This window comes from Bradyrhizobium acaciae (assembly GCF_020889785.1).
GTDB lineage: Bacteria > Pseudomonadota > Alphaproteobacteria > Rhizobiales > Xanthobacteraceae > Bradyrhizobium > Bradyrhizobium acaciae.
This window is the reverse complement of record NZ_JACMYK010000002.1, coordinates 1-56,063: the sequence shown is the minus strand read 5'-3', so window position 1 is coordinate 56,063 and position 56,063 is coordinate 1. Positions and strand designations below refer to the sequence as shown.

Annotated in this window: 51 protein-coding genes and 1 pseudogene (1 of these 52 running past the window's edge); 22 read left to right on the top strand and 30 right to left on the bottom strand. The window is 64.7% G+C overall.

Going from position 1 to position 56,063, the window contains the following annotated elements; translation table 11 throughout:
• The 3 genes from H8A92_RS01430 to H8A92_RS01420 all read left to right on the top strand — a co-directional run.
• A protein-coding gene (locus tag H8A92_RS01430; RefSeq protein ID WP_229194101.1) for a cytochrome c oxidase subunit 3 crosses the window boundary here: on the top strand, positions 1–212 show its end. It extends 685 nt beyond the left edge of the window; only the last 212 of its 897 coding nucleotides appear in the window; its start codon lies off the left edge, out of view; it ends in the stop codon at positions 210–212.
• Positions 213–418: 206 nt separating this feature from the next.
• Complete coding sequence (locus tag H8A92_RS01425) at positions 419–805, top strand: DUF983 domain-containing protein (RefSeq protein ID WP_163159550.1); 387 nt, start codon at positions 419–421, stop codon at positions 803–805.
• The gene (locus H8A92_RS01420) at positions 802–1,566 is read left to right on the top strand and encodes an SURF1 family protein (protein ID WP_229194100.1); all 765 of its coding nucleotides are present in this window, start codon (positions 802–804) and stop codon (positions 1,564–1,566) included. The genes H8A92_RS01425 and H8A92_RS01420 overlap by 4 nt, the downstream gene beginning before the upstream one ends.
• Before the next feature lie 25 nt (positions 1,567–1,591).
• On the opposite strand, the gene H8A92_RS01415 is transcribed toward H8A92_RS01420, so the two are convergent.
• Genes H8A92_RS01415 through H8A92_RS01405 form a run of 3 tightly spaced genes read right to left on the bottom strand, consistent with a single transcriptional unit; the run spans position 1,592 to position 6,497 of the window.
• On the bottom strand, positions 1,592–4,711 hold the full coding sequence (locus H8A92_RS01415; RefSeq protein WP_229194099.1) for an efflux RND transporter permease subunit: 3,120 nt from the start codon (positions 4,709–4,711) through the stop codon (positions 1,592–1,594).
• A complete protein-coding gene (locus H8A92_RS01410; RefSeq protein WP_229194098.1) occupies positions 4,708–5,904 on the bottom strand; it encodes an efflux RND transporter periplasmic adaptor subunit in 1,197 nt (398 codons plus the stop codon). The genes H8A92_RS01415 and H8A92_RS01410 overlap by 4 nt, the downstream gene beginning before the upstream one ends.
• Positions 5,901–6,497: a hypothetical protein gene (locus tag H8A92_RS01405; protein ID WP_229194097.1), complete on the bottom strand. Its 597-nt coding sequence runs from the start codon at positions 6,495–6,497 to the stop codon at positions 5,901–5,903. The genes H8A92_RS01410 and H8A92_RS01405 overlap by 4 nt, the downstream gene beginning before the upstream one ends.
• Positions 6,498–6,577: 80 nt before the next feature.
• On the opposite strand from H8A92_RS01405, the gene H8A92_RS01400 reads away from it, so the two are divergent.
• Positions 6,578–7,477: a LysR family transcriptional regulator gene (locus tag H8A92_RS01400; protein ID WP_229194096.1), complete on the top strand. Its 900-nt coding sequence runs from the start codon at positions 6,578–6,580 to the stop codon at positions 7,475–7,477.
• Positions 7,478–7,490: 13 nt separating this feature from the next.
• Here H8A92_RS01400 and H8A92_RS01395 read toward each other — a convergent pair whose 3' ends face one another.
• Both H8A92_RS01395 and H8A92_RS01390 read right to left on the bottom strand, forming a co-directional pair.
• Entirely contained in the window at positions 7,491–9,092 is a 1,602-nt protein-coding gene (locus H8A92_RS01395) for a DHA2 family efflux MFS transporter permease subunit (protein WP_229194095.1), read from the bottom strand.
• 15 nt (positions 9,093–9,107) lie between these two features.
• Complete coding sequence (locus tag H8A92_RS01390) at positions 9,108–10,370, bottom strand: HlyD family secretion protein (RefSeq protein ID WP_420831277.1); 1,263 nt, start codon at positions 10,368–10,370, stop codon at positions 9,108–9,110.
• 203 nt (positions 10,371–10,573) lie between these two features.
• On the opposite strand from H8A92_RS01390, the gene H8A92_RS01385 reads away from it, so the two are divergent.
• Complete coding sequence (locus tag H8A92_RS01385; protein WP_229194094.1) at positions 10,574–11,314, top strand: TetR/AcrR family transcriptional regulator; 741 nt, start codon at positions 10,574–10,576, stop codon at positions 11,312–11,314.
• A gap of 6 nt (positions 11,315–11,320) precedes the next feature.
• On the opposite strand, the gene H8A92_RS01380 is transcribed toward H8A92_RS01385, so the two are convergent.
• The 8 genes from H8A92_RS01380 to H8A92_RS01345 all read right to left on the bottom strand — a co-directional run bounded on the left by H8A92_RS01380 (position 11,321) and on the right by H8A92_RS01345 (position 17,055).
• Positions 11,321–12,037, bottom strand: coding sequence for a dihydrofolate reductase family protein (locus H8A92_RS01380; protein WP_229194093.1), 717 nt, complete (start codon positions 12,035–12,037; stop codon positions 11,321–11,323).
• A 310-nt stretch (positions 12,038–12,347) separates the two neighbouring features.
• Entirely contained in the window at positions 12,348–12,512 is a 165-nt protein-coding gene (locus H8A92_RS01375; protein WP_229194092.1) for a hypothetical protein, read from the bottom strand.
• Positions 12,513–12,642: 130 nt separating this feature from the next.
• Complete coding sequence (gene chrA / locus H8A92_RS01370; protein ID WP_229194091.1) at positions 12,643–13,824, bottom strand: chromate efflux transporter; 1,182 nt, start codon at positions 13,822–13,824, stop codon at positions 12,643–12,645.
• A gap of 69 nt (positions 13,825–13,893) precedes the next feature.
• On the bottom strand, positions 13,894–14,838 hold the full coding sequence (locus tag H8A92_RS01365) for a DUF1259 domain-containing protein (protein ID WP_229194090.1): 945 nt from the start codon (positions 14,836–14,838) through the stop codon (positions 13,894–13,896).
• 45 nt (positions 14,839–14,883) lie between these two features.
• Positions 14,884–15,210, bottom strand: coding sequence for a hypothetical protein (locus H8A92_RS01360; protein WP_229194089.1), 327 nt, complete (start codon positions 15,208–15,210; stop codon positions 14,884–14,886).
• A 49-nt stretch (positions 15,211–15,259) separates the two neighbouring features.
• The gene (locus H8A92_RS01355; protein WP_229194088.1) at positions 15,260–15,493 is read right to left on the bottom strand and encodes a PepSY domain-containing protein; all 234 of its coding nucleotides are present in this window, start codon (positions 15,491–15,493) and stop codon (positions 15,260–15,262) included.
• 153 nt (positions 15,494–15,646) lie between these two features.
• A complete protein-coding gene (locus tag H8A92_RS01350) occupies positions 15,647–16,465 on the bottom strand; it encodes a chromate resistance protein ChrB domain-containing protein (RefSeq protein ID WP_229194087.1) in 819 nt (272 codons plus the stop codon).
• 233 nt (positions 16,466–16,698) lie between these two features.
• The gene (locus H8A92_RS01345) at positions 16,699–17,055 is read right to left on the bottom strand and encodes a hypothetical protein (RefSeq protein ID WP_229194086.1); all 357 of its coding nucleotides are present in this window, start codon (positions 17,053–17,055) and stop codon (positions 16,699–16,701) included.
• A 182-nt stretch (positions 17,056–17,237) separates the two neighbouring features.
• On the opposite strand from H8A92_RS01345, the gene H8A92_RS01340 reads away from it, so the two are divergent.
• From H8A92_RS01340 to H8A92_RS01330, 3 genes are all read left to right on the top strand, one after another.
• Positions 17,238–17,516 (top strand): metal/formaldehyde-sensitive transcriptional repressor, encoded by a 279-nt coding sequence (locus tag H8A92_RS01340; RefSeq protein ID WP_229194085.1) that lies wholly within the window; start codon positions 17,238–17,240, stop codon positions 17,514–17,516.
• Positions 17,517–17,521: 5 nt separating this feature from the next.
• Complete coding sequence (locus H8A92_RS01335; RefSeq protein ID WP_229194084.1) at positions 17,522–18,607, top strand: nickel/cobalt efflux transporter; 1,086 nt, start codon at positions 17,522–17,524, stop codon at positions 18,605–18,607.
• Positions 18,608–18,756: 149 nt separating this feature from the next.
• Complete coding sequence (locus tag H8A92_RS01330) at positions 18,757–19,848, top strand: Cj0069 family protein (protein ID WP_229194083.1); 1,092 nt, start codon at positions 18,757–18,759, stop codon at positions 19,846–19,848.
• Positions 19,849–20,158: 310 nt separating this feature from the next.
• Here H8A92_RS01330 and maiA read toward each other — a convergent pair whose 3' ends face one another.
• From maiA to metF, 3 genes are all read right to left on the bottom strand, one after another.
• Positions 20,159–20,830 (bottom strand): maleylacetoacetate isomerase, encoded by a 672-nt coding sequence (maiA, locus tag H8A92_RS01325; protein WP_229194082.1) that lies wholly within the window; start codon positions 20,828–20,830, stop codon positions 20,159–20,161.
• 211 nt (positions 20,831–21,041) lie between these two features.
• Positions 21,042–24,896 (bottom strand): methionine synthase, encoded by a 3,855-nt coding sequence (gene metH, locus H8A92_RS01320; RefSeq protein ID WP_229194081.1) that lies wholly within the window; start codon positions 24,894–24,896, stop codon positions 21,042–21,044.
• Positions 24,897–24,899: 3 nt separating this feature from the next.
• Complete coding sequence (gene metF / locus H8A92_RS01315) at positions 24,900–25,814, bottom strand: methylenetetrahydrofolate reductase [NAD(P)H] (RefSeq protein WP_229194080.1); 915 nt, start codon at positions 25,812–25,814, stop codon at positions 24,900–24,902.
• Between the two features lie 390 nt (positions 25,815–26,204).
• Between metF and H8A92_RS01310 the strand changes: the two genes are divergently transcribed.
• Positions 26,205–27,224: an LLM class flavin-dependent oxidoreductase gene (locus H8A92_RS01310; protein ID WP_229194079.1), complete on the top strand. Its 1,020-nt coding sequence runs from the start codon at positions 26,205–26,207 to the stop codon at positions 27,222–27,224.
• A 148-nt stretch (positions 27,225–27,372) separates the two neighbouring features.
• Here the strand turns inward: H8A92_RS01310 and H8A92_RS01305 are convergent, their stop codons facing one another.
• Positions 27,373–28,233, bottom strand: coding sequence for a prephenate dehydratase (locus H8A92_RS01305; protein WP_163153691.1), 861 nt, complete (start codon positions 28,231–28,233; stop codon positions 27,373–27,375).
• Between the two features lie 21 nt (positions 28,234–28,254).
• On the bottom strand, positions 28,255–28,995 hold the full coding sequence (locus H8A92_RS01300) for a 3-deoxy-manno-octulosonate cytidylyltransferase (protein WP_229194078.1): 741 nt from the start codon (positions 28,993–28,995) through the stop codon (positions 28,255–28,257).
• A 199-nt stretch (positions 28,996–29,194) separates the two neighbouring features.
• Between H8A92_RS01300 and H8A92_RS01295 the strand changes: the two genes are divergently transcribed.
• The 6 genes from H8A92_RS01295 to H8A92_RS01270 all read left to right on the top strand — a co-directional run bounded on the left by H8A92_RS01295 (position 29,195) and on the right by H8A92_RS01270 (position 37,687).
• Positions 29,195–29,743, top strand: a complete 549-nt coding sequence (locus H8A92_RS01295) for a c-type cytochrome (protein WP_229194077.1) — start codon at positions 29,195–29,197, stop codon at positions 29,741–29,743.
• Between the two features lie 227 nt (positions 29,744–29,970).
• On the top strand, positions 29,971–31,872 hold the full coding sequence (locus tag H8A92_RS01290) for an extracellular solute-binding protein (RefSeq protein WP_229194076.1): 1,902 nt from the start codon (positions 29,971–29,973) through the stop codon (positions 31,870–31,872).
• A gap of 17 nt (positions 31,873–31,889) precedes the next feature.
• Positions 31,890–33,761 carry an extracellular solute-binding protein gene (locus H8A92_RS01285; protein ID WP_229194075.1) on the top strand — a complete coding sequence of 624 codons (1,872 nt, stop codon included), beginning with the start codon at positions 31,890–31,892 and terminating at the stop codon, positions 33,759–33,761.
• A 3-nt stretch (positions 33,762–33,764) separates the two neighbouring features.
• Entirely contained in the window at positions 33,765–34,874 is a 1,110-nt protein-coding gene (locus H8A92_RS01280) for a microcin C ABC transporter permease YejB (RefSeq protein ID WP_229194074.1), read from the top strand.
• A complete protein-coding gene (locus H8A92_RS01275; protein WP_229194073.1) occupies positions 34,874–36,058 on the top strand; it encodes an ABC transporter permease in 1,185 nt (394 codons plus the stop codon). Before H8A92_RS01280 ends, H8A92_RS01275 begins: the two co-directional genes overlap by 1 nt.
• Before the next feature lie 3 nt (positions 36,059–36,061).
• A complete protein-coding gene (locus H8A92_RS01270; RefSeq protein WP_229194072.1) occupies positions 36,062–37,687 on the top strand; it encodes an ABC transporter ATP-binding protein in 1,626 nt (541 codons plus the stop codon).
• Between the two features lie 169 nt (positions 37,688–37,856).
• On the opposite strand, the gene H8A92_RS01265 is transcribed toward H8A92_RS01270, so the two are convergent.
• The gene (locus H8A92_RS01265; protein WP_229194071.1) at positions 37,857–38,699 is read right to left on the bottom strand and encodes a C40 family peptidase; all 843 of its coding nucleotides are present in this window, start codon (positions 38,697–38,699) and stop codon (positions 37,857–37,859) included.
• Complete coding sequence (locus H8A92_RS01260; RefSeq protein WP_229194070.1) at positions 38,692–40,071, bottom strand: leucyl aminopeptidase family protein; 1,380 nt, start codon at positions 40,069–40,071, stop codon at positions 38,692–38,694. Before H8A92_RS01260 ends, H8A92_RS01265 begins: the two co-directional genes overlap by 8 nt.
• Before the next feature lie 206 nt (positions 40,072–40,277).
• Here H8A92_RS01260 and H8A92_RS01255 point away from each other — a divergent pair, with 206 nt between their 5' ends.
• A complete protein-coding gene (locus tag H8A92_RS01255; protein ID WP_229194069.1) occupies positions 40,278–41,075 on the top strand; it encodes a tetratricopeptide repeat protein in 798 nt (265 codons plus the stop codon).
• Between the two features lie 215 nt (positions 41,076–41,290).
• On the opposite strand, the gene H8A92_RS01250 is transcribed toward H8A92_RS01255, so the two are convergent.
• The 9 genes and pseudogenes from H8A92_RS01250 to H8A92_RS01210 all read right to left on the bottom strand — a co-directional run bounded on the left by H8A92_RS01250 (position 41,291) and on the right by H8A92_RS01210 (position 50,042).
• On the bottom strand, positions 41,291–42,265 hold the full coding sequence (locus H8A92_RS01250) for a type II secretion system F family protein (RefSeq protein ID WP_229194068.1): 975 nt from the start codon (positions 42,263–42,265) through the stop codon (positions 41,291–41,293).
• Positions 42,266–42,274: 9 nt separating this feature from the next.
• Positions 42,275–43,252, bottom strand: a complete 978-nt coding sequence (locus H8A92_RS01245; RefSeq protein ID WP_229194067.1) for a type II secretion system F family protein — start codon at positions 43,250–43,252, stop codon at positions 42,275–42,277.
• Between the two features lie 11 nt (positions 43,253–43,263).
• Positions 43,264–44,727 carry a TadA family conjugal transfer-associated ATPase gene (locus tag H8A92_RS01240; protein ID WP_163153714.1) on the bottom strand — a complete coding sequence of 488 codons (1,464 nt, stop codon included), beginning with the start codon at positions 44,725–44,727 and terminating at the stop codon, positions 43,264–43,266.
• A 24-nt stretch (positions 44,728–44,751) separates the two neighbouring features.
• The gene (locus H8A92_RS01235; protein WP_229194066.1) at positions 44,752–46,020 is read right to left on the bottom strand and encodes a CpaE/TadZ family protein; all 1,269 of its coding nucleotides are present in this window, start codon (positions 46,018–46,020) and stop codon (positions 44,752–44,754) included.
• Entirely contained in the window at positions 46,017–46,769 is a 753-nt protein-coding gene (locus H8A92_RS01230; protein ID WP_229194065.1) for a CpaD family pilus assembly protein, read from the bottom strand. The genes H8A92_RS01235 and H8A92_RS01230 overlap by 4 nt, the downstream gene beginning before the upstream one ends.
• 8 nt (positions 46,770–46,777) lie before the next feature.
• Positions 46,778–48,220 (bottom strand): type II and III secretion system protein family protein, encoded by a 1,443-nt coding sequence (locus H8A92_RS01225; RefSeq protein WP_229194064.1) that lies wholly within the window; start codon positions 48,218–48,220, stop codon positions 46,778–46,780.
• Positions 48,221–48,263: 43 nt separating this feature from the next.
• A pseudogene (gene cpaB, locus H8A92_RS01220) lies at positions 48,264–49,054 on the bottom strand (Flp pilus assembly protein CpaB).
• Positions 49,055–49,181: 127 nt separating this feature from the next.
• Positions 49,182–49,706, bottom strand: coding sequence for an A24 family peptidase (locus H8A92_RS01215; protein ID WP_229194063.1), 525 nt, complete (start codon positions 49,704–49,706; stop codon positions 49,182–49,184).
• Between the two features lie 171 nt (positions 49,707–49,877).
• Positions 49,878–50,042, bottom strand: a complete 165-nt coding sequence (locus H8A92_RS01210; protein ID WP_163153724.1) for a Flp family type IVb pilin — start codon at positions 50,040–50,042, stop codon at positions 49,878–49,880.
• Between the two features lie 269 nt (positions 50,043–50,311).
• Here H8A92_RS01210 and H8A92_RS01205 point away from each other — a divergent pair, with 269 nt between their 5' ends.
• Positions 50,312–51,142 carry a sterol desaturase family protein gene (locus H8A92_RS01205; protein ID WP_163153726.1) on the top strand — a complete coding sequence of 277 codons (831 nt, stop codon included), beginning with the start codon at positions 50,312–50,314 and terminating at the stop codon, positions 51,140–51,142.
• Between the two features lie 24 nt (positions 51,143–51,166).
• Positions 51,167–52,612, top strand: a complete 1,446-nt coding sequence (locus H8A92_RS01200) for a hypothetical protein (protein WP_229194062.1) — start codon at positions 51,167–51,169, stop codon at positions 52,610–52,612.
• A 91-nt stretch (positions 52,613–52,703) separates the two neighbouring features.
• Here H8A92_RS01200 and H8A92_RS01195 read toward each other — a convergent pair whose 3' ends face one another.
• Positions 52,704–53,675: a phosphatase PAP2 family protein gene (locus H8A92_RS01195; protein WP_229194061.1), complete on the bottom strand. Its 972-nt coding sequence runs from the start codon at positions 53,673–53,675 to the stop codon at positions 52,704–52,706.
• On the opposite strand from H8A92_RS01195, the gene H8A92_RS01190 reads away from it, so the two are divergent.
• The 4 genes from H8A92_RS01190 to H8A92_RS01175 all read left to right on the top strand — a co-directional run bounded on the left by H8A92_RS01190 (position 53,674) and on the right by H8A92_RS01175 (position 56,051).
• Positions 53,674–54,057: a hypothetical protein gene (locus tag H8A92_RS01190; RefSeq protein ID WP_229194060.1), complete on the top strand. Its 384-nt coding sequence runs from the start codon at positions 53,674–53,676 to the stop codon at positions 54,055–54,057. The two genes, H8A92_RS01195 and H8A92_RS01190, sit on opposite strands and share 2 nt — an antisense overlap.
• 126 nt (positions 54,058–54,183) lie before the next feature.
• Positions 54,184–54,690 (top strand): pilus assembly protein N-terminal domain-containing protein, encoded by a 507-nt coding sequence (locus tag H8A92_RS01185; RefSeq protein ID WP_420831276.1) that lies wholly within the window; start codon positions 54,184–54,186, stop codon positions 54,688–54,690.
• 171 nt (positions 54,691–54,861) lie between these two features.
• Complete coding sequence (locus H8A92_RS01180; protein WP_229194059.1) at positions 54,862–55,413, top strand: TadE/TadG family type IV pilus assembly protein; 552 nt, start codon at positions 54,862–54,864, stop codon at positions 55,411–55,413.
• Positions 55,410–56,051 carry a TadE/TadG family type IV pilus assembly protein gene (locus tag H8A92_RS01175; protein ID WP_420831275.1) on the top strand — a complete coding sequence of 214 codons (642 nt, stop codon included), beginning with the start codon at positions 55,410–55,412 and terminating at the stop codon, positions 56,049–56,051. The genes H8A92_RS01180 and H8A92_RS01175 overlap by 4 nt, the downstream gene beginning before the upstream one ends.
• The last annotated feature ends 12 nt before the right edge of the window (positions 56,052–56,063 follow it).

Sequence of the window (56,063 nt, the reverse complement as noted above, 5' to 3'; positions counted from 1 at the left end):
GGTTCCACGGCTTCCACGTGCTGGTCGGCACCATCTTCCTGCTGGTCTGCCTGATCCGCGCCTATGCCGGCCACTTCACGTCGAAGCAGCATCTGGGCTTCGAGTTTGCCGCCTGGTACTGGCACTTCGTCGACGTGGTCTGGCTGTTCCTGTTCATCTGCATCTACGTCTGGGGCCACGGCGCCGAGTCGATGGCCCACGGCGCCCACTAAAGCGCAGGCCGACGTGCTAACAAAGGGGCGGCCGAATGGCCGCCCCTTTGCGTTTCCCCTCTCCCCTTGTGGGAGAAGGTGGCGCGAATGTAATCCGCGCCGGATGAGGGGTCTCTATCTGCGGAGACAGACCCCTCACCGGGCTACATCTCGCTCTGCTCGATTTCGCCACCCTCTCCCACAAGGGGAGAGGCGGAAGGAACCAAATGACGGACACCCCGCCCACTGTGACCGAGAGCGCGCTCCGCGGCATCGCCTGCCGGTGTCCGCGCTGCGGCAAGGGCAAGCTCTATTCCGGCTTCCTGACGCTGGCGCCGCGCTGCCAGGCCTGCGGCCTCGACTTCGCGTTCATCGATGCCGGCGACGGGCCGGCGATCTTCGTCATCATGCTCGCCGGCGCCATCGTGGTCGCGGCGGCGCTGATCGTCGAGGTGAAGTACCAGCCGCCGTTCTGGGTGCATGCGGCGCTGTGGCTGCCGTTGATTGTGGTGACCACGATCCTGCCGCTGCGTTCGATGAAGGCGCTCTTGATCGCGCTGCAATTCCACCACAAGGCCGCCGAAGGCCAATTGATCGAGCGCGATCCGAAATGAATGAGACCACCACGACCCATCGGCCGAGCGCGGCCGGCTTCGGCATTTTCACGTTGATCCTGATCGCGGTGTTCATCGCGCTCGGCGCCTGGCAATTGCAGCGCCGGGTCGAGAAGCATGCGCTGATCGCTGCACTCGAGGCCCGGCTGGCTGCTCCGACCGAGGCGCTGCCGCCGCCATCGGCATGGCCCACGGTGACTTCGGCCAAGGATGAATTCCGCCGCGTCACCCTGACCGCGACCTATGCCAAGCAGCCCGACGCGATGGTGTTCAGCTCCGGCTCCGCGGTGCGTGACGACGTCTCGGGACCCGGCACCTGGGCATTCCTGCCGGCGAAGCTCGCCAGCGGCGAGACCGTCGTGATCAACACCGGCTTCGTCCAGAACACGATGCAGGATCGCACCTTCGAGGAGCGCGTCACCGGGCGCCTCGTCACCGGCACGCCGGTCGAACTCACCGGCTATATCCGCTTTCCCGAGCCGCCGGGCCGGCTGACGCCGAAGGAAGATCCGGCGAAGCGGCTGTGGTTCGTGCGCGATCATCGCGCGATGGCGCAAGCGCTCGGCTGGGGACCGGTCGCGCCGTTCTATATCGACCTCGAGGCGCCGGTGCCCGACAGCGGCGCGCCAAAGCCGGGGCCGCTCAAGGTGCGGCTCAAGGACGACCACATGCAGTACGCCATCACCTGGTTCTCGCTCGCCGCCGCGGTCACGATCGCGTTCGGCCTGTGGTGGCGCGGCCAGCGGCGCAGGGCAGGTTAGGGCGGTTCGTGCCGGAGGGGTGATGTCACAAGGCTGCTTCGGCTTCGTGTGGCGCGACCTTCCGCGCACCTCTGCGCAGCTTGGCTAACGAACGGCTGATCCTGTCGAGATAGATATACACGACAGGTGTCGTGAACAGCGTCATCAGCTGCGAGACGATCAGCCCGCCGACGATCGCGAAGCCGAGTGGCTGGCGCAATTCCGATCCGGTGCCGGTGCCGATCATCAGCGGAACGCCGCCGAGCATCGCGCACATCGTCGTCATCAAGATCGGGCGGAAGCGCGCCCGGCAGGCCATGTAGATCGACTGTTCGGCGGAGACGTGCTGGTGGCGCTCGGCCTGCAGCGCGAAATCGATCAGCATGATGCCGTTCTTCTGCACGATGCCGATCAGCAGAATGATGCCGATCAGCCCGATCACGTCGAGCCCGAGGCCGAATGCCCACAATGCGACCAGCGCGCCGAGTCCGGCGGACGGCAGGGTCGAGAGGATTGTGATCGGATGGATCGTGCTCTCATAGAGCATGCCGAGGATCAGATAGACGGCGACCACCGCGGCCAGGATCAGGATCGGCGTCGACGCGAGCGCTGCCTGGAACGCCTGCGCGTTGCCCTGGAAACTGGTGACGACGGTCGAAGGCACGTGCAGGTCGGCGGTCGCCTTCTGCACCGCGGCGACCGCGGTCCCCACCGCCGTGCCCGGCGCCAGGTTGAAGCTCAGCGTCACTGAGGGAAACTGGCTTTGATGATTCACGGAGAGCGGCGCGGTGCCGTAGTCGATGCTCGCGATCTGGCTCAAGGGCACCATCGTCCCCGCAGACGAGCGGACATAGATGCGGTTGAGCGCGTAGGGGCCGAGCTGGAACGACGGATCGACCTCGAGGATCACGTAATAGGTGTTGAGCGTCGTGAACAGCTGGGCGACATGCCGCTGGCCGAATGAATCATAGAGCGTGTTGTCGACCGCGGCCGGATCGATGCCGAGGCGGGAGGCGGCGTCGCGGTCGATCTGCAGCTTGAGCTGACGCGCGGCATTGGCCTGGTCGGTCGCGACGTCGGCCAGTTCCGGCAACGTCTTCAGCTTCTGATACAGCTTGCCGGCCCACAGATTGAGCTCGTCCTGGTTCACGTCGGTGAGGGTGAACTGGTACTGCGTCTTGGACAGGCGGCTGGCGAGGTTGATGTCCTGCGTCGCCTGCATGAATACCGACATGCCTTTGATCTTCTGCAGCGCGGTGTCGAGCTGGCGGATCACCTGATCGGCGGACGCGCTGCGCTCGTTGCGCGGCTTCAACAGCACGAACAGGCGGCCGTTGTTCTCGGTCACGGTCGGACCGCCCGGTCCGATATAGCCGGTCGCATTGGCGACCGAGGGGTTCTTGGAAATGACATCGATGACGCTTCGTTGCAGCGTCGCCATCTGGGCCGGCGAGATATCAGCCGAGGCTTCCGTGATGCCGGTGATCATGCCGGTGTCCTGCTGTGGGAAGAAGCCCTTGGGGATGGCCACGAACAGCAGGCCGGTCACCGCCACGCTTGCCAGCATGATCGACAGCGTCGTGGCCTTGTAGCGCAGCGCCGCGGCAAGCACGGCCTCATAGCTCGTCTGGATCGCAACGAAGCCGCGTTCCAGCGTGCGCGAGATGATCCCGGCCTCGCCGCCCCGGTGCGGCGACAGCAGATAGGCGCACATCATCGGCGTCAGCGTCACCGAGACGATCACCGACACCACGATGGCAACGCACACCGTGACGGCGAATTCCTGGAACATGCGGCCGATCACCCCGCCCATCAGCAGCAGCGGAATGAACACCGCGATCAGCGAGACCGAGATCGAGATAATGGTGAAGCCGATCTCGCCGGCGCCCTTCAGCGCGGCCTGCATCGGCGAGAGGCCTTCCTCGATATGCCGGGAGATGTTCTCGATCATCACGATGGCGTCGTCGACGACGAAGCCGACCGCGATCGACAGCCCCATCAGCGACAGATTGTCGATACTGTAGTTGAGCAGATACATCACGCCGAAGGTGCCGATCAGCGAGATCGGGACCGAGACTGCGGGGATGATGGTCGCCCACAGATTGCGCAGGAACAGGAAGATCACGCCGACCACCAGCGCGATGGTCAGCACCAGGGTGAACTGAACGTCGGCGACGCTGGCGCGGATCGTTTGCGTGCGGTCGGAGGCGATCGTGACCTTGATGTCGGACGGCAGGCTCGACACCAGCTGCGGCAGCAACCTCTTGATGCCGTCGACCGTACTGATCACGTTGGCGCCGGGCTGGCGCTGGATCGCGAGGATGACGGCCGGCTTGTCGTTGTACCAGCCATGCAGCGTGATATCCTCGGCCGCCACGACGGCGTGCCCGATGTCGCGCAGGCGTACCGGCGCGCCGTTGCGATAGGCGATGATCAGGTCGTCATACTTGCTCGCGGCCAGTACCTGGTCGTTGGTGGCCAGCGTATAGGCCTGCTGGCTGCCGTAGAGCACGCCCTTGGGCTGGTTCACGGTGATGTTGCCGAGCGTGGTGCGCAATTGCTCGAGATCAAGCCCCGCGGCGGCGAGCTTGGCCGGATTGACCTGCACCCGGATCGAAGGCTTCTGCATTCCGCCGATGGAGACGAGCGAGACGCCCGGCACCTGCGACAATTTCTGCGCCAGGATGCTGTCGGCGTAGTCGTCGACCTTGGTCAGCGGCTCGGTGTCCGACGTCAGCGCGATCAGCAGCACCGGCACGTCGGCCGGATTGACCTTATGGAAGGTCGGCGGCGACGGCATGGTCTTGGGCAATTGTCCCGATGCTGCATCGATCGCAGTCTGTACGTCCTGCGCGGCCGCATCGACGCTGCGGTTCAACGCGAATTGCAGCGTGATCTGGGTGTTGCCGAGCCCGCTGCTCGAGCTCATGCCGGTCAGGCCCGCGATCTGCCCGAACTGCCGCTCCAGCGGCGTTGCGACCGAGGAAGCCATGGTCTGCGGGTCGGCGCCGGGCAGTTGCGCGGTGACCTGGATGGTTGGGGTATCCACGGTCGGCAGCGCCGAGACCGGCAGCCGCACGAAGGCGATCATGCCGACCAGCACGATGGCGACGGCAAGAAACGCGGTGGCGACGGGCTTGCGGATAAAACCTGCGGAGACGTTCATGGCAGCATACCTGCGCTTGCAGTGGTTGCGTCCTGGACCTGGTCTTTCTTGTCATCGGGCACGATCTCGACCGTCGTCCCCGGATTGAGCCGGTACTGACCAGCGGTGACGACGGTCTCGTTGGCTTTGAGGCCCTGCTCGATCAGGACCTGCCCGTCGCGCGATTGGCCGGTCGTGATATTGCGGATGCTGACGACGTTGTCCGGGTCGACCGCATAGGCGAAGCTGCCGTCAGGACCCTGGCGCACCGCCGTCAGCGGCACGGTGAGCGCATTGTGCCGAACCGCGATCGTCAGGTGGACGTTGACGAAGGTGCCTGGCCACAGCGTGTTGCCGGCATTGGGAAACGATGCCTTCAGCTGCACGGTGCCGGTCGAGCTATCGACCTGGTTGTTGATCAGCATCAGGCTGCCGTGGTCGAGCTTGTGCTTGTTCTGTGCGTCATAGACGTCGACCGATGCGTCGCCGGACGCCAGTGCCTGCCGCACGCCGGGGATATCACCGGACGGCAGCGTGAAGATCACTGCGATCGGCTGTAGCTGGGTGAGGACCACGAGCCCGTTGGTGTCGGTCGGGTGCACGATGTTGCCGGGATCGATGCGGCGGATGCCGGTGACGCCGTCGAACGGCGCCGTGATCGTGGCAAAGCTCAGTTGGGTCTGCGCGGCCTCCAGCGCCGCCTTGTCGAGCGCGACGGTGCCTTCGCCCTGCGAGACCTGCGAGTCCTGGGTGTCGAGCAGTTGCTGGGTTGCAAACCCGCGATTGGCGAGCGGCTGCGTTCGCGCCAGGTTGGTCCTGGCGTTCTTCAGGCCCGCCTCGTCGCGCGCCAGCGCGGCCTCGGCCTGGTCGACCTGGGCCTCGTAGACGCGCGGGTCGATCCTGGCGAGCACGTCGCCGCGCTTGACCTGCTTGCCTTCGACGAAATCGACGCTGTCGAGCGTGCCCTGGACCTGCGTGCGTATGGTGGCCGTGTTGATCGGCGTCACCGTGCCGAGGCCTTCGAGCACGATCGGCACATCATGCTGCAGGACCTTCGCCGCCGTCACCGGAACGGCGGACGGGATGGGGTCCGACGCGGCCGCCTGCGGAGCCGCATGCATCGCGGTGTCCGGCAGATACACGGCGTAGGCGCCGGCGCCGATTGCGGCGGCCACCAGGACCACGCCCGCGATCTTTGAGGTCTTCGATGTCATGGGTCACCAGCTCCGTCGGTTGTCCGGCGGCCGATCGTTGCGACCAACTCCAGGACAAAGGTTTCGGCTGCGCTGGCCGCGGCCGCTTCAGCTCCGCGGCCGGCAGTCAGGTCGAGATTGATGATGCGTGCGTCGAGATCGGCGGCGCGCAACGCGCCGATCAGGCTGCCTTGCGGCGCGTCGTCGTTGCGATGAACGACCAGTCGGATCGCAGCCACCGTCGGCACGATGCGAAAAGGCAGTGCGTCGGCGGCGACGTCGACCGCGACAATGCCGCCGCAGGGCAGCTCGCCCCGCAGCGCCAGTTCGAGCATGCGCCGCGCAAGGTGCCCTTCGCCGAGCAGGATCAGCTGCCGCGGTGTCATGCCGGTGCGATCGAGCGCCTCAGCGACGCCGCTCAGGATCCCGGCATAGCTGGTTTCGCGAAGCGCGATCGGCAGCCATGTCGCTTGCGGCGTCAGCCGCCGCCAGCGCGCGAAGGTCTCCGGCACCGCGATATCAGGGGCCTCGGAAACGGCCAGGACGCCGACCAGTACGTGCGCGTCGGCGCGAAGGGGCGGGGTTGCGATGGTGCAGTGCGGGCTCTCGGGCATGTGCAGAAGGTGGGTCCGAGGCCGATATTATTCAAATGAATTGTCTTTATTCACCAATTCACATTATGCATGATGATGCCATGCGGATGCGCAATCTCGACCTCAACCTGCTGCTGGTGTTCGACGCCGTCATGCGCGAGCGCAGCGTGGTGCGCGCGGCCGGCGCGCTCGCGATCAGCCAGCCCGCCGTGAGCCACGCGCTGAACCGGCTGCGTCATGCGCTGAAAGACCAGCTGTTCGTCCGCACGCCGTCCGGCATGCTGCCGACGCCGCGCGCGGAAACGCTCGCGCTGCCGGTCCGCAAGGCACTGAGCGATCTGCAGCTAGCGGTCGAGGGCGATCGGTTCGATCCGCCGCAGGCGGAGCGGCGCTTCAGCATTGCCGTCAACAATTATGCCGCGGTGGTCGTGGCCGGCGGGATCATCGCGGCGGTGCGCGCGCAGGCGCCCAAGGTACGGCTCACGCTGGTGCCGAGCGGGACGCTGAATCTCGCCGACCGGCTCGATCGCGGCGAGCTCGATCTTGCGATCTCGGCGCGGGCGCTGGATGGCGCGCGCTTTGCATCCCGCCCCTTGATCGAGGATCGCTTCGTCGCGGTGCTGCGCGCCGGTCATCCGGCCCTGCGCAAGAAGCTGACCGGCGAGACGCTGGTCGAGCTACCGCACCTTGCGATCACCTCCAGCGGCGAAGATCTGGATTTCATCGACGCCTGGCTGCGAGCCCGCAAGGCCGAGCGCACCATTGCCTCCGACGTGCCGTATCTGTCCGCCGGCGCGGTCCTGGTGCAATCGAACATGGTTGCGATCCTCGGCCGCAAGCTCGCGCTCGAATTCCGCCGTGCCTATCCGATCGAGATGCGGGATCTGCCGTTCGACGCATCGAAGCTGCAAAGCGTCATGAGCTGGCACCGCCGCTTCGACGATCTGCCGGCACACCGCTGGCTGAGAGACACGATCATTGCCGCAACCAGCGGCATCTGATCGCAGCAGTTCGTCAATGGCCGACAGGCGCGGGACCACCAAGCTTGACCTTGCGCAAGGTCAGCGCCAGCGGGATGGCCGACAGCGCGATCAGCATCAGCACCCAGAACGCATCCATGTAGGACAGGAACGAGGCCTGGGTCTGCACCTGCTGGCCGATCCACTGGATCGCCTGGCTGTGGGCCTGCGCCAGCGAATTGCCCTGTGCCACGAAGAAGTCGGTGACCTGGTGCAGCGTGTCCTGGTATTGCGGGTTTGACGGCGTCACCTGCTCGACCAGCCGGCTCTGGTGGAATTGCTGGCGATGCGTCAGCACGTTGGAGACCAGCGAGACGCCGATCGAACCACCAGTGTTGCGCGCCGCGTTGATCAGTGCCGACGCCTGGTCGGTCTTCCCGGGGGGAATGCCGTCATAGGATGCCGTCATGATCGGAATAAAGATCAGCGGCAGGCCGACGCCGATCAGCATGCGCGAGCGCGCCATGAACCAGAAGCCGAGATCGCCGTAGACGTTGGTCATGCTGTACATCGAGGCCGCGATCACCAGCGCCCCCATGATGATCAGATATTTCGGCTGCACCTTGGCGGCGAGCCGGCCGACCACGAACATCATCAGCATGGTCACCACGCCGCCGGGCGAGAGCACGAGGCCGGCCCAGGTCGCGGTGTAGCCGAAATCCTGCTGCACCAGCTGCGGCAGGAACTGGGTGGTCGCAAGCAGGATCGCGCCGGTCGCCAGCATCACCAGGAAGCTCGCGCCGAACTGCCGGGTCGCGACCATCCGCAAATCGATCATCGGATTGCGGCGGGTCATCTCCCACGGGATCATCAGCACGAATGCGATCGCGCAAATCGCCGCTGAGATGACGATGAAGGATGATCCGAACCAGTCGTCCTCCAGGCCGCGGTCAAGCGTCACCTCGAGCGCGCCGAGGAAGGTCGCCACCAGCGCGAAGCCGATGAAGTCGAACGAGTTGTCCGGCTTCTGGTCCTTGTTCTGGTCCCTGGCCTTCGCCGGCTCGCGCAGCACCACGGCGATCGCGACGGTCGCGAACAGGCCGACCGGCGCGTTGATCAGAAAGCACCAGTGCCAGGACAGATTGTCGGACAGCCAGCCGCCGAGCGTCGGGCCGACCACCGGCGCCACCACCACGGCGACGCCGAACACCGCGAACGCCTGCCCGCGCTTGGCCGGCGGGAACGCATCGGCGAGGATCGACTGCGCCACCGGCACCATGCCGCCGCCGCCGAGACCTTGCAGGATCCGGAACAGCAGCAGCGCATTCAGATTCGGCGCGAAGCCGCACAGGATCGAGCTGACGGTGAAGATGCCGAGGCAGATCAGGAAGAACGTCTTCCGCCCCAGCATCTTGGCGAGAAAGCTGGAGGCGGTCAGGATGATGGCGTTGGACACCAGGTAGGAGGTTACCACCCAGGAGGCTTCGTCCTCGCTCACGCCCATGCCGCCGGCGATATAGGGCAGCGCGACGTTGGCGATGGTGGTGTCGAGCACCTCCATGAAGCTCGCGAGCGCAACCACGATGGCGATCAGCCAGGGATTGACGGCAACGCTCGGAACCGGGAGGCTTTTGGCATCGATTGCTGCTGCGCTCATGACAGCCTCCCGGGATCAGAGTTTTCCAAGCCGCTCGAGCAGCGACGGCGCGGGATCGATCCGCACTGCCGGGACGACGGACATGCCGGGGCCGAGCGCGACGTCGGTCGGCGGATTGTCCATCACGATCTTGACCGGCACGCGCTGCACGATCTTGACGTAGTTGCCGGTGGCGTTCTGCGCCGGCAGCAGCGAGAACGCGGTGCCTGATCCCGGCTGCACGCTCTCGACATGACCCTGGATGGTGCGGCCGGGATAGGCGTCGATCTTCAGCGTCACCTTCTCGCCCGGACGCATCTTGTCGAGCTGGATCTCCTTGAAGTTTGCGGTGACCCAGGTCTGGTCAGGCACGAACATCGTCAGGCTGGTGCCGGCCTGCGCGAACTGGCCGACCGCGGCCGACAGGTTGACGACGCGGCCCGGCTGCGCGGCAGTGACCGTGGTGTAGGACAGATTGAGCTTGGCCTGGTCGCGCTGCGCCTCGGCCTGGGCGAGGTTGGCGACCGCGCTCTTGCGCTGCGCCTTCAGCGATTCCACCTGGCGCTGCGCGAGGTTGAGCGTCGCCTGCGCGCTCAAGAGAGATGCCTGCTGCTGATGCAGTTGCGAGGTGTATTGCTCGGAATTCTGCACCGTGCCGTAACCGGTCTGCTCCAGATGCTGGTAGCGCGTCGCCTGCTGCTGGGCGAAGGTCAGCGCCGCCTGCGCCTGATCCACCTGCGCCTGGTTGGCCGCGATCTGCGCCTGCTGCACGTCGAGCTGTGCGTCGACATTTTCGATGCTGGCCTGTGCGGCGGCGACCTGCGCCTCGGCCTGCGCCAGCGCGACGCGATAGTCGCGGTCGTCGAGCCGGGCGATCACGTCGCCGGCCGCGACATGCTGGTTGTCGGTGACCGGAACGGCAGTGATATAGCCGGAGATCTTGGGAGCAAGCGCAGACTGCCGCGCCGCGATGAAGGCGTCGTCGGTGGATTCGAAATGCTCGGTGTAATCCATGTACAGATAGCCGCCGCCGAGCGTGGCGGCGAGCAGCACGGCGCCAACAGCGGACACGACCGGACGGCGGCGCAGGAGGCCGCGCTTCCGCGGCGTGGCCTCCTGCGGGATCGTTGCCGGCGGGGCAGGCTCCTTGCTGGTAGGGCGCTCCTGTGCGGGAGCCCTTGCTGTGATCTCCGGCCGGTCGGATGTGATGGTGGGCTCATGCGCGGCCGGAGCCGGGGGCGAGCCCTCGATGCCCTCGTGTCCAGGCTGGTCGCGCTCCAAAACAGTGTCTTCGTACATGATGGCTGCTCCTGCAGTTGAGCGAGGTCTGCACGGCCTTCGCAGAAGGGAACGATACCGTTCCGTTCTGTGCGGCATTTAGTCTCGTCGCGGCGCAGCGTCAATAGAAACGGAACTGTACCGTTCTATTTACAACTAGATGTGATAGGCCTATATTGCCGGAACTTGCCGGTCCACCGGCTGATGGAACCCGGGTCAAGGCGATGACCACCAGCACCCTGAAGATGCCGCGGGCGCCCAAGACCAAGGCGGCGACCAAGGCGCCGACCAGGCCGATCGAGGTGCGCGCCGGTCGGCCGCCGAAGGAGTTGGCCGGCGAGGTCGATGCGCGCATCCTCGATGCGGCACGCAAGGTCTTCCTGCAGCGCGGGTTCGGAGGCGCCAGCATCGACGAGATCGCGGACGTCGCGCGCTCCGGGAAGCGCACGATCTATGCGCGCTTCCAGGACAAGCGGGCGCTGTTCACCGAGGTGGTGACGCGGGACATCCTGTCTCGCATCGCCGAGTTCAAGGCCGACGCGCCGCTTGGTGTGACGGTGGAGGAACGCCTCACCAGCGTCGCCTCGACCCTGCTGCACTGGGGCCTCGACGCCGACCGGATCGGCCTGATGCGGCTCGCCATCGCGGAGGCGCATCGCTTCCCGGATCTCGCCGCCACCGTCAACCGCAGGGCGCGTGCGCTCGCCACCGAGCTCGGCATCCATCTGCTGCGTGACCTGACGCAATCCGACGAGCTCGGCAAGTTGCCGGCCTTTGCGCCGGAGCAGCTGCCGACCACCGCGCGCATGTTCCTCGACATCATCGCGGTGCCGATGCTGCTTCGGGCATTGTTCGAGGTCGACCTGAAAGCGCTCGACCCGGAGCTCGACGAGCATGTGGCGCGCGGCGTCGCGTTCTTCGTTGCCGCGTGCAGGAGCGGCTGGTCCGAGAATCCGACGCAATAGGCAAGCTCAGCCCGGTGCGCGCTCGACCGCATGGCGCAGCCAGACCATTCCGCCTTCCAGTGTCTCGCAATGGGTGAGCCGCAGCGACTGCCCGGCTCCGGGGCGGTCGCCCTCGGGGCCGTGATAGTCGACGATGCTCTGCGATCCCGCGACGCCGTCGACCGCAGGAAAGATCAACGTGCTGAACTCGTCGATCAGCCCATGCTTGAGGAACGCACCATTGATGCCGCCGCCGCCTTCGAGCAGCAATGTCTTGGCGCCGAACAGTGAGGCGAGCTGCGCCATCGCGCCAGGAAGATCGTCGCCCTTGCGGCCGGCAAAGACGTAGGACGCGCCGTCCTCGCGCAGCTCGGCGAGATGCGCGTCGGAGACCTGTTCGCCGAGCACCGCGACGGCGTGATCGCCGCCGACATTGTCCTTGCCGAAATGCACGCGGCCCGACGGATCGATGCCAACAGCGAGCTTGCGGCCACCGCGGTTGCCGAGATGCGCCTCGCGCGGCAGGTTCGGCGGGTTGGCGATGTGGCGCTCCGTCCCCTTGGCCATCTCGTTCATGGTGACGCGGCCGATGATCCAGCCATCGGCATTGAATCCGTCATGGATCCGCTCGTAATGGCCACGCAGTACGTCGGTCGGGATACCGGCGGCGGCCTTGGTGAAGCGGCTGGGATGAAGCCGGCCGTCGATCGACGTGCCCATGTGGCAGATGATGTGAGGTCGCATGAGTGTTTTCGTTGCGAAGATATGAGCCGACGAGCGCGGCAAAGGGGCAACTTCATTTAAGTCGCCAAGGTCGGGTTCTCAACGTCAATTGCGTCGGGCTCTTTCAACGTGAGTTGAGCAGGCACGTCGGGCTCCCTCCCCCCTTGCGGGAGAGGGTTGGGGGAGAGGGTAAGCCCCGGGCGATAAAGTTGATATGCGCACTGCGCATTGCGCCTGGCCTGCGTCGCCCCGTTGTTTCCTTGAGCGAGTGCGCCGAGTGGGACCCCTCTCCCCCGCAAGCGGGGAGGGTACCCTACTGCCGGCGGCTCCATCACAGGGGCTGTTTTAGGGTGGGGACGCGGATGTCGAGCACGCGCTCGACGAACTGCGTTTCGTCGTCCGTGGGATCGAGCAGGTCGACCCAGATGATGTCGGACGGTAATTCGGCGCCGATGCCCTGCCAATCAGAAGTCGACGACCTGTCCAGTTTCAGCACCTCGCGGGCTCCATGCACGGGGATTTGCGGCCACGGCAATAGCGAGGGTCGCAAGGCAGCTCCATGAATGTGGACAATGCCCGTGTGCCAGGTCTGGCTCCTGCTTGCCGGATGAGGGATGTGCGTCCGATCAGTGCACCATCACCCACGCCGGTTGCAGCCATGGATAGGCAATCAAGCCGACGACAGCGGTAGCCCCAATCAAAAGCGGATTGCTCACCTTCCAGCGGAACAGGATGGCCAACGAGATCACCCCGATCAGCACCGTCAGCCAGTCGCCGATGGCGATCTTGCCGAGCAGGATGCACGCGCCAAGTATGGTTCCGATCGCTGCTGCGTAAGCGCCCTTCACAAAGCCCTGAACGTTGGCGTTTCCGCGATGCCGCGCGAGCAGTGGCGCAACGATCAGCACCAGCAGGAACGACGGCAGGAAGATGCCGATCGTGGAGACGACCGACCCCCAAAATCCCGCCACGAGGTAGCCGACAAACGTTGCGGTGATCACTACGGGTCCCGGACTGATCATGCCGATCGCGACCGCGATGAGGAATTGCCGCTCGTCGAGCCAATTGTATTGCTGCACGAGCCCTTGCTCGAGGAACGGCACGATGACAAGGCCGCTGCCGAATGTCAGCGAGCCCGCCTTGAGGAAGAACAGCAACAGTTTGGATAGCGTAGACCCGCTTGCGACCGGGACGATCGGGCCGACGGCGGCGGCCGGCACGATCGCAATCCCCGGCAGGGTCGCAGGCGTCCGCTTGAGCAGGTTGCCGTAATACGCAATGCCCACGATGCCCGCGCCGATGAACAGCACTGCGACCTCGGCCTGGAGGATGACCGTGACGGCCAGGCAAACGGCCGCAATCGCCCATTGCAACCAGTCTTCCATGCCGAGCTTGGCAAGCCGGTAGCAGGAGTGAAGGATGAGCGCGATCACGGCGGGGCTGACGCCGTAGAAGATCGCGGTCACCGGCTGGAGGTCGCCGAGATAGACATAGAGTGCGCCGAGCGAGGCAACGATGGCGAAGTTGGGCAGAATGAAGCACCAGCCGCCGATCCATGCTCCCCAAAAGCCGCCGCGAAGCCATGCCACATAGATGCCGACCTGGATCGCCAGTGGCCCCGGCAGCGATTGGCAGATGGCAATCGATTCCTTCATCTCCTCCTTGGTCAGCCACTTCTTGCCGTCGACCAGTTCCCGCTCCATCTGCCCGACCAGCGCAACCGGACCGCCGAAGCCGAGAAAGCCGAGGCGCAGAAAATAGCGCGCCAGTTCGGTCAAACGGCTGCGCTGCGAGATCGTTGGCGTCATCACTGGAAAGCTCCGCATGGTTTCGAGAGCATCGCTATGTTCATCGTCTGCGATCCTGCGTCGTTTCGCTCAGCTCTTCGTGCTCGCCGTCTTGTCGAGGGCGGCGCGCAGGCCCTTGGCGAGCTTGATGGCGTCGTCATTGGCCCAGAAATGCATGAAGAACAGGCGCGGCTGTTCATCCAGCATATGGCTGTGCAGCGCAGTGACGTCGATGCCGTGGGTTCGCAGCGCCATGATCACCGGATTCACCTCGTCATTGGTCAGCACGAAATCGCCGGTGATCGCCGCCTTGCCGCCGCCGGTCGGCTGGAAATTGATGGCGATCGCGACGCCCATCGGGCCGACCGGGCTCAATGCCATGCCGTCTTCGGTGACCGGATCGCGCCGTGGCACGTTGAACTGATAGACGCCGCCATTCGCCTGGCCCTTGACGCCGATGATCTGGTCGAGCTGGGTGGTATCGAGATCGACGGCCGGTGGCGGTGACGCCGGCGCTGCGGCCTTGAGCGGCGTCTTGCTTTCGGCAAGCGCGTCCCGGATCGCGGTGGCGATCTGGACCGGGTCGCCGTGACCGGCGACGTGCATGTAGAAGGTGGCCGGGCTCGCGCCGAGCAGATGGTTGTGCACCGCCGTAATCTGCAAGCCGCTTCCGATCATCTTCAGCATCACTGGATTGATCTCGGACTCGAGCAGCACAAGATCGCCCATCGCCATGACGCCGTCATGCATCGGCTTGAAGGCGACCCATCCGCCGAGCGCGAACGCCGGCTTAATGGTAACGCCGTCGAGCGTCACCGTGAGGTCGGTGCGCGGAAAGCCGTAGCGATGCACGTCGCCCGAAACGGCCGGTTTTCGGCCGAGCGTGTCGTCGACTTTCTGCCAGTCGACGCTCTGTGCGTGGGCCGACGAGATGAATGGCTCGGCGAACACCTGCCAGTCGATCTTTTGCGCGCTTCCACCGGTGGCGAAAAGGCAGGCGCCGATGCCGATCAGCGCCGAAATCGTGTTCCGCATAGGATTACTCCCTTGAATCTGCATTTGAGGCTTCGGATCGAAGCCCTATTCCTTCGAGAGCCCGACGATGGTTCTGAATCCCGATATGTTCTGAACCGAGATTTCGACGGGATCGCCGAAGCGGACGGCATTGAAGATCAGGCCGTCCTGAACTTTGAACGGCTCGATCCTGCCTGCCGACAGGCGGATCATCAGCGTGTCGTTGCGTTCGTCGACGCTGTCGACGACGCCGCGCAGCGTCTCGCTTGCCGGCGCCGGCACGATCGCCACCTGCAATGCAACCGCCGCTTCCGGTTGCGCATCGAGGTCGGCTGGTGCGGCGAGCATTGGGCCCGGCCACAGCAGGCATAGTGCCAGGGTTATTCGCATCATGGCTGTCACTCCGTCGCTTGGGTTCTGGGCGGCTTCGGAAGAAGAGGGCCTAGTCCTGCTCCTTGACCTGACCGCTGCTGTCGATCACGAGCCTCACCGGCTTGCCGTTCTTGGTCGCCTTTGCCGTGATGCCCTCGGCCGTCGACTTGACGTCGCTGACATTCGCGTAGCCGGCGGCCTGAAGCTTCGCGACTAGCTCGTCCGGCGTCATGGCACGGGCGGGCAGCGCGGTGCCCGCGATCGCGAGCGCAAGGATGAGGTGGAGGAGTTTTCGCTTCTGCATGGTCGTTCTCCTGGTTGTGTTGTGCTGCCCCAGGTTCTTCGGATGCGCGGCTGTCAGTTCAGCTAATGCCCGGCAGCCGCACTCGGATGTCCGCGATGCAGGTTGATGCGAGGATGCCAGGCATCCCCGCGCCGAACCGGACGGTCATCGCCGTCACGGCTTCACCTTGCTGGTCGGCCAGTTGTGCGTCTCCCGTGTCGCGTCGCGGCACCAGCGATAGAAGGCGTCGTAGAGCAGCATCCCGGCGCTCAACTGTTCGAGGTCGTCGTCGAACATCCGCGACAGGCCGAGCGAGGCGGCGAGCAACCCGGGCGCCTCCGGCGAGAGATCGAGCCGCGCTGTGTCCGCCGCCCGCACCATCGTCGCAAGCCGCTCCAGCGCCGGCGTCGAGAGGCCGAATTCCTTGACCATCACATCGAAGGTGCACAGCTCGCCGCGATGGCTCCAGAACACGTTCTCGATATCGAACGGCGTGGCGTCGAACCGTTCGGCGACGGCCTCGACCTCCGCGGACGCGACGAACAGGAACACAGCCGCGGGATCGACAAAGCGACGGATCAGCCATGGACAGGCGATGCGATCGATCTTCGGCCGCGATCGCGTCACCCAGACGGTACGACCCCGTCCGTCACGTTTCGGAATCCTGTCGGCGGGAATCGTCGGAAGCTCCGCTTCCTTCCAGGCGAGGTGGCCGCCCTCGAGGACTTCGGCCGCAATGTTGTTGCAGCGGAGCCAGGCGGCGGTGCCTTCGCTGAGCTTCTGTCCCTTCTGGCAGACGATCACCACGGATTGGCCGGTGAGGCCGGGAGCCCAGTCCTGGACGTCGCGATGGGAGTGCCTGACAGCGCCCGGGATCAAATGCGGGTCAGCGGCGAAATCCTCATCGATACGAACGTCGACGAGGGTCGGCGCCTTGGCGGTGCCGATGAGACGAGACAATTTTTCTGATGAGATCGATGTGTATGACGACATGGTGCGTCCTTGGTGAACAGGACGCGATTCTTGGGCATGTCGCCTCGCGGGGAGATCGCACATCCCCGTGCTTCGAATTAAGACCTTGTGCTGATCGATGTCAACCTGAGTGCGCCGCCGTCATCGACGAAACGTCCAGGTCACTGTCACGAACATTTCACCTGCGCGGTTAGGAACAATATCTCGGGTGCAGCGCAAGGCTCGCCGCGAGACACTGTCGCGACTGCTGCGATCTAGAAGCCGCAATCCCTGAATTGCTTTGCGCCGGGGCGAAATCGCGAGCCGACCTCAACGAAGTCCACGTCCAGGCATTGGTTGCCCCGACGGAACGCGCCGACGCCATCGCACCGGAGATATTCCAGGTTGATCCGCCAGCGCTTCTCGCGAGGCGAATAGGTTGCGAAGTCGTGTTGAGCGCTGGCTGGCCCTTTGCAAACCCCCGCGATGTATTGCCGGACTTCGGTCGGCAAATTGTCGATGTGATCGGCATTCCAGGGGCCGTCATTATGCCCGATGCTGCTCTTGGACACGGCCGGCAGTGCGCTCGAAAGTAGAACCGGAATGGCCAACATCAGGATGTGGAGTTTCATGTGACGCCTCCCTTCCGTGGTCTCGCTGGTCTTGCTCTTGAATTGACCGTGTTCAATGCCGTCCGTGCGGCAAACCCCCGGTAAGCCATGCCACCGGCGTAATAAGCTTCGCCGGCTTCCCCGCGCCACTGCCGGGCGCGGAGCGCATTGACTCATATAGGGTACCCCCCTATATTATTATCATGTCGCACACGATCAAGCACAAGTCCAAGCTCGTCGGCCGGGTTCGCCGCATCAAGGGCCAGTTGGAGGCCGTTGAGCGAGCACTGGAGTCCGAGATCGGTTGTGCCGCCGTGTTGATGCTGGTGGCCTCGGTTCGCGGCGCCATCAACGGCCTCACCGCGGAACTGCTCGAGGATCACATCCGCCATCACGTGGTGGATCCTGCCCGGGAAGCGGATCCCGAGAAGGCGCAGGGCGCCGCTGATCTGATCGACGTCGTTCGTACCTATTTGAAGTGAAGCACATGACCGATCTGTCTCAACTGCTCCAGCAAAGCAGCGCGCATGCTTGGCTGTTCATCCCCAGTGCAATCCTGCTCGGCGCGCTGCACGGTCTCGAGCCCGGCCACTCCAAGACGATGATGGCGGCCTTCATCGTCGCGATCCGCGGCACGGTGCTGCAGGCGGTGCTGCTTGGCCTGTCGGCCACGATCTCGCACACGGCCATTGTCTGGATCATCGCGCTGGCGGGGCTGCATTTCGGCCAGCAATGGTCCGGCGAACGCAGTGAAGCCTGGCTGCAACTGGTCTCGGCGGCGATCATCATCGCGGTCGCCGCCTGGATGGCCTGGCGCACCTGGCGCGAGCAGAATGGCGAACACGATGATCACCATGATCACGATCATGATCATCACCATCACGACGAGACCCGCCAATTGACCTTGGCCGGGCAGCCGCTGTCGCTCGAAGTCTACGAGGATGGCGTGCCGCCGCGCTGGCGGCTGCGCAGCGAGGCCGGGGCGCGGCCGGCGGCCGGCGAGGTTGAGGTCGTGACGATCCGCCCCGACGGCAGCGAGCAGCATTTTCGCTTCACCGAGCGGGACGGCTATCTCGAGAGCATCGATGAAATTCCGGAGCCGCATGCCTTCAAGGCGCGCGTCTCGGTGCGGGCGGACACGGCAGAGGTCCTGTTCGAGGAGCATGACCATGCGCATATGGATCTCGGCGACGAGGACGATGCACATGCCCGCGCGCACGCCGCCGATATCCGCAAGCGCTTTGCCGGACGCACCGTCACGACGGGACAGATCATTCTGTTCGGCCTGACCGGCGGCCTCATTCCCTGCCCGGCAGCCATCACCGTGCTGCTGCTCTGTGTCCAGCTCAAGCAGTTCAGCCTCGGCTTCGTGCTGGTGCTCTGTTTCGGCATCGGGCTTGCGATCACGATGGTCTCGGCCGGTGTTGCGGCTGCGCTCAGCCTTCGCCACGTCGAGCGTCATTGGGGTGGCTTCAGCCGCTTTGCCCAGCGCGCGCCCTATGTGTCGGTTGCGCTGATCGTGCTGGTCGGCCTCTACACCGGCTGGTCGGGATTGCACGGGATCATGGCCTGATCCGGCATCGGCCTCCGATCCGCGTCATCCCATTTCGATCTTGAAAGCTGCGTGCGGTGGTCTAGAGTCCCTCCCACGGGGACCAGGCAGACTCCCGGTGAGACTTCGGTCCAAGCTCTGCGCGACACTCAACGTCGTGGAGCTTTTACATGGACACCGAACAGCACACATCTCATCGTTCCAAGATTGCGATCCTGTGGCGCGGCGATGCCGCGTCGCGCCGCGAGGCGACGCCGCAGAACAGCCGTTTCGTTCGCGTCTTCGAAGCGCTCGAAGCCTCCGGCATCGAGGCCATTCCCGTCGTCTATGACGAGACTTTCGCCGAACCCGTTCGCGACCAGTTGCTGACAATGGACGGCGTCCTCGTCTGGGTCGATCCGATCCATCAGGGCAAGACCCGCGCAGCGCTCGATCCGCTGCTGCGCGAGGTCGCGGCTAAGGGGCCGATGAAACGTCCATGGGTCAGCGCGCATCCGGGCGTCATCCTCAAGATGGGCGTCAAGGACGTGCTCTACCGGACCCGTCACCTGGGCTGGGGTGCCGACACGCATCGCTACGCCAGCGCGGAGGCCTTCCATGCCGAATTCCCGTCGCGGCTTCGCTCAGGCGGGCCGCGCGTCGTCAAGCAGAACCGGGGCAATGGCGGGCAGGGCGTCTGGAAGGTCGAGGCCTTGTCGGATGCGGATACAACGATTCGCGTGCTCCACGCACTGCGCGGCAGCCAACCCGAAGAGATTCCACTGGAGGTCTTCATGGCACGCTGCGAGCCGTATTTCGGGTGGGGTGGCTGCATCATCGATCAAGCATTCCAGCCGCGCCTGCCCGAGGGCATGATCCGTTGCTATGTCAGCGGATCAAAGGTCGCAGGCTTCGGTCACCAACTGATCAAGGCCTTGATCCCGCCGCCGCCGGAAGGCCCAGACTCACCGCAGGCTCAACCCGGCCCGCGCATCATGCACGGTCCTGATGCCGCACAATTCCGAGCGCTGCGTCGGCTGATGGAAGACGAATGGATTCCAGGGTTGATGGCGACGCTGGCGGTCGATGAAGCGTCGCTGCCGGTGATCTGGGATGCGGACTTCCTCTACGGCCCGCGCGACGCAGTCGGCGCCGACACCTACGTGCTCTGCGAGATCAACGCCAGTTCGTGCTTTGCGATCCCCGACGAAGCACCGGCCGCGATCGCGCGGACGGTGCGGGAGCGGATACGGCGGGGCATGGGGAGCGAAGCCGGGCGATAGCAGCACGCTGCGAAGCTATGTCTTTATCCTCAACTGTCATCGTCGGGCTCGACCGGGCGATCCAGTACGCCGGCGTCTCGGTTCAAGCACTGCTACGTGTGGAATACTGGATCACCCGCTTTCGCGGGTGATGACACCGCGTGCTTGCCATCTTGAATCGAAAACCATCCCCAATGTCGTCCTGGCGAAAGCCAGGACCCATTGCCCCGAATCTCAATTGTGACGCGACGCTGGGGCCGCGACCCTGTTCATCACCGAGCGCGGTGGTTATGGGTCCTGGCTTTCGCCAGGACGACGATGGGGAGAATCCTTACGTCACGCCTATTCTCGCCCGCATCGCCTCAGGCGTATCGGGCTGCGCGGACGGATGCGCTTTCGCAAACGCCGGCAGCGCCATCGCGATGTCGTGGATGCGCTTCACGGTCGGCCAGGGCGACAGACTGATCTGCTGGTTGATCGCCGCGGTGACATGGCCGACCAGGCAGATGTCGGCGACGGTCGGCGCATCGCCGTGGCAGAACTGACCGGTTGCCTTGTGGCCGGCGAGGTGGCCCTCGAGCGCCGCCAGCGTCTCCACTGTCCAGTGCCGCCGCCAGGCGCTCTGCTGGCTGTCGCGCAAGTCCAGTTCGCGGTCGAGATAACGGCGCACCCGCGGCGTCAGCAGCGGATGGCCCTCGCAGGCGACGATCAGCGCCAGCCCCCGCACCCGGGCGCGGCCGAGCGGATCGGCCGGCAGCAGCGGCGGGCTCGGATAGGTCTCGTCGAGATAGTCGATGATCGCGAGCGATTGGAACAGCACGGTGCCGTCGTCGGTCACCAGCGCCGGCAGCGCCATCTGCGGATTGATCTTGCGATAGGCATCGGCGCGTTGCGCGTCCGCATCGAGATCGACGAACACGATGTCGGCCGGCACGCCCTTGAGGTTGAGCGCGATCCGCACCCGAAAGCTCGCCAGCGATCGCCAGAAGGAGAAGAACTGCATGGAGTGCACTCCGCATTCTTCCCCTCTCCCCTTGTTGGAGAGGGTGGACATAGGCGGCCTTCGGCCGCCGTCCGCTTCGAGACGCCGATGCTTCGCATCGGCTATGGCAAAGCACCGCGGACGGGTGAGGGTCTGCGTCCGCGGATAGAGACCCCTCATCCGTCGCGGACGATGTCCGCGACACCTTCTCCCACAAGGGGAGAAGGAAGAGTTACCCCGCCCCCACGGCTTTCTTCCGCCACGCGAGATGCACCGCGCAGGTGCAGCCTTGCGGATGCGAAGCCAGCTCCGCGTCGTTGGCGGGCGTCGCGGCGGGCGCGATCGCCTGGCCCTTGGCGCCGTCCTGCGAGGGGATGTAGTTCAGCACCGGCGCGAGCCAGCGCTCGACCTCGGCGACCGTCATGGCCTTGCGCGCGGCATAATCCTCGACCTGGTCGCGCTCGATCTTGCCGACGCCGAAATAGAAGCTTTCGGGATGCGAGAAATACAGGCCCGAGACCGACGAGCCCGGCCACATCGCAAAGCTCTCCGTCAGCTTCACGCCGGCGGTGTTCTCGGCATCGAGCAGCTTAAACAACGTCCGCTTCTCGGTGTGGTCGGGCTGCGCCGGATAGCCGGGCGCCGGGCGGATGCCGTCATACTTCTCGAGGATCAGTTCGTCCGTCGAGAACGTCTCGCCGGGCGCATAGGCCCAGAACTCCTTGCGCACGCGCTGGTGCATGCGCTCGGCAAAGGCCTCGGCCAGACGATCGGCCAGCGCCTTGCACAGAATCGAGGAGTAGTCGTCATTGGCGTTCTTGAAGCGGTCGGCGACTGCGTCCTCGCCGATCCCCGCCGTGACGACGAAGCCGCCGATATAGTCGGGCACGCCGGTGTCCCTCGGCGCGACGAAGTCAGACAGCGCGGCGTTGAAGCGGCCCTCGCGCTTCTCGAGCTGCTGGCGCAGCGTGTGGAAGGTCGCAATCTTCTCGCGTCGGCTCTCGTCGGCATAGACCTCGACGTCGTCGCCGACGGCGTTCGCCGGCCAGAAGCCGATCGTGGCGCGCGCGGTGAACCACTTCTCGGCGATGATCGTGTCCAGCATCTTGCGCGCGTCGGCATAGAGCGAGCGGGCGACTTCGCCGACCTTGGGATCGTCGAGGATCGCCGGGAAGCGGCCGGTCAGCTCCCAGGTCTGGAAGAACGGCGTCCAGTCGATGTAATCCGCGAGCTCGGCGAGATCATAGGCATCAAAGCTCTTCAGCCCGAAGAAGGCCGGCTTCTTCGGCGGCACGGCTGCAAAGTCGATCGCGACCTTGTTGGCGCGGGCGTCGTTGAGCTTCAGCCGCTTCTTGTCGGCCTGGGCGCGGAAATGCGCCGTCGAGATTTTTGCGTATTCGGCCCGCACCTCGGCGGCATAGGCCTGCTTCTTCTCGGCCGACAGCAGCGAGGAGGCGACGCCGACGGCGCGGCTCGCGTCATTGACATGCACGACCGGGCCGCCCGGGTAGTTCGGGTCGATCTTCACGGCGGTGTGCACACGGCTGGTGGTGGCGCCGCCGATCAGAAGCGGCACGTTCATGCCCTGCCGTTCCAGTTCGCCGGCGAGGAAACTCATCTCGTCGAGCGAGGGCGTGATCAGGCCGGACAGGCCGATGATGTCGGCGCCCTCGGCCTTCGCGGTCTCGATGATCTTGTTGGCGGGCACCATGACGCCGAGGTCGATGACCTCGAAATTGTTGCATTGGAGCACGATGCCGACGATGTTCTTGCCGATGTCGTGGACATCGCCCTTGACGGTCGCGAGTACGATCTTGCCCGCGGCGTTGCGGCCGCCGGTGATGCCGTTGGCAAGGTTGCGCGCCTTCTCTTCCTCCATGAACGGCATCAGATAGGCGACCGCCTGCTTCATCACGCGCGCCGACTTCACGACCTGCGGCAGGAACATCTTGCCGTCGCCGAAGAGGTCGCCGACCACGTTCATGCCGGCCATCAGCGGCCCCTCGATGACGTCGAGCGGGCGGGTCGCGTTCTGGCGGGCGGCTTCGGTATCGGCCTCGATGAACTCGGTGATGCCGTGCACCAAAGCGTGCGACAGCCGCTTCTCGACCGGCCATTCGCGCCAGGCGAGATCCTGCTCCTTGGTCTGCTTCTCCTTGCCGCGGAATTTCTCGGCGAGCGCCAGCAGCCGCTCGGACGCGCCGGGATCGCGGTTGAGGATGACGTCCTCGCAGGTCTGGCGCAGCTCGGGGTCGATGTCGTCATAGACGATCATCTGTCCGGCATTGACGATGCCCATGTCCATGCCGGCATGGATCGCGTGATACAGGAACACCGAGTGCATCGCCTCGCGCACCGGCTCGTTGCCGCGGAACGAGAACGACAAATTGGAGACGCCGCCGGAGATGTGGGCACCCGGCAGGTTCTGACGGATCCAGCGCGTCGCCTCGATGAAGTCGACGCCGTAATTGTTGTGCTCCTCGAGGCCGGTCGCGATCGCGAAGATATTCGGATCGAAGATGATGTCCTCGGGCGGGAAGTCGAGCCGGTTGACCAGGATGTCATAGGCGCGCTTGCAGATCTCGGTCTTGCGCGCGAACGTGTCGGCCTGGCCGGTCTCGTCGAACGCCATCACCACCACGGCGGCGCCGTGGCGCTTGGCGACCGTCGCCTCGTGCAGGAATTTCTCCTCGCCTTCCTTCATCGAGATCGAGTTCACGATCGGCTTGCCCTGAATGCACTTCAGGCCGGCCTCGATGACGTGGAACTTGGAGGAATCGACCATGACCGGCACGCGCGCGATGTCGGGCTCGGCGGCGACGAGGTTGAGGAACGTCACCATCGCGGCTTCCGAATCAAGGAGGCCTTCGTCCATGTTGACGTCGATGACCTGGGCGCCGTTCTCGACCTGGTCGCGTGCGACCTGAAGCGCTGCGGTGTAGTCGCCCGCGGTGATCAGCTTGCGGAAGCGTGCCGAACCGGTGACGTTGGTGCGCTCGCCGACGTTTACGAACGGGATGGCGTCGGTCAGCGTGAACGGCTCGAGGCCGGAGAGCCTGAGCCGCGGTTCGATCTCGGGCACCACGCGCGGCTTGTGCGGGGCGACGGCCCTGGCGATCGCGGCGATATGGTCGGGCGTGGTGCCGCAGCAGCCGCCGACGATGTTGACGAGGCCGGCGGCTGCGAACTCGCCGATCAGCCGCGCCATGTAGTCCGGCGTCTCGTCATACTGGCCGAACTCGTTGGGCAGGCCGGCGTTCGGGTAGGCACACACGAGCGTGTCGGCGACGCGGCCGATATCGGCGATGTGCGCGCGCAGATCCTCGGCGCCGAGCGCGCAGTTGAAGCCGATCGTGATCGGCCTGGCGTGGCGCACCGAATGCCAGAATGCCTCCGGCAACTGGCCGGAGAGCAGGCGGCCGGATTTGTCGGTGATGGTGCCGGAAATCATCACGGGCACGTCGATGCCGCGCTCCTCGATGATCTCGGCGATCGCGTACAGCGCCGCCTTGGCGTTCAGCGTGTCGAAGATGGTCTCGACCAGCAGCAGGTCGGCGCCGCCATCGAGCAGGCCCTTGGCCTGTTCGCCATAGGCCTTGCGCAGATCGTCGAAGGTGACCGCGCGATAGCCGGGATTGGAGACGTCGGGCGAGATCGAGGCGGTGCGGTTGGTCGGGCCGAGCGCGCCGGCGACAAAGCGTTGCTTGCCGTCTTCGGCCGACACCCGCTCGGCGGCGGCGCGGGCGAGCCGGGCGCCTTGCAGGTTCAGCTCATAGGCGAGATCCGACATGTCGTAGTCGGCCTGCGCGATCGAGGTCGAGGAGAAGGTGTTGGTCGCGACGATGTCGGCACCGGCACGCAAATAGGCGGCGTGGATGTCCGTGATCGCCTCGGCCTGGGTCAGGATCAAGAGATCGTTGTTGCCCTTGATGTCGCGGTGGAAGTCCGCAAAGCGCGCGCCACGGAAGGCAGCCTCGTCGAACTGCAAGCCCTGGATCATCGTGCCCATGGCGCCGTCGAGCACCAGGATGCGCTCGCGGGCAGCCGCGAGCAAAGCGGTACGCTTCGCAGAAACAGGAATGGTCATGGATCAGGCAGCTTTCTGGGCACCGTTCGGCCGGATGCCGAGCAGGTGGCTGATCGCGAACACGAGGTCCGCGCGGTTCATGGTGTAGAAGTGGAAGGTGTCGACGCCGTGCTTGAACAGCTTCTGCACCTGGCCGGCGGCGACGGTGGCCGCCACCAGCTTGCGGGTCTCGGCGTCGTTGTCGAGGCCCTCGAACTTCTCGGCGAGCCAGTCCGGCACGCTGGTGCCGGCGCGGGTGACGAAATTGCGGGCCTGCTTGAAATTGTGCATCGGCATGATGCCCGGCACGATCGGAATTTCGATGCCGCGCGCCCTCACCCTGTCGACGTAACGATGATAGAGGTCGTTGTCGAAGAACACCTGGGTGATCGCGCGGGTTGCGCCGGCGTCGACCTTGGCCTTCAGCGTGTCGATATCGGCGTCGAAGTCGGTTGCTTCCGGATGCTTCTCCGGATAGGCGGACACCGAGATCTCGATGTCGGCGTGGCGCTTCTTGATGCCGGCGACGAGCTCGGCCGAGCTCTGGTAGCCGTCGGGATGGGTGAAGTAGGGCGTGCCGATGCCGCCGGGTGGATCGCCGCGCAGCGCTACGATGTGGCGGACGCCGACCTCATGGTAGCGGTCGACGATGTCGTCGATCTCGCTGCGCGAGGCGCTGACGCAGGTCAGATGCGCGGCCGGCAGCAGATCGGTCTCGCGCAGGATGCGGCTGATGGTCGAATGGGTGCGCTCGCGGGTCGAGCCACCGGCGCCGTAGGTGACCGAGACGAAGTTCGGCGTTAGCGGCGCCAGGCGATTGATGGTCTCCCAGAGATTGCGCTCCATCTCCTCGGTCTTCGGCGGGAAGAATTCGAAGGAGATTTTCGGTGCCTTCGGCGTGCGCTGGCCGTTCGGCCCGGAGGAAATGATCTCGGTCATGATACGCAAGGGCTCCGCAACTGGAGGGCAGACGTCCGGCCTGGATATGGAGGCCCTAAGATAGGCCAAACGGGTGGGCTAAAACAGCCCATCGGATATGGGAAATTGCCCATTGTCAGCAAAGAAGTGGAAAAAATAGACTGCGGGGCACGCGCGATGGGCGGTGGCTCGCTTCGTGCTTAAGTTCATAATATATTGAAATATATGCAATAAATATCAAATCGGCAATGGATGAGATGTTGAAATGAAGTGTGGGCAAAAGGTTATTTCAAGGAATCGTCTTCTTTTGTCCCAAAAGTCCGGCGGCGCCGACATCGGCCTTCCGTTGCGGGACTGGTCTGCGTGGTCGGGGACTTTGTCGCCTCATGACGCCACACTAGGTTGTCGGCCATGATCCCGCTCTCCGTCCTCGACCTCTCCGTCGTCACCACCGGCACAAAGCCCGCCGCTGCGCTGCGCAACAGCATCGATCTGGCGCGCCATGTTGATGGCCTCGGCTATGTCCGCTACTGGCTCGCCGAGCACCACAACCTCGCCTCCGTCGCGAGCCCGGCGCCCGATCTGATGATCGGGCAGATCGCGGCGGTGACGCAGCATATCCGCGTTGGCTCCGGCGGCGTGATGCTGCCCAACCATGCGCCGCTTGTCGTTGCCGAGCGCTTCAAGATGCTGGAGGCGCTGTTTCCCGGCCGCATCGATCTCGGCCTCGGCCGCGCGCCCGGCACCGACGGCGCCACCGCCTATGCGCTGCGCAGCCGGCTCGATCGCCGCGAGGGCGACGACTTCCTCGAACGGCTGCATGAACTGACCCTGTGGGAGACGCGCGATTTCCCGGCCGGCCATCCCTACAACAATGTGGTGGCGATGCCGGACGATTCGCCGCTGCCGCCGATCTGGCTGCTCGGCTCGAGCGACTATTCCGCCGAGCTCGCAGCCCAGGTCGGGATGGGCTTTGCGTTCGCGCATCATTTCGCCACTCACGACGCGATCGCGGCGATGACCAATTATCGCGTGCATTTCAAGCCGTCGGGCTGGCGCGCGACGCCGCAATCGATCCTGGCGGTCGCCGTGGTGACGGCGGAGACCGATGCAGAAGCCGAGCGGCTGGCGATGTCGATGGATCTGAACCGGCTGCGCCGCGACCGCGGCCAGTATCTGCCGCTGCCGAGCGTCGAGGAGGCGGAGGCCTATCCCTACACTGATGCCGAGCGCGCCTCGATCGCCCGCAACCGCGCGCGACTTTTCGTCGGCAGTACCGCCACCGTGATGACCAAGCTCGAGCCGTTGATCATGGCGAGCCAAGCGGATGAGCTGATGGTGATCACCGCGGTTTACGATCACGGGGCGCGGAAGAAATCCTACAGTCTGCTTGCCGAGGCGTTCGGGCTGCAGAAAAGGGCAGCCGCATAACGACTGTCGTCCCGGCGAAGGCCGGGACCCAACCACCTATGGTTATTGCGCGACGCTTTAACGACGAGTCCCGCCCACAACGACCGCTGCGGCGTATGGGTCCCGGCTTTCGCCGGGACGACGTGTGGAAAGACCGCGTTCGTGCAGCTTAGTCCTGCGTCTCGCTGAAGGTCGCGCGGAACGGGTTGCCGGGATAGACGCCGAGGATGCGGAATTCGCGCGAGAAGAACTTCAATTCCTCCAGTGCAAAGGCGAGCCCGCGGTCGTCGGGGTGGCCGTCGACATCGGCGTAGAATTGCGTGGCGAAGAAATTGCCGTCGACCATGTAGCTTTCGAGCTTGGTCATGTTGACGCCGTTGGTGGCGAAGCCGCCCAGAGCCTTGTAGAGCGCGGCGGGCAGGTTGCGCACGCGGAAGACGAAGCTGGTGACCAGCGGCCCCGAGCCCTGCGCGGCCCATTTGGCCTCGCGCGCCAGCACCACGAAGCGGGTGGTGTTGTGAGCCTCGTCCTCGATGTCCTCGGCGAGAATGTTGAGGCCATAGATATCGGCAGCGAGGCGCGAGGCGATCGCGGCCACGCTCTTGTCGCCGCGTTCGGAGACATCGCGGGCGCTGCCGGCGGTATCGCCGGCGACGATCGGCTTGATGCCGAGCTTGCGGATCGTGCGCCGGCACTGGCCGAGCGCCTGGACATGGCTTTCCACGCTCTTGATGTCGGCGAGCTTGACGCCCTTGATCGCCATCAATTGGTGGCGGATCGGCAAGAACCATTCGCCGACGATGAACAGGCCGGAAGCCGGCAGCAGATGATGGATGTCGGCGACGCGGCCGGCGACGGAATTCTCGATCGGGATCATGCCGAGATCGGCCTCGCCGGAGGAAATCGCGGCCAGCGCGTCCTCGAAGGTCGGGCAGGGCATCGGCTCGGCGTCGGGATACGCCTCGACGATCGCGATGTGGGAATTGGCGCCAGGCTCGCCCTGGAACGCGATTTTCAGCTTCTTGGTCATGGGTGGCCTTTTACCAGCCGCTCAGGCTTTGGAAAGGATGCTGCGGGCGGTTTCGAGATCGGCCGGGGTATCGACGCCGCGCGGGACGGTGTCGACGATGGTGATGTCGATCCGCATTCCGGCTTCCAGCGCGCGCAATTGCTCGAGCTTTTCCTGCAACTCCAGCGGCGAGGGCGGCAGCCGCACGAACCGCTCCAGGGCGGTGCGGCGGTAGGCATAGAGGCCGATATGGTGGTAGCGCGGTCCGTCGCCGTAGGGCGCGGTGGCGCGGGTGAAATAGAGCGCCCGCAACCGGTTGGCGCCGATCGGGGAGCCGACGGCCTTGACCACGCTGGGGGCCCGATCCTCATCCTCGGTATGAATCTGCGAGGCGAGGGTCGAGATGTCGACCGCGGGATCGTCGAGCGCCGGCATCACGCTGCGGATGGTCTCGGGCGTGATGGTCGGGAAATCGCCCTGCAGGTTGACCACGATCTCGGCGCGGCCGTCCGGATCGAGGATCGTCATCGCCTCATGGATCCGGTCCGAGCCGGAGGGATGATCGGCGCGGGTCATCACCACCTCGCCGCCGGCAGCCTTCACGGCGCTCGCGATCTCGGCCGTGTCGGTGGCGACGGCAACCCGACCGATCCCGGCGGCCTCGGCCCGCCGCAGCACGTGGACGATCATCGGCGCGCCCGCGATCTCGAGCAGCGGTTTGCCGGGCAGTCGGGTGGCGGCCATGCGGGCCGGAATCAGCACCAAGGTGCGGGGGTTGGTCATTCGTATCGGGCCCGTCCGGCCTGCGGAAATTGCCGGGGAGGAGGTTGAATTCGGCGCGTTTATACGGGTTGCCAGAGCGCGGGCAAACCGATATCTCAACCCTGCTTGGGGCGGTGCGATAAGGCCGATTCCCAGGTCTTTCCCCGCGGCCGTATTCCCGGCCTGAAGTCGACATTCAAGGCCCGGAGCCTGACCCAAAATGGACTCCTTCGAACTCAACAAAATCCTCGGTGCGGTTCTCGGCACCTGCATCGTCGTCCTGGTGATGAGCTTTGCCGCCGGATCGGTGTTTTCCGCGAAGCTGCCGGAGAAGCCGGGTTTTGAGATCGCGGTGAAGGAAGAGGCCCATGGCGGTGGCGGCGAGGCCGCTGCGGCCGCATCCGAGCCGATCGAGAAGCTGCTGCAGACCGCTTCCGCCGAGAAGGGCGCGGCCGCCGCCAAGAAGTGCCAAGCCTGCCATACGTTTGAAAAGGGCGGCCCCAACCGCGTCGGTCCGAACCTCTACGGCGTCGTCGGCGAGAAGAAGGGCGAGGGCCGTGGCTTCAATTTCTCGGCTGCGATGAAGGGCAAGGGCGGCGACTGGTCGTTTGACGACCTCAACAAGTTCCTGACCAACCCGAAGGCCTTCATCCCCGGCACTGCGATGGGCTTCGCCGGTGTGCCGAAGGACAGCGAGCGCGCCGACATCATCGCCTATCTGAATTCGAACTCGGAGCATCCGGCTCCGATCCCGACCGCTTCGAAGTAACGATTTGCTTCCCACAAGCATGCGGATGAAACGGCCAGGCAATGCCTGGCCGTTTTCGCTTGGGGGGTCCCTTGGGGAATCCGCTGTCGCGGGGTTGTTATCGGGACGTTTCGCCGCAGCGATATGGTTCCGGGGGCAATATCATGAGGAAAAAGCAACGTAATTTGTCGAACCGTTGCCTTATATTGGGTCCCATGTAACCGGGGCCGCAAGCAGGAAGACCGAATTTGGCAATCACCCGACGACACCTCCTTCAGGGCACCGCGCTGGCGGCAATCGCTCCGGCGCTCGGTTTCGGCCCCGGCATTGGTGCGGTCACACCCGCGCTCGCGGATGACGCTGCGAATGCACCAAAATGGCGGCACGCCTTGTCGCTCTTCGGCAATGTCAAATACCCGGCCGACTTCAAGCGGTTTGACTATGTCAATCCGGATGCGCCCAAGGGCGGCGCCGTCCGCCAGATTGCGATTGGCACCTTCGATAATTTCAACGTCGTGGTTTCGGGCGTGAAAGGCGCGATCGCGGGAGCGGTCGCGCTGGTCTACGAGCCCTTGATGACGCAGTCGCTCGACGAAGTGTCGACCCAGTACGGGGCGCTGGCGGAGTCCGCAAGCTATCCCGACGATTTCTCCTACGTCATCTACCGTCTTCGTCCACAAGCCAAATGGCATGACGGTGCACCCGTTACTCCGGACGATGTGATCTTCTCGCTCGAGGCGTTCAAGAAGCATCATCCGATGTTCTCCGCGTATTACAGTCATGTGGTCCAGGCGGAGAAGGTGGGCGATCGCGAGGTGAAGTTCGTGTTCGACATGCCGGGCAACCGAGAACTTCCGCAGATCGTGGGTGAACTGACGATCCTGCCCAAGCACTGGTGGGAAGGCACCGATAGCGAAGGCCGCAAGCGCGACGTGTCCGCGACGACGCTCGAGAAGCCGCTTGGGTCGGGAGCCTATCGCATCAAGGAGTTCGTTGCAGGGCGGACTGTCACTCTGGAGCGCGTCAAGGATTATTGGGCGCGCGACCTCGCGATCAATGTGGGGCGCAACAACTTCGACGAACTGCGCTACGAGTACTTCAGGGATCCGACGGTTGCGATCGAGGCATTCAAGGGCGATCAGATCGATTGGCGTCTGGAGAACAGCGCGAAGGCATGGGCGACTGCCTATAATTTTCCGGCCGTCACCGACAAGCGCGTGGTGCTGGAAGAGTTTCCGAACCGCAGTTCGGGCATCATGCAGGCCTTTGTCCCGAATCAGCGTCGGGCCAAATTCAGCGATCCGCGTGTTCGCCGCGCTCTGAACTACGCGTTCGACTTCGAGGAGGTCAACAAGCTGCTGTTCTTCGGCCAATACAAGCGCATCACCAGCTACTTTGATGGCGCCGAGGAGTTGATGGCGACCGGGCTGCCGCAAGGCAAGGAACTTGCCATCCTTGAATCCATCCGTGACCAGGTGCCGGCCGAAGTATTCACAACTGCCTATACGAACCCGGTGGGCGGCAATCCCGAGGCTGTGCGTGAAAACCTCCGCGAAGCAGCGCGCCTGCTCAAGGAGGCCGGATATGAAGTGCGAGATCGCAAGCTCGTGGATTCCAAGAGCGGAGAGCCGTTCTCGATCGAGTTGCTGAGTGAGGATCCGAATTTCGAACGGATCATGCTGGCCTACAAGCCGCCACTCGAGCGGCTCGGATTTTCGATCTCCGTGCGCACGATTGATCCGATCCAATATGAGAATCGGCTTCGCAATTGGGATTTCGACATCGTCATCGGGTCCTGGGGAGAATCCCTGTCACCCGGGAACGAGCAGCGTGAATACTGGGGATCGAAGGCGGCGGATACAGCCGGATCGCGCAATATTGCCGGCATCAAGAGCCCGGTGATCGACAAATTGATCGAGCGGGTGATTTTTGCGACGGATCGCGAAGATCTGGTCGCGGCGACGAAGGCGCTCGACCGCGTATTATTGTGGAACCATTACGTCGTTCCGCAGTGGAATTATCCGAAGCTCCGTACGGCGCGCTGGGATCGCTTCGGCCGTCCGGCAGAATTGCCCAAATACGGCCTTTCGGGGTTCCCGGCGATTTGGTGGTACGACGCCGACAAGGCGGCCAAGCTCAAGCGTTCATAAGATCGAAGGATTCGCGCATGGCGCTATTCTCCCGTCGGCACGCACTCGGTCTCGGCATCGGTGCGTTGAGTGCTGCCGGCTTGCGTGTCGCACCGGCGGCGGCCGACAACGGAACCGAGATGCACGGCATGTCGGTCTTCGGCGACCTGAAATATCCCGCGGATTTCCAGCAGTTCGACTATGTCAATGTGAAGGCCCCGAAGGGCGGGGCGTTCTCGGTCATCCCATGGGTGCGCGCCAATAACCAGTCCTACTACACGTTCAACTCGCTGAACGCCTATGTGCTGAAGGGCGAGGGCGCGCAGGGCATGGACATGACTTTCGCGACGCTGATGTCGCGTGCCAACGACGAGCCCGACGCGATGTACGGCTTCGCGGCGAAGTCGGTGCGGATCTCGCCGGACAAGCTGACCTACCGCTTTACCATGCGCCCCGAGGCGCGCTTCCATGACGGCTCGAAGCTGACCGCGCAGGACGCCGCCTTCTCGCTCGCCACGCTGAAAGAAAAAGGCCACCCGCTGATTCAGGTGCAGCTCCGCGACTTCGTCAAGGCCGAGGCGCCCGATGATGCGACCCTGGTCGTGACCTTTGCGCCCGATCGCGCGCGCGACGTGCCGCTGTTTGTCGCGAGCCTGCCGATCTTCTCCAGGGCCTATTACGCGACGCGGTCGTTCGAGGAATCGACCCTCGATGCGCCGCTCGGCTCGGGGCCGTACAAGGTCGGCCGGTTCGAGGTCAACCGCTACGTCGAATACGACCGTGTCAAGGACTGGTGGGGCGCCGATCTTCCGGTCAATCGCGGCAGCTATAATTTCGACACCGTGCGCTACGAATTCTACCGTGATCGCGACGTGGCGTTCGAGGGCTTCACCTCGAAGAGTTATCTGTTCCGCGAGGAGTTCACCGCCAGGGTCTGGGCGACCCGCTACGATTTTCCCGCGGTGAAGGACGGTCGCGTCAAGCGCGAGACGCTGCCTGACGATACCCCATCGGGTGCGCAGGGATGGTTCATCAACACCCGCCGCGACAAGTTCAAGGACCCGCGGGTCCGCGAGGCGCTGATCAACGCCTTCGATTTCGAGTGGACCAACAAGACCATCATGTACGACGCCTATGCGCGCACGGTGTCGCCGTTCCAGAACTCGGACATGGTCGCGGAAGGGCCGCCGTCCCCCGAGGAACTTGCCCTGCTCGAACCGTTCCGCGGCCAGGTGCCCGATGATGTGTTCGGCCTGCCCTACATGCCGCCCATGTCCGACGGTTCGGGACAGGACCGCACGCTGCTGCGCAAGGCCGCGCAACTGCTCAACGACGCCGGCTGCGTCATCAAGGATGGCAAGCGGGTGCTGCCGAACGGCGAACCCTTCACGATCGAGTTCCTCAACGACGAGCCGTCGCTGCAGCCGCATCATGGGCCCTACATCAAGAATCTCGGGACATTGGGCATCGATGCGACGTTCCGTCTCGTCGACGCCGTGCAGCGTCGCGCCCGGGTGGAAGACTTCGATTTCGACATGACGATGGAGCGCTTCAGCTCGTCGGCAACGCCGGGCGACAGCATGCGGCCGTTCTTCTCCTCGCAGGCGGCAAAGACCAAGGGCTCCTACAATCTTGCAGGTGTCGCCAATCCCGCGATCGATGCGCTGATCGAGAAGATCATTGCCGCTGACAACCGTCATGAGCTGACGGTCGCCTGCCGTGCCTTCGACCGCGTGTTCCGCGCCGGCCGCTACTGGGTGCCGCAATGGTACCGCAACACGCATCCGATCGCGTATTGGGATCAGTTCGGTCATACCGCGAAGCTCGCGAAGTATACGCAGGGCGTCGGCGCGCCGGAGAACTGGTGGTTCGATGCGGCCAAGGCCGCAAAGCTCGAGCAGGCGAAGTAGCCGATGAGCGCCTATATCGCCCGACGTATCTTCCTGATGCTGCCGACGCTGCTCGGCATCCTGTTCGTGTCCTTCGTGGTCGTGCAGTTTGCACCCGGCGGGCCGGTCGAGCGCGTCATCGCGCAGATCAACGGCGCCGATACCGGCGGCACCTCGCGCGTGTCGGGCGGCGGCGGCGATTTCGGCGCACAGCGCGGCCAGGGCGCGGGGGCGGCCGGCGCCGTCAACTCGAAATACCGCGGCGCGCAGGGGCTCGACCCCGATTTCATCAAGAAGCTCGAGGTGCAGTTCGGTTTCGACAAGCCGGCGCCGGAGCGGTTCGCGCTGATGGTGTGGAATTTCGCGCGGTTCGACTTCGGCAACAGCTATTTCCGCAGCGTCAGCGTGCTGCAGCTGATCAAGGAAAAACTGCCGGTCTCGATGTCGCTCGGCATCTGGATGACGCTGCTGACCTATCTGATCTCGATCCCGCTCGGCATCCGCAAGGCGGTGAAGGACGGGTCGCGGTTCGATACCTGGACCTCGGCCGTGATCATCATCGGCTTCGCGATCCCGGGCTTCCTGTTCGCGATCCTGTTGATCGTGCTGTTCGCCGGCGGCTCGTTCCTCAACATCTTCCCGCTCCGCGGCCTGACCTCGGACGGCTGGTCGCAATTCCCCTGGTACTGGAAGATAACAGACTATTTCTGGCATCTGACGCTGCCGCTGGTGTCGATGGCGCTCGGCGCCTTCGCCACCATGACGCTGCTGACCAAGAACTCGTTCCTCGACGAGATCCGCAAGCAATATGTGATGACCGCGCGCGCCAAGGGCTGCAGCGAGCGCCAGGTGCTGTACGGCCACGTCTTCCGCAACGCCATGCTGATCGTGATCGCGGGCTTCCCGGGCGCGTTCATCCACGCGTTCTTCTCGGGCTCGCTGCTGATCGAGACCATCTTCTCGCTCGACGGGCTTGGCTTGCTCGGCTTCGAGAGCGTCCTGAACCGCGACTATCCGGTGGTGTTCGGAACGCTGTTCATCTTCTCGCTGGTCGGACTGGTGGTCAATCTGATCTCCGATCTCGCCTATATGTGGATCGATCCCAGGATCGACTTTGAGGCGCGGGAGGTCTGATGACGCTGCTCGCGCCCCAACCGGTCGAAAGTTCGACGCAATCGCCGCTCGGCGAGGCCGTGCCCGCCACGCGCCACGGCTTTTCGCCGTCGCCACTGAACAAGCGGCGCTGGCAGAACTTCAAGGCGAACCGTCGCGGCTACTGGTCGTTCTGGATCTTCCTCGCCTTGTTCGTAGCGTCGCTGTTCGCCAATTTCATCGCCAACGACAAGCCGCTGGTCGTCAAATATGACGGCAAGCTCTACTGGCCGGTGGTGTTCACCTACGCTGAGACGACCTTCGGCGGCGACTTCGAAACTGCGGCCGACTATCGCGATCCCTATCTGCAGAAGCAGATCGCCGCCAAGGGCGGCAGCATGATCTGGCCGCCGATCCGCTACTCCTACGACAGCCGCAACCTCGACCCGCCGACGGCGGTGCCCTCGAAGCCGACCTGGCTCCTGACCGAAAAGCAGTGTGCGGATGTGGTGAAGCGGAAGGGGCTGAGCGGCTGCCGCGACCTTGAGTACAATTGGCTCGGCACCGACGATCAGGGCCGTGACGTCGTGGCGCGGCTGATCTACGGCTTCCGCATCTCGGTCTTGTTCGGCCTGACGCTGACCATCCTATCCTCGATCATCGGCATCGCCGCCGGCGGCGTGCAGGGCTATTTCGGCGGCTGGATCGATCTCGGCTTCCAGCGATTCATCGAGATCTGGACCGCGATCCCCTCGCTCTATCTGCTGCTGATCATCTCGGCGGTGCTGCCGCCGGGCTTCTTCATCCTGCTCGGGATCTTGCTGCTGTTCTCGTGGGTCTCGCTGGTCGGCCTGGTTCGCGCCGAATTCCTGCGCGGCCGCAACTTCGAATACATCCAGGCGGCACGCGCGCTCGGCGTCTCCAACGGCAAGATCATGTTCCGCCATCTGCTGCCGAACGCGATGGTCGCGACCATGACGTTCCTGCCCTTCATCGTCTCGTCCTCGGTGATGACGTTGACGGCGCTGGATTTCCTCGGCTTCGGCCTGCCGCCCGGTTCGCCCTCGCTCGGCGAATTGCTGTCGCAGGGCAAGGCCAATGTGCAGGCGCCGTGGCTCGGCCTCACTGGCTTCTTCTCGGTCGCGATCATGCTGTCGCTCCTGATCTTCATCGGCGAAGCCGCGCGCGACGCCTTCGATCCGCGCAAGACGTTCTCGAAGGGCTGACCGATGGACGCGACCAACCAGCCCCTGCTCGAGGTCAGCGACCTCTCGGTCGCCTTCGGTCGCTCGCTTGCGGTCGATCGCGTTTCCTTCTCGATCAAGCGCGGCGAATGCACGGCGCTGGTCGGCGAGTCTGGCTCGGGAAAATCGGTCAGCGCGCTGTCGGTGTTGAGGCTGCTGCCCTATCCGGCGGCGTCGCATCCCTCCGGGGCGATCCGTTTCAAGGGTCGCGATCTCCTGGGATCGTCGGAAAGCGAGATGCGCGGGATTCGTGGCAACGACATCTCGATCATCTTCCAGGAGCCGATGACCTCGCTCAATCCGCTCCATACCATCGAATCCCAGATCGGCGAGATCCTGTCGCTGCACAGCGAGATCAGCGGTGCGGCGGCGCGCGCGCGGACGCTGGAGTTGCTCGGTCAGGTCGGCATCCCCGAGCCGGAGACGCGGCTCAAGAGCTATCCGCATCAACTGTCCGGCGGCCAGCGCCAGCGCGTGATGATCGCAATGGCGCTCGCCAACGAGCCCGATCTGTTGATCGCGGACGAGCCGACCACGGCGCTGGATGTCACCGTGCAGGCGCAGATCCTGGCGCTGCTGGCTGAGATCCGCGCCCGGCTCGGCATGAGCCTGCTGTTCATCACCCACGATCTCGGCATCGTCCGCCGTATCGCCGACACGGTGTGCGTGATGAACAACGGCAAGATCGTCGAGCAGGGCCCGGTCGAACAGGTCTTCACCGCGCCGAAGCACGCCTACACAAAGGCGCTGCTTGCGGCCGAGCCGAAGCCCGATCCGGCGCCGCCGCAGCCGGGCGCGCCGGTGGTGATGTCGGCGGACAATCTCAAGGTCTGGTTTCCGATCAAGCGCGGGCTGATGCGCTCGACCGTCGGCCACATCAAGGCGGTCGATGGCGTCAGCCTCGCGGTGCGCAAGGGCGAGACACTCGGCGTCGTCGGCGAATCCGGCTCCGGCAAGACCACGCTCGGGCTCGCGCTGCTCCGGCTGATTTCGTCCGATGGCCCGATCGTGTTCCTCGGCAAGGACATCCAGGGCCTGCGCTTCAAGCAGATGCTGCCGTTCCGCCGCGACATGCAGATCGTATTCCAGGACCCGTTCGGCTCGCTCAGCCCGCGCATGTCGGTCGCCGACATCATCGCCGAGGGGCTCGAGGTGCACCAGAAGCAGCTGTCGCGCGAGGAGCGCGAGGCGCGGGTGATCAAGGCATTGAAGGATGTCGGGCTCGACCCCGACTGGCGCTTCCGCTATCCGCACGAATTCTCCGGCGGCCAACGCCAGCGCATCTCGATCGCGCGCGCGGTCGTGCTGGAGCCGAACTTCGTGGTGCTGGACGAGCCGACCAGTGCGCTTGACATGCTGCTGCAGGCCCAGATGGTCGACCTGCTGCGCGATCTGCAGCGCAAGCGCGATCTCACCTACATGTTCATCTCCCACGACCTGCGCGTGGTGGCCTCGCTCGCGAGCCATCTGATCGTGATGAAATCCGGCAAGATCGAGGAGGAAGGGCCGGCCTCCGAGCTGTTCAAGAACCCGAAGAGCGACTACACCCGCGCGCTGTTCGCGGCGGCGTTCCGCATCGAAGCGGCCGGCGACGGGACCGTGGCGACATAGTCATCGCGCGAGCTCTCACTCCACGTCGTCCCCGTGCAAAGGCTTCGCCTTTGTCGCTGGAGGTGCGAGCGGAGCGAGCCTCGAAGGATGCGTGGCCCAAGTGGGGCCGTCGATCCTTCGAGACGCGCTTCGCGCTCCTCAGGATGACGGGGACACGCCGTCGCGCCAATCAAAGCCGCTTGATCGCCAGCACTTCGCTGCCGGCGGCTTTGATCCTCGCGATCGCGGCCTGCGTGTTCTCCACGGCCGTTGCCATGTGATGCGCGTTGGCATGCACGATCGTCGTCGCATCGCGCACGATGGCGACATGGGCCTTCCAGAAGATCAGGTCGCCGCGCGTGAGATGCTTCGATTCCGCTGCCGTCAATTCGCGGCCGAGCCCGTCCTGCTGCATGTCGCTGTCGCGCGGGCAGCCGGTGCCGGCGGCCGTCAGTGCGATCTGCACCAGGCCGGAGCAATCGATGCCGAGGCTCGACTTGCCGCCCCAGAGATAGGGCGTGCCGACGAATTGCTCGGCGATCCCGACGAAATCCTGCGCCATCGTGTCGAGCGAAGCGAGATGCTGGCGCGGCAGATGCCAGCCTTCGCGGGTCACCGCGAAGGGGCCGTCCTCGCGGGTGATTGCGAGCTTGGTTCCCATCGCCAGCGCCTCGACCGGCGGCAGCTTGATGGACGGTCCCGGGAACGCCAGCGTGCGCAGCGCCGTCACCTTGTGCGTCGGCGCCGCGCCGGGCGCCGTCAGCGCGGCCTCGGCAATCCAGCCGACATAGCCGTCATCGGCGAGCTGGCCCCAGGCCCAGCCCTCACCGTTGCGGTCATAGACCGTGACGCGTTCGCCCCTCAGCGCCTGCGTCATCTGTTCGGCATCGGCCGCCGGTGCCCGCCGCAGCGGCGCAATGGACTCACCGACCTCGAAGGTCTCGCCTTCAACGAAGCGCGCCGCCTTGACCTTGCCCTCGAGATATTTCGCGGCAAGGTCGGCGCGGGCCGGCGTCAGTCGGACGTCATGCATAGCGCTGGCTCAACAATTTGTAGATCGCGCGCGCCGCCTGGCACTCGCCGCCTTCGGGGCGGCCGGGCTTTGCCGACGGCGTCCAGCCATAGATGTCGACATGCAGCCAGCTCCGCGCGTGCTCGACGAAGCGTTGCAGGAACAGCGCGCAGGTGATCGAGCCCGCGAAACCGCCCGACGGTGCGTTGGTGATGTCGGCGGTCTTGGAATCGAGCCAGGCATCGTAGGCCGGCCACAGCGGCATCCGCCACAACGGGTCGTTTTCGCTCCTTGCAGACGCAGCAACGTCGCCAGCGAGCGCTTCGTCATCGGTGTAGAACGGCGGCAGATCCGGGCCCAACGCCACGCGCGCCGCGCCGGTCAGCGTGCCCAGATCGACCAGCAGATCGGGCGTCTCCTCGTCGGCCAGCGCCAGTGCGTCGGCGAGCACCAGCCGGCCCTCGGCGTCGGTGTTGCCGATCTCGACGGTGATACCCTTGCGCGACTTGAAGATGTCCAGCGGACGGAACGCATTGCCGGCCACCGCGTTCTCGACCGCCGGGATCAGCGCGCGCAGCCGCACCTTCAGCTTCGCGTCCATCACCATCTGCGCCAGCGCCAGCACATTGGCGGCGCCACCCATGTCCTTCTTCATGATCAGCATGCCGCTTGACGGCTTGAGGTCGAGCCCGCCGGTGTCGAAGCAGACGCCCTTGCCGACCAGCGTCACCTTCGGATGGGCGGGATCGCCCCAGCTCAGATCGATCAGCCGCGGCGCGCGTGTCGATGCCATGCCGACGGCGTGGATCAGCGGGAAGTTCTGCGCGAGCTCGTCGCCCTCGATGCAATTGAAAGCGGCGCCGAACCGCGTTGCGAGCTCGCGCGCGACTTCCGCGAGCTCGGCCGGGCCCATGTCGTTGGAGGGTGTGTTGATGAGGTCGCGCGCCAGCGCCGCCGCATCCGCGATTCGCGTGATCTCGGCGGCGTCGACGCCGTCGGGCGGCACCAGACGGACCTCGGGGGCCTTGTTCTTGCGATAGCGGCCGAAGCGATAGCAGCCCAGCGCGAACGCGAGCGCAGCGAGCCTCGTGTCATGCGGGGCATTGGCAAAGCGATAGACGCCCGGCGGCAACAGGCCGGGCAGGGCGCCGGGCCGGAACGGATCGCGCGCCTTGTGGTCTGCATCCTCGAGGCCGAACAGCACCTGCGCGATGCCGCCGTGGGCCGCCGGCAAAGCGAGGGTCTTGCCGGGCTTGGCCTCGAAGCCGTTGGCCTCCGCGAACTGGCGCGCCGGTGCCGGCAGTTCGCTGCGGATCGCATCCCATGTCGCTCTGGTGACAAAGGTGATCGGTGTGACGGCGGTCGTCGGTGCGGTCTCGAACACGGATGGCATGCGGCTCTCGGCTGTTCTGGCGTCGTCGGTGGCTACTACACGGCTTTCGCCGTGGATGGTAGCGCGCCCGCGGTTGACGCGACGTGCAGGATTGGAACCGGCGAACTGGTTGCCGGCATCGCCAGTTAACCAGACGTTAGGGTTAACAGTCTATTGCTGGCACGCTCGGCTGAAGCCATTCGCTCGATATCGTGAGTCACAGTGCCATGCGTCGACAGTCCAATTTGACCCGGCATCTCGCTTCCGCAGCCCTTGTGGCCGTCCTTGCCGCAGGGCTCGGCGGTTGCCAGACCATGTCCGACGTGACGGGATCGATCGCATCCCGCCCGGACCCCACGCCCGACGATCCGCGCCGCGCCGCCGAGGTCTATGGCGAGCGCTATCGCAAGAATCCCAAGGATGTCGAGGCCGCGATCGCCTACGGCCAGGCCCTGCGCATGACCGGACAGCGCTCGCAGGCCTGCGCCATGCTGGAGCAGGCCACGATTACCAATCCCGGCAACAAGGCGCTGCTCGCCGCCTATGGCCGCGCGCTGGCCGACAATGGCAACTCGCAGGCCGCATTCGACGTGCTGAGCCGCGCGCACAGCCCGGACAACCCGGACTGGCGGATCTTGTCGGTGCAGGGAACCACGCTCGACAAGTTGAACCGGCACGACGAAGCGCGACGCTATTACGCCAGCGCGTTGCGACTGGCGCCGGACGAGCCGTCGGTGCTGTCCAATCTCGGCCTGTCCTACATGCTGACCAAGGAATTGCCGAAGGCGGAAGAGACGCTGCGCCAGGCCTATGCCAGCGCCCGCGCCGACACCCGGATCCGGCAGAACCTAGCGCTCGTCGTCGGCCTGCAGGGCCGCTTCGCGGAGGCCGAAACGATCGTCAAGGCCGACCTGCCGGCGGATGAGGCGGCGGCCAACGTCGCCTATCTCCGCGACATGCTGAATCGCAAGGACGGCCCGCGGACCGCATCGCGCGCCGCACCGGTCGTCGCCAAGGACGACTAAAGCATGATCCGGAAAAGTGCGAAGCGGTTTTCCGAAAAGGTCATGCTTACGCAAGGAGCCAAAGCGCGATGACGCTTCAACCCGATCTCATCGCGCTTTAGCGCTCCCCGCTGTCTCTGACGGCGAAGCTCTCAGCCTCACGAAGCATCGACCTCACGCACCCACAAACAAACGCCCGGCATTGCCGGGCGTTGTCGTATGCGTGGCGGCGTAACTCAATGCATCGTGGCGATCTTGATGTAGGACGGCCCGAGGATCACGATGAACAGGCAAGGCAGGAAGAACACGATCATCGGCACGGTCAGCTTGGGCGGCAGCGCCGCTGCCTTCTTCTCGGCCTCGTTCATGCGCATGTCGCGATTTTCCTGCGCCATCACGCGCAGGCTCTGGCCGAGCGGCGTGCCGTAGCGTTCGGATTGCTGCAAGGCCATGCACACCGATTTCACGCCTTCGAGCCCGGTGCGGCGCGCCAGGTTCTCGTAGGCGGACTTGCGGTCCTGCAGGTAGGACAGTTCCGCGGTCGTCAGTGCGAACTCCTCCGACAGCGCGATCGACTGTCCGGCGATCTCGTTGGCCACCTTGCGGAACGCGACCTCGACCGACATGCCCGACTCGATGCAGATCAGCAGCAGGTCGAGCGAATCAGGAAAGGCACGCTTGATCTGGAGCTGGCGCTTGGAGATCGCATTCTTCAGGAACAACATCGGCGCCTGAAGGCCGGCATAGGCCGCGCCGACGCAAATGCCGATCTTGAGCGTGAGCGACCAGTTCGCGCCGGCGATGAAGAACGTGTAGATGATGGCGCCGAGCAGCAGCACGATCGGCGTCACCGCGCGAGCGAACAGGAAGGTGACGTAGGGCGCGTGGCCGCGATAGCCCGCCATCACGAGCTTCTCGATCGCCGATTCCTGGGCCAGCCATTTCGTGAGGTTGAGATCGTCCACCACCCTGGAGACGACCTGCTTCGGCGTCTGCCGCAGCGCGACCTTCTCCGTCTTGGTGAGGCGTTCGCGTTCGCGCTGCCGGAGGCGTTCGCGCTCGCTGGCGACGGCCTTCATGCGCTTGTTGAGATCGCCGCCGGCGAGCAGCGGCATCACCAGCGTGTAGACCGTGGCGCTTGCCGCGAAGAAGGCAAGCAGCATCGTCATGAACCTGACGTCGTGGAGCTTGGCGACCAGAATATCAATCATGCTGCACCGTCAGAAATCGAAGTTGATCATCTTCTTCATCACCAGAACGCCGCAGGTCATCCAGAGGGCGCAGGCAACCAGCATGAGCTGGCCCATCGAGTTGGTCCACAGCAGGGCGATGTAGTCCGGCGTCGTGAGGAACACGAGGATCATCACGATCGGCGGCAGCGAGCCGATGATGGCGGCGGAGGCCTTCGCCTCCATCGACATCGCCTGGATCTTCTCGGCCATCTTCTTGCGGTCGCGCAGCACGCGCGACAGGTTGCCGAGTGCTTCCGACAGGTTGCCGCCGGACTTCTGCTGGATCGCGATCACGATGCCGAAGAAGTTCGCCTCCGGCAGCGGCATGCGCTCATAGAGCCGGGAACAGGCCTCGCCGAGCGGCATGCCGATCGCCTGGGTCTCGATGATCGCGAGGAACTCGCTGCGCAGGGGCTCCGGCGCGTCGTTGACGACCGCCTTGAGCGATTCGAACAGCGGCAGGCCGGCCTTGATGCCGCGTACGATGACGTCGACCGCGTCGGGCAGCGCCTTCAGGAAGGCCTTTTCCCGCCGCTTCTTCAGGAAACCGAGCAGCCAACGCGGCGCGCCGAGGCCCATGGCGAAGGCGATGCCGGCCGCGCCGAGCAGTCCGCCGCCGGCCAGGAAGGCCGCGGCGAATCCGAACAGGCCGAGTGCGCCGGAGATCATCCAGAATTTCTGCTCCGACCACTCCAGTCCGGCCTGCGAGATGCGCATGCCGAGCGGGACTTTCTTGTCCTTCCGCCGCCGCGCCTCGAGCTCCTTCAACGATCCTTCGACCTGCTCGCGGCGGGAGCGTTGCGTGCGGTCGGCGGTTCGCGTCGTCGTGGGTTCGCTGCGCGCCACCGATGCGCGGCGGGACTCGGCCTTCTTCTCCCCCGAGAGGTACGGGTACAGGAAGACCCAGGCGATGCCGCCCACGGTCGTGGCGGCGAGGAAGGCCAGGGCAAGGGTTTGCGTCTGCATCCTGCGTTCCCCTAGGCCGGCGCCGGCGAGTCGGAGGCGTCCAGCGCCGCCGCCAGCCGCTTCTCTTCATTGTAGTAGCGGGCACGCTCCCAGAAGCGCGGCCGGCCGATGCCGGTCGAGCGGTGCTTGCCGATGATCTTGCCGTTGGCGTCTTCGCCGACCACGTCGTAGAGGAAGATGTCCTGGGTGATGATGGTGTCGCCTTCCATGCCCATCACCTCGGTGATGTGCGTGATGCGGCGCGAGCCGTCGCGCAGGCGCGCGGCCTGCACGATGATGTCGACCGAGGCGCAGATCATCTCGCGAATCGTGCGTGAAGGGAGCGAGAAGCCGCCCATGGTGATCATGGATTCGCAGCGCGACAGCGCCTCGCGCGGGTTGTTGGCGTGCAGCGTGCCCATCGAGCCGTCGTGGCCGGTGTTCATCGCCTGCAACAGGTCGAACGCTTCGGGTCCGCGGACTTCGCCGACGATGATCCGCTCAGGGCGCATACGCAGGCAGTTGCGGACCAGTTCGCGCATCGTGACCTGGCCCTCGCCTTCGATGTTCGGCGGCCGGGTTTCCAGCCGCACCACATGCGGCTGCTGCAGCTGAAGTTCGGCGGCGTCTTCGCAGGTGATGACGCGCTCGTCGTGCTCGATATAGTTGGTCAGGCAGTTCAGCAGGGTGGTCTTGCCCGAACCAGTGCCGCCCGAGATGATCACATTGCAGCGGACCCGGCCGATGATCTGCAGGATGGTCGCCCCTTCCGGCGTGATCGCGCCGAACTTGACGAGCTGCTCCAGCGTCAGCTTGTCCTTCTTGAATTTGCGGATGGTGAGCGCGGGCCCGTCGATCGCCAGCGGCGGTACGATGGCGTTGACGCGCGAGCCGTCGGCGAGGCGGGCGTCGCAGATCGGCGAGGATTCGTCGACGCGCCGGCCGACCTGGCTGACGATGCGCTGGCAGATGTTGAGCAGCTGCTGGTTGTCGCGAAAGCGGATGCCGGTGCGCTGGATCTTGCCGGCGACTTCGATGAACACCGTGCCGGCGCCGTTGACCATGATGTCGGCGATGTCGTCGCGCGACAGCAGGGGCTCCAGCGGGCCGTAGCCGAGCACGTCGTTGCAGATGTCGTCGAGCAGCTCTTCCTGCTCGGCGATCGACATCACGATGTTCTTGATCGCGATGATCTCGTTGACGATGTCGCGGATTTCCTCGCGCGCCGACTCGCTGTCCAGCTTGGCAAGCTGGGCAAGGTCGATCGCCTCGATCAGGGCGCCGAAGATCGTCGCCTTGACCTGGTAGTAGTTGTCCGAGCGGCGGGCTTCGACGGTAGGCGGCGGCGGTGGTTTTGCGGGTGCGAGCGGCGGCGACGAGATCGTCGGTGCGACGGGCTCGCGCGTCATCGCCGACGGGCCGGCAGGCTCCGGCGTCTGAAAAGCGGGCTTGGGTGCCCGCACGTCCCCATCGCTTCCGCTACGCTTACCAAACACGACGTCTTGACTCCACGCGGGCCACTATTTGGACCGCAGCTTTTCGAGCAGGGGCGACAGGAAGGACCCCCTCGGCTTCTTGGTTTCGCCGCGGCCTGTCAGCCGCTGCGCCATCTGCAGGAACATCTCGACCGCGCGATGGTTGGCGGAGATTTCCGCGATCATCTGGCCGTTGTTGGCGGCCGAACCGAAGATCTGCGGATCGAACGGAATCGCGGCGATCGGCTGGCTTTCGATCGCCTTGGCGAATTCGGCCGCCGCGATCTCCGGGCGTTTCGGCACGCCGACCTGGTTCAGGCAGTACAACGGCGCGCGGTCGTTCGGCCGCGACGCCTTGAGGAGATCGAACATGTTCTTGGCGTTGCGCAGATTGGCGAGGTCGGGCGCAGCCACGATCAGGATGTCGTCGGCCGCGATCAAGGCGCGCTTGGTCCAGCCCGACCATTGATGCGGCACATCGAGCACGATGCAGGGCATCGTGGTGCGCAACGTATCGAAGATCGCATCGAACGCTTCGGCGCCGAAATCGTAGACCTTGTCGAGCGTGGCCGGCGCCGCCAGCAGGCTCAGATGGTCGGTGCATTTCGACAGCAGGCGGTCGACGAAGGCGGTATCGACGCGGTCCGGCGAGAACACGGCGTCTGCAATGCCTTGCGCCGGATCCTGGTTGTAGTTGAGGCCGGCGGTGCCGAATGCGAGGTCGAGATCGGCAACCACGGAATCCAGCGCCAGATCGCGGGCGATCGCCCAGGCGACATTGTGGGCGATCGTCGAGGCGCCGACGCCGCCCTTTGCGCCGACGACGGCGACGATGCGGCCGACCGCCTTGGCTTCGGGCGCCGAAAACAGGTTGCAGACCGCGCGCACCACGTCGATCGCAGTTGCCGGCGCAATCACGTAGTCGCTGACGCCGCGGCGTACCAGCTCGCGATACAGCGTGACGTCGTTGATCCGGCCGATCACGACCACGCGGGTGCCGGCATCGCACACGGTGGCAAGTTGATCGAGGCCGGCCAGGATGTCGCCGCGGCCCTCGGTCTCGAGGATGATGACGTTAGGCGTCGGCGCCGAGCGATAGGCCTCGATGGCGGCCGCCATGCCGCCCATCTGGATCTTGAGGTGCGCCTTGGCCAAGCGGCGATCCTCGCCGGCCGACTGCACGGCGGCGGCGGTCTCGACGGTTTCGCAGAACGCCTGGACCGAGACCCGCGGCGCCGGAGCAATATGGTCGTCCACGGCCTGCGGCGGGGCGTCCGTCTGCTCTTCGGAGTTTTGCTGCGCGTAGGTGATCATTTTCCTGTGTCGCTTAGCTTGGCCCTGTCGGCCTCGGGATAGGCCGTGGCGGTGGTGGTGCCCTTGCGATACTTGTCGAAGGCGATGTTACGACGCGACGTGTAGGCAGGGGTCTCCGCGCGCGGCTGCACGAGGTCGGTCGGGTCTTCAACCATGGATGCAAGGTTGCGCTGATTGGCGCAGCCGAAATTGTAGTACTGCTTGTTCTGGATGTAGGACCCGTTGTGCATCGACGGGCCGAGATCTTCCGGCCAGAGGCCGCATGGCCCGGCCACCGCCTTCATCTTTGGATAGTTGACGCGGATCGCGGCCATCTGGCGTGGATCCTCGGGATGATATTTGCGAACCAGGATGCCGCGCGGCGGCACGCCGGCGGCGGCGAAAGTGGCCTGGATCTCGCGCAACGATTCCTGGGCGGGCCGGGCGTTCGGCGTGTCGGCGGGAACGTCGATGGTGACGGCGCCGGTCCCCTCGCGCATCCAGTCCTGCGCCATCCCCATCACCTCGGCGCGCTGCTCCGCAGTCAGGCCGCCGCGGCTGCGGCCGACGAAGACCACGATCGAGCGATCCGCCTCGGTGACCGAGATCGGGTGGCGCTGGCGATAGTCGGCCGGCGAGTCAACCATCGCGAAACTGTTGTCGGCGGCGTGCTGGCAGGCGCCCAGCGTCATGGCGAGGCCGACGAGCGCTCCGGCGAAACCGATGCTGCGCTTGTGGTCGGCGGATGTTCTGGATGTGGTCTGTGTCATCGTCCGCCTCAGTCGGTAATAAAGCCGTAGGTGCCGCGGTAATTCCGCGCCGGCTCGGTGCGGCCAGGTACACCGTAGACGCGATTGATGCTGCCCAGCAGGTCGGCCTGCGGATCGGACGCATTGGCGAAGCCGTCATCCGGACGCGACAGGTCCTTCTGCGCCACTGCGCGAACGACATAGGGCGTCACCAGCACCATCATCTCGGTCTGGTTGTTGACGAAGTCGCGGCTGCGGAACAGCGTGCCGAGCACCGGCAGTGACGCCAGTCCGGGAAGGCCATTGATCGCCTGCTTGGTCTGGTCCTGGATCAGGCCGGCCATCGCCATCGAGCCGCCCGAGGGAATTTCCAGCGTGGTCTCGGCGCGGCGGGTCTTGATCGAAGGGATCGTCGTTCCGTTCTGGCCGCCCGTCAGCGAGTTCTCGGTCGAGACTTCCGACACTTCCGTCATCACGCGCAGGCTGATCCGTCCCTCGGTCAGCACCACCGGCGTGAAGTTGAGCGAAATGCCGAATTTCTTGAAGCTGACCGTCTGGACGCAATTCCCGATCGCGCCTCCTGTCGTGGTCTGACAGGTCACGCCGGTCGGAATTGGAAACTCGCCGCCGGAGATGAAAGTCGCCGATTCGCCTGATATCGCGGTCAGGTTCGGCTCGGCGAGCGTCCGCACGACACCGGCGCTCTCCATGGCGCGGATCGTCGCCGAGACCGACGGCGCCGCGCCGAACGAGGTGGTGATGGCGTTGGTGGGCACCAGCGGCGCGCTGTTCGCCGTGAACGGGTTGCTGTTGGCGAACTTCACGACGGCCGTGCCGTAATTGAGGTTTGCCGTGAGGTCGATGCCGAGCTGCTTGATCAGGCTGCGCGAGACTTCGGCGACCGTGACTTTCAGCATCACCTGATCGCGGCCGCGAACCGTGATCGAGTTCACGACCTTTTCGGCGCTGCCGACCAGCCGCGCGGCGATCTCGCCGGCCTGCTGCGCCTCGATCGGGCTCGCCGCGCTCCCGGTCAGCATGACGCCGTCGGCGACGCCCTCGATCTGGATATCGGCATTCGGCAGCGACGCACGCAGCGCGGCACGCACGCCGTTGAGATCACGCTTGACCGCAATGTCATAGGCCGCAATCTGCTGTCCGGCAGCGTCGAAGAACACGATGTTGGTCTGGCCGACCGTCGCGCCGATGATGTAGGCGCGTTGGGCCGAACGGACCACGGCGTTGGCGATCTTGGGATCGGCGACCAGCACGTCCTTGATGTCCCTCGGCAGATCGATCACGATCGATTTGCCGACGCCGAGTGCAAGGAAACGGGCGTTCATCTGGCCTTCGGCCGAGGCAGGGGCGGGCGCGGCGCGGTAGTCGCTCGCCACCACCGGCGTCAGCGCCGGGTTGAGCGTGAGCGCCGCGACGGCCGAGAACGACAATGCGCGGACTATGAAGGCCCGCATTGTCCGTTGAGTTGCCCCGCCCTTCATCACGTGTGTCCTCATGTCACTTCTGCATCGTTGCCTGATTGGCAACGCCAAAGCGGATGACGTTGATCGTCTCACCGCGCTTACGGGTGTCGTCGGTCCTGGTCTCGGGCGCGTTGTTGTCGGCGATGCTGCGCAGCGCCAGCGACAGGACGCCGCTCTGGCGCGCGCGCGCCAGCGTCTCGGTCTGTTCGGGCTTCAGCTCCAGCGTCACCGTCTTGCCGATCAACGCGTTGGTGCCGTCCTTCTCCTTGGGCGCCTGGTCGATCGCCAGCACACGAACATTGGTCAGGATGACTTCGGAGTTGACGATGTCGGCGCCGTTGCGGTCCGGATTCTTGTCCCGCTTCGACAACAGGACGTCGACCCGGTCATTCGGCAGGATGAAGCCGCCGGCGCCGGTCTCGGGTGAGATTTCGGTCGATACCGCCCGCATGCCGGTCGGCAGGATCGCAGCCATGAAGCCGCTGCCGTCGGCCCTGACGAGCTTCTGCTCGCGAATCGGCTCGCCCTGGATGAACGGGGCGCGCGCGATCGAGCCGGTGACGTCCTTGATGGCGTCGGCGCGGCTGTCCTTGCGCATGAAGCTGGCGCTGGCGGTTGCCGCCGGCCAGGTCTGCCACTGCACGTCCTCGGGCTTCACGCCTGGCCGAGGCCGATGTCGGAGCGCGCGACCAGGATGTCGACTGTGGGGAGCTGTGCGACCGGCGGAGGTGGTGCCGGCTTGTCGTCGCTTCCGCTTGCCAAATAGAGCGCCGCAATGCCGGCGCAGCCTGCGATAGCCAGGACCAGAATGCGGGCCTTATCCATTACGCTTCACTTTCCACATGACGCCGCGACGCTGCCGCCGCCGTGATGGGAGTTGACCAGCTATTCGTCAAAGCATGGTTAATGAGGCGTATCTAAATCGCCTTAACGAGCGGTTACTGCCGCTTTCTCAGCGCAAGGCGAAGTGCGCGAGATCGATCGTCTTGATCCAGTCCGTCTCGGGATAGATCAGGAGGGCGCCGAGGGCGAGTGCGATGCCGTACGGAATCCCGGTCTGCTTGTCGTGCAGGCGGCTGAGCCAGGCCTGGGACGCGAGCGGATAGGGCAGTGGCCACTGCCGGAGCTGCAACAGCAGCACGGTCAGAGCACCGCCGAACAGCGACGCAAAGACCAGATAGGGGAGCAGATGCTCGAAGCCGAACCAAAGGCTGGCCGCGGCTGCGACCTTGGCGTCCCCGCCGCCGACCCAGCCCATCGCAAACATGCCGAACGCCACGACCAGAACCAGCGCGCCCGCGCCGGCATGGGTCAGGATCTCGTGGGCCCCCATCCCGGTCAGCGGCGCCAGGACGAAGAAGCCGGCCACCAGCGCCAGTGAGATCCGGTTCGGGATCGTCATGGTCAACAGGTCGCTCGCCGCCGCAAAGGCCATCAGGGCCGGAAACAGCATCAAGCGTGCGATGTCGAGGATCATGGATTCATGCCGTCAAGCTGGAGCTGCGGTCGAGACCCGACGCTAGCGGCCAATGGTGAACAATCGGGTAAGGGCCTGCGCATCTTGCAATGGAGCCGCCAATCGCCCCCCGACAAATAGCAAAGGTCCCGGGGTTGCCGGGACCTTTGATGCGAATTCGCCGGAACCGGCTTACTTCAGAGAGCTCGAGATCGTGCTGAAGGTGCCCGAGAGCTTGGTGCCGACGCCGTTGACTGCAGCGATGATCGCGATCGCAATGCCGGTCGCAATCAGACCGTATTCGATGGCGGTCGCGCCCGATTCGTCCTTCACGAAGCGCGAAACGAGGTTCTTCATAAATAGCTCCTGTGTACACGTGGCTGGTCGAACTAGATTTGGTCTCGCCGGCGTTCTCAGCACCGTGACCATTGCGGCACCCTACGGTTGGACGATTTCGGTGCAGTTAATTTGATCGCATAAACTCTGGGGGAACCCGCTGTTGTTGCGCACAGTAAATTTGGCATTAAGCGGCTCGCTGAAATTGCAGGGATGCGGCATCGGCACCTGTTCACGGCTCCTTAAGCGCACATCTATACCCATGGGGCTTCCGTTACATGAGGCGGCCAATGTCCACCCTTCCGATCGAAGTCATCGAGATGCTCGGCCAGACGATGATGCGGGTGGTGCCGATCACGATCGCGCTCGGTCTGTTCTTTACGGTGCTGACCCATTACTGGGCCTGCAATCCCGGCAAGCCGTGGTGGCAGAAGCGCGAGCTGGTCACGGACATTTGCTACTGGTTCTTCGTGCCGGTGTTCGCCCGCGTGCTGCGCATCGGTCTGCTGGTGGTCGGCGCGGCCGCGGTCTTCAACGTGCACGGCGCCGACGAGCTGATCGCATTCTATGAGAACGGGCACGGTCCGTTGGCGCAGCTGCCGCTCTGGCTGCAGTCGATCGTCTTCCTGGTCGCTTCCGACTTCATGCTGTACTGGCTGCACCGGATGTTTCACGGCGGCGGCTTCTGGAAGTATCACGCCATTCATCACTCCTCCGAGGATCTCGAATGGATCTCGGCGGCGCGCTTCCATCCCGTCAATCTCCTGATCGGCACGATCACGGTCGACGTGATCCTGCTGATGGCCGGCATCTCGCCGAACATCATGCTGTGGGTCGGCCCTTTCACCACATTCCACTCGGCATTCGTGCACGCCAACCTGAACTGGACGCTCGGCCCGTTCAAATACGTGATCGCCACGCCGGTGTTTCACCGCTGGCATCACACCGCGCTGGAAGAAGGCGGTGACACCAATTTCGCCGGCACGTTTCCGCTCTGGGATATTCTGTTCGGAACGTTCCGGATGCCCGAAGGCAAGCTTCCGGACGATTACGGCGTCGATGCCGAGCAGGGCGTGCCGGCCGAAATCGGCGGACAGCTGGCCTATCCGTTCCGGCATTGACGTCATCAACCGGTCCGTGTCCGCATGAGTGCTGAGACCGCAGCCATCCCGCAGGCCAGGACCTCCGTATTCGCCGAGGTCCCGGCCTGGTTCTGGATGGCGTGCGGCGTCTACGCGCTGCTGCTGATCGTCGGCGACCGGCTGCTCGCCGACTCCGACACCTACTGGCAGATTGCGGTCGGGCGATGGATCCTCGACCACCACGCGCTGCCGTCGGTCGACATCTATTCTTTCACCAAGGCGGGCGAGCCATGGGTGTCGTCGTCCTGGCTGGCGCAGGTGCTGTTCGCGAAGGCCTATGACCTTGCCGGGTGGACCGGGCCGGCGGCACTGGCCGCGGCCTACGGCGCCGCCACCTTTGCGCTGCTTACCGCGATCCTCAGCCGCGCCTTGCCGGCGATTTATGCGAGCCTGATCGCGCTCGCCGCGCTGGTGCTGACATGCGGGCATCTGCTCGCCCGTCCGCACGTGCTGGTGCTGCCGATCATGCTGGTCTGGGCCAACGGCCTGATGGTTGCCAGCGAACGCCGCGAGGCGCCCTCATTCTGGCTGCTGCCGCTGATCGCGCTGTGGGCCAATCTGCATGGCGGCTTTCTGTTCGGGCTGGTGCTGGCCGGGGCCTTCGCACTCGATGCGATGTGGAATGCCGCGCCGGCGCAAAGGTTGGCGCTGGCGCTGCGCTGGGCGGCGTTCGGCATCGGCGCGCTGGCCGCCTGCTGCGTCACGCCCTATGGCTGGGGTTCGATCCTGGCCTCGCTGAAGATTCTGAGCCTCGGTGAGCTGCTGCAGCTCATCGCAGAGTGGATGCCGGCGAATTTCAGCCAGGTCGATGGGTTCGAGCTGTCGATTCTCGGCCTGATCGGCGCAGCGCTCTATTGCGGGGTGAAGCTGCCGCTGCCGCGGATCGCCCTGGTGCTGGGCTTGCTGCACATGGCGCTGTCCCATGTCCGTAATCTCGAGCTGTTCGCCGTGTTGCTGCCACTGGCTGCGATGACCCCGGTGGCAACCCAGTTCGGCTTGCGCGCCGCGCGCACCGTCCGGTTGAATGCCGTGCCGGCGGCAATGCTGATCGCCGCGCTGTGCGTGTCGACCTCGATCGTTGCGGCGCGCCAGACCATCTCCCCGCCGCCGATCCATTCGCCGGCTGCTGCCGTCGACGCGCTGAAGGCGTACAACGCGCGGCGCGTGCTCCACGATCTGCAGTTCGGCGGCTACCTGATCTGGCGTCAGGTGCCGGTGTTCGTCGACGGCCGTGCCGAGCTCTACGGCGAAAAGTTCGAGATGGACTACTACCGCGCGCTCCAGCTCAAGGACGTCGACGGCTTCCTCGATCTGCTCAAGACCCATGACATCGATGCGGTGATGCTCGATCCGACCACGCCGGCTTCCAGGTTTCTGGATCACATCGGAGGATGGCGGCGCCTCTACGCCGATGAACGCGTCGTGATTCACGTTCGCGCCGCACGTTGAAGCCGCTGCAGGCAGGCAACGCGGGTCGGCACGGCGAGCGTCAGGTTCGGCAGGGGCCGGCGGCCGCAGGCGAGGCGCTTTGAATGACGGCCTAGGTCCGGCTGACGGACAGCCGGGCAGAGAGGCGAACCACGAGGATGGCGGCAATGGTCAGCCCGCCGCCGGCCAGGACGTCAGCGAGATGATGGCCGCCCACGGGCATCGTCGCGACGATCATCGTTGCATTCACGACGAACACGGGAACGAACAGCCAGCGCGTGTCGCGCGCAGCATAAGTCGTCATGACGCCGAGCATCGTGTGAAACGAGGGAAAGCTGACAATGCCGTCGACGATCGACAAGTTGATGACCGAGAGCGACCCGTCGTGCAACATCGAGAAGGTTCGCCCGAAGGTCCACATCGGGCCATGCGCCGCGAAGTGCTCGTAGCTGCTCGGCGCGGGGCCGAAATAGGCGAAGGCGCCCGCGGCCAGGATCAACCACATGCCGATGCACAGCGCGACTGCGCTCAGGCTGAGCACGGCGATGAATTCCGCGACCCTGTCGCCGCGCCGTTGCAGGATGAGCCACACCAGAACCACCTGGGACAGCAGGCCGGTGCTTTGATAGGCCGTCGTCAGCAGCGTTGCGACCAGCGAATTCGAGTTCGTCATGGCCAGGAAGGTCGGCCAGTCGAAGCCCAGCAGATGATCGAAGCCTGCCAGAACGTCGTCCCTCAGCGGCAGCTTGGCTGCCGCGATCAGATAGCTGAGGGTGCTGCCCGCGGTCAGCAGCGCGCTGATCGGCAGGAACGCGCGCCAGAACAGTTCGGTCATGAACAGGCACTGCCGCAACCAGACGGCCGGGCGTCGTTGGTCGCCGCCGAGCCGATTGGAGGCAATGGCGATGAATGCGGCCGCAGTGCCCGAATATGCGACGCATTGCAGGATCGAGATCCAGTTGGATGATGTGAACGAAAGCCCGGAGTTCGGCAGCCAGATCGCGTCGGCGAGGGTGCAAGCGAAAATGCAGGACCAGACGATCGCCATGTGACGCTGCGCAGCGTCGCCAAAGTCGCTGAACATGAACCAGCGCGCCGCAGCGTCACGAATCCGGATCGGGTCGACAACCAAGCCGCGAGCGCCGGAATCGACAGCGCGTTTTTCGATTCTTGATATCGACGACACCTGCCGCCCCGCGGTTGTGGTGGGCAGAAACTGCTCGGAGTCTCTTAAGATTGCTATAATCGCGAAGCGTGCGGTTCGATGGCGTCACTGCCGCTGCGATCGGCCGTCACGCTGGGGCGACGCGACGCTCGACGGTGAGCGCGCCGCAACCGCCGAACGCGAGCCGCAGGACTTCGAGCCTCCTGCCGAACCGCAGGGCTACGGCATCGACGACCAGGCATTCCCGCACGAGATTGCCGGACAAGCGGCCTATTCCGGGCAATTCCCCGGGAAGTCGTGACATCCGTGCAATTCAGCGCTCGATTTTTGCTCTTCTTAAATGAATTGCCGTCAGATTTGCCTGCGTCGGGCGCCGGTCCGCTGCGTATCTGCTTTTTGCCGGCCTGTTAACGTCCCGGGGTAGAGTATGTCGTTTCAGTCCCAGCGTATTCGCGCCGTCACGCGCATTGGATTCATCTCGTTGGCCGCAGCCATGCTGCTGGGGCCCGCGCTCGCAACGGCAGCGCCGGATCCGGATCGGATCGCGGTCAATGTCGATCAGGCCAAGCTCGTCAAGCTGCCCGGCGGCATTGCCACGATCGTTGTCGGCAATCCGCTGATCGCCGACGTCACCCTGCAGAATGGCGGGGTCGTTGTCGTGACCGGCAAGGGCTACGGTGCCACCAACTTCATCGCGCTCGACCGCACCGGCCAGGTGCTGGTGGATCGCCAGATTCAGGTCGAGGGTCCGACCGATCAGCTCGTCACTGTCTATCGCGGCGTCGATCGCGAGACCTACAGCTGCATGCCGGTCTGTCAACGCCGCATCACGCTCGGCGACGGCGAGACCTATTTCAAGTCGACCATGGACCAGGCCGGTTCCCTCAACAGCCAGGCCTCAGGCTCGAGCGCGGCCGGGAAGCAGCAGAACTGATGCGTGTCCGCTCCGGCGCCTCACCCGCCGGGGTCGCCGCCGATCGCGAGGGGCCTACCCGATATCGTTAAGAAAGACCTAACGGATCGGGTCGCTCTGTCTCGATCCGGCGAAATACTTCGACAATGAGTCTTGGGTAGTTGTTGCCGCCATGTTGATCCGGGGACATTGATGCCGCTGCCCGCTCGTTCCTTCGCACGCCTCCTCCGCAGATTTTGTCGAAACCGGCGCGGCGTGACCGCGGTCGAATTCGCGATGGTCGCGCCGCTGTTTTTCGGATTGCTTTTTGCGATTATCGAAGTGGCAATGATCTTCTTTGCGAGCCAGGTGCTCGAGACGGTGACGCAGGATTCGTCCCGCTTCATCATGACCGGCCAGGCCCAGGGCGCAAATTATACCCAGCAGCAGTTCAAGGATTTTGTCTGCGCGCGAGTCAGCGCGTTGTTCGATTGCACCAACGGCGTATACGTCGACGTGCGCAGCTACCCGTCTGCGACAGGCTTTAGCAGCGTCAACATTACGCCCATCACCGACCCCACGCAGGTGAAATGGTGTCCCGGCAAGGACGGCGACGTCGTCGTGGTCCGGCTGTTTTATCAGTGGCCGCTGTTTGTCACCAAGGTCTTCAGCACCGCCACCCTCGCCAACGGCAAGCGGCTCCTCATTGCGACCGCGACGTTCAAGAACGAGCCCGCCGGAACCGCCGGGACCACATGCTCATGAGCAAAGCCATTAAAATCCAGCCCGTGGCGTTGCTGCGCTCCGCCGCGGCTCTCGCGCATGATCGCCGGGGCGTGGCCGCCGTCGAGTTTGCATTCATCCTGCCGCTGATGCTGGTGATGTTCTTCGGCATCGTCGAGTTCTCATCCGGCGTCGCGGTCGACCGCAAGGTCACGCTGATGGCGCGCGCCGCGTCGGACCTGACATCGCAGGCGACGCAGGTGGTCGACAGCGATCTTCAGAACTTCTTCAGTGCCAGCGTCGGCATCATGACGCCGTATGATGCGTCACCGACCAAAGTCACGTTGTCGGAAATCTACGTCGATAACTCGAACATCGCGCACATCCAGTGGAGCAAGGCGGGGGTGATCTCCTCGGGGGCCACGCAGGCGACGTTGACGGCCTCGACCCGCAATCAGGGTGACATTGTCACCAGTGTCGTTCCGTCGGCGCTGCTGGTTGCGGGCAGCTATCTGATCTTCAGTGAAGTCAGCTACAAATACGTTCCGACGGTCGGCTATGTGATGGCCAAGGCCGGCATCAATCTCAGCGACGTCGCCTTCACGCGGCCGCGGCAGTCGGTGTGCGTGTTTTATGCCCCGACGATCGCCACCATGCCGACGACCTGCTCGACGTACTAGAGCGTGATGAGA

What these genes read in the sequence shown, in the direction of transcription:
- H8A92_RS01425 (WP_163159550.1), top strand. Translation starts at nt 419, where the DNA reads ATGACGGACACCCCGCCCACTGTGACCGAGAGCGCGCTCCGCGGCATC.
- H8A92_RS01420 (WP_229194100.1), top strand. Translation starts at nt 802, where the DNA reads ATGAATGAGACCACCACGACCCATCGGCCGAGCGCGGCCGGCTTCGGC.
- H8A92_RS01415 (WP_229194099.1), bottom strand. Translation starts at nt 4,711, where the DNA reads ATGAACGTCTCCGCAGGTTTTATCCGCAAGCCCGTCGCCACCGCGTTT.
- H8A92_RS01410 (WP_229194098.1), bottom strand. Translation starts at nt 5,904, where the DNA reads ATGACATCGAAGACCTCAAAGATCGCGGGCGTGGTCCTGGTGGCCGCC.
- H8A92_RS01405 (WP_229194097.1), bottom strand. Translation starts at nt 6,497, where the DNA reads ATGCCCGAGAGCCCGCACTGCACCATCGCAACCCCGCCCCTTCGCGCC.
- H8A92_RS01400 (WP_229194096.1), top strand. Translation starts at nt 6,578, where the DNA reads ATGCGGATGCGCAATCTCGACCTCAACCTGCTGCTGGTGTTCGACGCC.
- H8A92_RS01395 (WP_229194095.1), bottom strand. Translation starts at nt 9,092, where the DNA reads ATGAGCGCAGCAGCAATCGATGCCAAAAGCCTCCCGGTTCCGAGCGTT.
- H8A92_RS01390 (WP_420831277.1), bottom strand. Translation starts at nt 10,370, where the DNA reads ATGTACGAAGACACTGTTTTGGAGCGCGACCAGCCTGGACACGAGGGC.
- H8A92_RS01385 (WP_229194094.1), top strand. Translation starts at nt 10,574, where the DNA reads ATGACCACCAGCACCCTGAAGATGCCGCGGGCGCCCAAGACCAAGGCG.
- H8A92_RS01380 (WP_229194093.1), bottom strand. Translation starts at nt 12,037, where the DNA reads ATGCGACCTCACATCATCTGCCACATGGGCACGTCGATCGACGGCCGG.
- chrA (WP_229194091.1), bottom strand. Translation starts at nt 13,824, where the DNA reads ATGACGCCAACGATCTCGCAGCGCAGCCGTTTGACCGAACTGGCGCGC.
- H8A92_RS01365 (WP_229194090.1), bottom strand. Translation starts at nt 14,838, where the DNA reads ATGCGGAACACGATTTCGGCGCTGATCGGCATCGGCGCCTGCCTTTTC.
- H8A92_RS01360 (WP_229194089.1), bottom strand. Translation starts at nt 15,210, where the DNA reads ATGATGCGAATAACCCTGGCACTATGCCTGCTGTGGCCGGGCCCAATG.
- H8A92_RS01355 (WP_229194088.1), bottom strand. Translation starts at nt 15,493, where the DNA reads ATGCAGAAGCGAAAACTCCTCCACCTCATCCTTGCGCTCGCGATCGCG.
- H8A92_RS01350 (WP_229194087.1), bottom strand. Translation starts at nt 16,465, where the DNA reads ATGTCGTCATACACATCGATCTCATCAGAAAAATTGTCTCGTCTCATC.
- H8A92_RS01345 (WP_229194086.1), bottom strand. Translation starts at nt 17,055, where the DNA reads ATGAAACTCCACATCCTGATGTTGGCCATTCCGGTTCTACTTTCGAGC.
- H8A92_RS01340 (WP_229194085.1), top strand. Translation starts at nt 17,238, where the DNA reads ATGTCGCACACGATCAAGCACAAGTCCAAGCTCGTCGGCCGGGTTCGC.
- H8A92_RS01335 (WP_229194084.1), top strand. Translation starts at nt 17,522, where the DNA reads ATGACCGATCTGTCTCAACTGCTCCAGCAAAGCAGCGCGCATGCTTGG.
- H8A92_RS01330 (WP_229194083.1), top strand. Translation starts at nt 18,757, where the DNA reads ATGGACACCGAACAGCACACATCTCATCGTTCCAAGATTGCGATCCTG.
- maiA (WP_229194082.1), bottom strand. Translation starts at nt 20,830, where the DNA reads ATGCAGTTCTTCTCCTTCTGGCGATCGCTGGCGAGCTTTCGGGTGCGG.
- metH (WP_229194081.1), bottom strand. Translation starts at nt 24,896, where the DNA reads ATGACCATTCCTGTTTCTGCGAAGCGTACCGCTTTGCTCGCGGCTGCC.
- metF (WP_229194080.1), bottom strand. Translation starts at nt 25,814, where the DNA reads ATGACCGAGATCATTTCCTCCGGGCCGAACGGCCAGCGCACGCCGAAG.
- H8A92_RS01310 (WP_229194079.1), top strand. Translation starts at nt 26,205, where the DNA reads ATGATCCCGCTCTCCGTCCTCGACCTCTCCGTCGTCACCACCGGCACA.
- H8A92_RS01305 (WP_163153691.1), bottom strand. Translation starts at nt 28,233, where the DNA reads ATGACCAAGAAGCTGAAAATCGCGTTCCAGGGCGAGCCTGGCGCCAAT.
- H8A92_RS01300 (WP_229194078.1), bottom strand. Translation starts at nt 28,995, where the DNA reads ATGACCAACCCCCGCACCTTGGTGCTGATTCCGGCCCGCATGGCCGCC.
- H8A92_RS01295 (WP_229194077.1), top strand. Translation starts at nt 29,195, where the DNA reads ATGGACTCCTTCGAACTCAACAAAATCCTCGGTGCGGTTCTCGGCACC.
- H8A92_RS01285 (WP_229194075.1), top strand. Translation starts at nt 31,890, where the DNA reads ATGGCGCTATTCTCCCGTCGGCACGCACTCGGTCTCGGCATCGGTGCG.
- H8A92_RS01280 (WP_229194074.1), top strand. Translation starts at nt 33,765, where the DNA reads ATGAGCGCCTATATCGCCCGACGTATCTTCCTGATGCTGCCGACGCTG.
- H8A92_RS01275 (WP_229194073.1), top strand. Translation starts at nt 34,874, where the DNA reads ATGACGCTGCTCGCGCCCCAACCGGTCGAAAGTTCGACGCAATCGCCG.
- H8A92_RS01270 (WP_229194072.1), top strand. Translation starts at nt 36,062, where the DNA reads ATGGACGCGACCAACCAGCCCCTGCTCGAGGTCAGCGACCTCTCGGTC.
- H8A92_RS01265 (WP_229194071.1), bottom strand. Translation starts at nt 38,699, where the DNA reads ATGCATGACGTCCGACTGACGCCGGCCCGCGCCGACCTTGCCGCGAAA.
- H8A92_RS01260 (WP_229194070.1), bottom strand. Translation starts at nt 40,071, where the DNA reads ATGCCATCCGTGTTCGAGACCGCACCGACGACCGCCGTCACACCGATC.
- H8A92_RS01255 (WP_229194069.1), top strand. Translation starts at nt 40,278, where the DNA reads ATGCGTCGACAGTCCAATTTGACCCGGCATCTCGCTTCCGCAGCCCTT.
- H8A92_RS01250 (WP_229194068.1), bottom strand. Translation starts at nt 42,265, where the DNA reads ATGATTGATATTCTGGTCGCCAAGCTCCACGACGTCAGGTTCATGACG.
- H8A92_RS01245 (WP_229194067.1), bottom strand. Translation starts at nt 43,252, where the DNA reads ATGCAGACGCAAACCCTTGCCCTGGCCTTCCTCGCCGCCACGACCGTG.
- H8A92_RS01235 (WP_229194066.1), bottom strand. Translation starts at nt 46,020, where the DNA reads ATGATCACCTACGCGCAGCAAAACTCCGAAGAGCAGACGGACGCCCCG.
- H8A92_RS01230 (WP_229194065.1), bottom strand. Translation starts at nt 46,769, where the DNA reads ATGACACAGACCACATCCAGAACATCCGCCGACCACAAGCGCAGCATC.
- H8A92_RS01225 (WP_229194064.1), bottom strand. Translation starts at nt 48,220, where the DNA reads ATGCGGGCCTTCATAGTCCGCGCATTGTCGTTCTCGGCCGTCGCGGCG.
- H8A92_RS01215 (WP_229194063.1), bottom strand. Translation starts at nt 49,706, where the DNA reads ATGATCCTCGACATCGCACGCTTGATGCTGTTTCCGGCCCTGATGGCC.
- H8A92_RS01210 (WP_163153724.1), bottom strand. Translation starts at nt 50,042, where the DNA reads ATGAAGAACCTCGTTTCGCGCTTCGTGAAGGACGAATCGGGCGCGACC.
- H8A92_RS01205 (WP_163153726.1), top strand. Translation starts at nt 50,312, where the DNA reads ATGTCCACCCTTCCGATCGAAGTCATCGAGATGCTCGGCCAGACGATG.
- H8A92_RS01200 (WP_229194062.1), top strand. Translation starts at nt 51,167, where the DNA reads ATGAGTGCTGAGACCGCAGCCATCCCGCAGGCCAGGACCTCCGTATTC.
- H8A92_RS01190 (WP_229194060.1), top strand. Translation starts at nt 53,674, where the DNA reads ATGAACCAGCGCGCCGCAGCGTCACGAATCCGGATCGGGTCGACAACC.
- H8A92_RS01195 (WP_229194061.1), bottom strand. Translation starts at nt 53,675, where the DNA reads ATGTTCAGCGACTTTGGCGACGCTGCGCAGCGTCACATGGCGATCGTC.
- H8A92_RS01185 (WP_420831276.1), top strand. Translation starts at nt 54,184, where the DNA reads ATGTCGTTTCAGTCCCAGCGTATTCGCGCCGTCACGCGCATTGGATTC.
- H8A92_RS01180 (WP_229194059.1), top strand. Translation starts at nt 54,862, where the DNA reads ATGCCGCTGCCCGCTCGTTCCTTCGCACGCCTCCTCCGCAGATTTTGT.
- H8A92_RS01175 (WP_420831275.1), top strand. Translation starts at nt 55,410, where the DNA reads ATGAGCAAAGCCATTAAAATCCAGCCCGTGGCGTTGCTGCGCTCCGCC.